The organism is Corynebacterium sp. S5S1 (assembly GCF_001913985.1).
Taxonomy (GTDB): domain Bacteria; phylum Actinomycetota; class Actinomycetes; order Mycobacteriales; family Mycobacteriaceae; genus Corynebacterium; species Corynebacterium marquesiae.
Genome location: NZ_MKXT01000017.1, coordinates 1 through 43,259 on the forward strand (window position 1 = coordinate 1; position 43,259 = coordinate 43,259).

General features: G+C 60.1%; 46 protein-coding genes. 30 read left to right on the top strand and 16 right to left on the bottom strand.

Annotated features, from left to right (window positions below; genetic code table 11):
* Positions 1-171: 171 nt before the first annotated feature.
* Positions 172-921 carry a M23 family metallopeptidase gene (locus tag BKN05_RS07140; RefSeq protein ID WP_049377697.1) on the bottom strand — a complete coding sequence of 250 codons (750 nt, stop codon included), beginning with the start codon at positions 919-921 and terminating at the stop codon, positions 172-174.
* 431 nt (positions 922-1,352) lie between these two features.
* On the opposite strand from BKN05_RS07140, the gene BKN05_RS07145 reads away from it, so the two are divergent.
* From BKN05_RS07145 to BKN05_RS07170, 6 genes are read left to right on the top strand one after another with little or no spacing between them, the layout of a single operon-like run.
* Positions 1,353-3,005 (top strand): cell division protein PerM, encoded by a 1,653-nt coding sequence (locus tag BKN05_RS07145; protein ID WP_286688287.1) that lies wholly within the window; start codon positions 1,353-1,355, stop codon positions 3,003-3,005.
* Positions 3,006-3,027: 22 nt separating this feature from the next.
* Entirely contained in the window at positions 3,028-3,636 is a 609-nt protein-coding gene (gene purN, locus BKN05_RS07150) for a phosphoribosylglycinamide formyltransferase (RefSeq protein ID WP_193393071.1), read from the top strand.
* 27 nt (positions 3,637-3,663) lie between these two features.
* Entirely contained in the window at positions 3,664-5,196 is a 1,533-nt protein-coding gene (gene purH / locus BKN05_RS07155) for a bifunctional phosphoribosylaminoimidazolecarboxamide formyltransferase/IMP cyclohydrolase (RefSeq protein ID WP_286688288.1), read from the top strand.
* Positions 5,197-5,211: 15 nt separating this feature from the next.
* On the top strand, positions 5,212-6,033 hold the full coding sequence (locus BKN05_RS07160) for a hypothetical protein (RefSeq protein ID WP_286688289.1): 822 nt from the start codon (positions 5,212-5,214) through the stop codon (positions 6,031-6,033).
* Entirely contained in the window at positions 6,005-6,157 is a 153-nt protein-coding gene (locus tag BKN05_RS07165) for a hypothetical protein (RefSeq protein WP_286688290.1), read from the top strand. The genes BKN05_RS07160 and BKN05_RS07165 overlap by 29 nt, the downstream gene beginning before the upstream one ends.
* A 24-nt stretch (positions 6,158-6,181) precedes the next feature.
* On the top strand, positions 6,182-6,808 hold the full coding sequence (locus BKN05_RS07170; protein WP_286688291.1) for a hypothetical protein: 627 nt from the start codon (positions 6,182-6,184) through the stop codon (positions 6,806-6,808).
* Between the two features lie 16 nt (positions 6,809-6,824).
* Here BKN05_RS07170 and BKN05_RS07175 read toward each other — a convergent pair whose 3' ends face one another.
* The 6 genes from BKN05_RS07175 to rpmB all read right to left on the bottom strand — a co-directional run bounded on the left by BKN05_RS07175 (position 6,825) and on the right by rpmB (position 9,646).
* Entirely contained in the window at positions 6,825-7,541 is a 717-nt protein-coding gene (locus BKN05_RS07175) for a TetR/AcrR family transcriptional regulator (RefSeq protein ID WP_286688292.1), read from the bottom strand.
* A gap of 101 nt (positions 7,542-7,642) precedes the next feature.
* Positions 7,643-8,422, bottom strand: a complete 780-nt coding sequence (locus BKN05_RS07180; protein ID WP_286688293.1) for a putative nucleotidyltransferase substrate binding domain-containing protein — start codon at positions 8,420-8,422, stop codon at positions 7,643-7,645.
* A 241-nt stretch (positions 8,423-8,663) separates the two neighbouring features.
* Positions 8,664-8,918, bottom strand: a complete 255-nt coding sequence (rpsR, locus tag BKN05_RS07185) for a 30S ribosomal protein S18 (protein ID WP_005279904.1) — start codon at positions 8,916-8,918, stop codon at positions 8,664-8,666.
* 15 nt (positions 8,919-8,933) lie between these two features.
* Positions 8,934-9,239, bottom strand: a complete 306-nt coding sequence (gene rpsN / locus BKN05_RS07190; RefSeq protein WP_005279906.1) for a 30S ribosomal protein S14 — start codon at positions 9,237-9,239, stop codon at positions 8,934-8,936.
* A 3-nt stretch (positions 9,240-9,242) separates the two neighbouring features.
* A complete protein-coding gene (gene rpmG / locus BKN05_RS07195; RefSeq protein WP_005279910.1) occupies positions 9,243-9,407 on the bottom strand; it encodes a 50S ribosomal protein L33 in 165 nt (54 codons plus the stop codon).
* A gap of 2 nt (positions 9,408-9,409) precedes the next feature.
* Positions 9,410-9,646 carry a 50S ribosomal protein L28 gene (gene rpmB / locus BKN05_RS07200; RefSeq protein ID WP_005279911.1) on the bottom strand — a complete coding sequence of 79 codons (237 nt, stop codon included), beginning with the start codon at positions 9,644-9,646 and terminating at the stop codon, positions 9,410-9,412.
* A gap of 473 nt (positions 9,647-10,119) precedes the next feature.
* Here rpmB and BKN05_RS07205 point away from each other — a divergent pair, with 473 nt between their 5' ends.
* From BKN05_RS07205 to BKN05_RS07235, 7 genes are all read left to right on the top strand, one after another.
* A complete protein-coding gene (locus BKN05_RS07205; protein ID WP_005323793.1) occupies positions 10,120-10,389 on the top strand; it encodes a type B 50S ribosomal protein L31 in 270 nt (89 codons plus the stop codon).
* A gap of 15 nt (positions 10,390-10,404) precedes the next feature.
* Entirely contained in the window at positions 10,405-10,578 is a 174-nt protein-coding gene (gene rpmF / locus BKN05_RS07210) for a 50S ribosomal protein L32 (RefSeq protein ID WP_286688294.1), read from the top strand.
* A gap of 166 nt (positions 10,579-10,744) precedes the next feature.
* A complete protein-coding gene (locus tag BKN05_RS07215) occupies positions 10,745-11,443 on the top strand; it encodes a response regulator transcription factor (protein ID WP_049379033.1) in 699 nt (232 codons plus the stop codon).
* The gene (locus tag BKN05_RS07220) at positions 11,440-12,999 is read left to right on the top strand and encodes a HAMP domain-containing sensor histidine kinase (RefSeq protein ID WP_286688295.1); all 1,560 of its coding nucleotides are present in this window, start codon (positions 11,440-11,442) and stop codon (positions 12,997-12,999) included. Before BKN05_RS07215 ends, BKN05_RS07220 begins: the two co-directional genes overlap by 4 nt.
* Before the next feature lie 109 nt (positions 13,000-13,108).
* Positions 13,109-14,575, top strand: coding sequence for a S1C family serine protease (locus BKN05_RS07225; RefSeq protein ID WP_049379035.1), 1,467 nt, complete (start codon positions 13,109-13,111; stop codon positions 14,573-14,575).
* An 85-nt stretch (positions 14,576-14,660) separates the two neighbouring features.
* Positions 14,661-15,269: a MogA/MoaB family molybdenum cofactor biosynthesis protein gene (locus BKN05_RS07230; RefSeq protein ID WP_080970466.1), complete on the top strand. Its 609-nt coding sequence runs from the start codon at positions 14,661-14,663 to the stop codon at positions 15,267-15,269.
* 16 nt (positions 15,270-15,285) lie between these two features.
* On the top strand, positions 15,286-15,504 hold the full coding sequence (locus tag BKN05_RS07235) for a hypothetical protein (protein WP_080970467.1): 219 nt from the start codon (positions 15,286-15,288) through the stop codon (positions 15,502-15,504).
* A 109-nt stretch (positions 15,505-15,613) separates the two neighbouring features.
* Here the strand turns inward: BKN05_RS07235 and mscL are convergent, their stop codons facing one another.
* From mscL to BKN05_RS07250, 3 genes are all read right to left on the bottom strand, one after another.
* A complete protein-coding gene (mscL, locus tag BKN05_RS07240; RefSeq protein ID WP_049379036.1) occupies positions 15,614-16,072 on the bottom strand; it encodes a large conductance mechanosensitive channel protein MscL in 459 nt (152 codons plus the stop codon).
* A gap of 111 nt (positions 16,073-16,183) precedes the next feature.
* The gene (locus BKN05_RS07245; RefSeq protein ID WP_396334669.1) at positions 16,184-16,885 is read right to left on the bottom strand and encodes an SAF domain-containing protein; all 702 of its coding nucleotides are present in this window, start codon (positions 16,883-16,885) and stop codon (positions 16,184-16,186) included.
* A 48-nt stretch (positions 16,886-16,933) separates the two neighbouring features.
* On the bottom strand, positions 16,934-17,509 hold the full coding sequence (locus BKN05_RS07250) for a 5-formyltetrahydrofolate cyclo-ligase (protein ID WP_286688296.1): 576 nt from the start codon (positions 17,507-17,509) through the stop codon (positions 16,934-16,936).
* 67 nt (positions 17,510-17,576) lie between these two features.
* On the opposite strand from BKN05_RS07250, the gene BKN05_RS07255 reads away from it, so the two are divergent.
* The 4 genes from BKN05_RS07255 to sepX all read left to right on the top strand — a co-directional run bounded on the left by BKN05_RS07255 (position 17,577) and on the right by sepX (position 22,099).
* Positions 17,577-18,503: a UTP--glucose-1-phosphate uridylyltransferase gene (locus BKN05_RS07255; protein WP_286688297.1), complete on the top strand. Its 927-nt coding sequence runs from the start codon at positions 17,577-17,579 to the stop codon at positions 18,501-18,503.
* A 55-nt stretch (positions 18,504-18,558) separates the two neighbouring features.
* On the top strand, positions 18,559-19,869 hold the full coding sequence (glp, locus tag BKN05_RS07260; RefSeq protein ID WP_286688298.1) for a molybdotransferase-like divisome protein Glp: 1,311 nt from the start codon (positions 18,559-18,561) through the stop codon (positions 19,867-19,869).
* Entirely contained in the window at positions 19,869-20,579 is a 711-nt protein-coding gene (locus BKN05_RS07265) for a GNAT family N-acetyltransferase (protein WP_286688299.1), read from the top strand. The genes glp and BKN05_RS07265 overlap by 1 nt, the downstream gene beginning before the upstream one ends.
* Before the next feature lie 143 nt (positions 20,580-20,722).
* Positions 20,723-22,099: a divisome protein SepX/GlpR gene (gene sepX / locus BKN05_RS07270; protein ID WP_286688300.1), complete on the top strand. Its 1,377-nt coding sequence runs from the start codon at positions 20,723-20,725 to the stop codon at positions 22,097-22,099.
* Positions 22,100-22,113: 14 nt separating this feature from the next.
* Here the strand turns inward: sepX and BKN05_RS07275 are convergent, their stop codons facing one another.
* On the bottom strand, positions 22,114-22,830 hold the full coding sequence (locus BKN05_RS07275; RefSeq protein WP_049379052.1) for a DNA-3-methyladenine glycosylase I: 717 nt from the start codon (positions 22,828-22,830) through the stop codon (positions 22,114-22,116).
* Positions 22,831-22,986: 156 nt separating this feature from the next.
* Between BKN05_RS07275 and BKN05_RS07280 the strand changes: the two genes are divergently transcribed.
* A complete protein-coding gene (locus BKN05_RS07280) occupies positions 22,987-23,400 on the top strand; it encodes a DoxX family protein (RefSeq protein WP_286688301.1) in 414 nt (137 codons plus the stop codon).
* Complete coding sequence (locus BKN05_RS07285) at positions 23,387-24,088, top strand: zf-HC2 domain-containing protein (protein WP_286688302.1); 702 nt, start codon at positions 23,387-23,389, stop codon at positions 24,086-24,088. Before BKN05_RS07280 ends, BKN05_RS07285 begins: the two co-directional genes overlap by 14 nt.
* Before the next feature lie 17 nt (positions 24,089-24,105).
* Here BKN05_RS07285 and pmt read toward each other — a convergent pair whose 3' ends face one another.
* Positions 24,106-25,725 (bottom strand): protein O-mannosyltransferase, encoded by a 1,620-nt coding sequence (gene pmt, locus BKN05_RS07290; RefSeq protein ID WP_286688303.1) that lies wholly within the window; start codon positions 25,723-25,725, stop codon positions 24,106-24,108.
* A 24-nt stretch (positions 25,726-25,749) separates the two neighbouring features.
* Between pmt and rsmI the strand changes: the two genes are divergently transcribed.
* The 3 genes from rsmI (at position 25,750) to metG (ending at position 30,694) form a co-directional block, all read left to right on the top strand.
* Entirely contained in the window at positions 25,750-26,604 is an 855-nt protein-coding gene (rsmI, locus tag BKN05_RS07295) for a 16S rRNA (cytidine(1402)-2'-O)-methyltransferase (RefSeq protein ID WP_286688304.1), read from the top strand.
* Positions 26,605-26,851: 247 nt separating this feature from the next.
* Entirely contained in the window at positions 26,852-28,708 is a 1,857-nt protein-coding gene (locus BKN05_RS07300) for a BCCT family transporter (RefSeq protein WP_286688305.1), read from the top strand.
* Positions 28,709-28,861: 153 nt separating this feature from the next.
* Positions 28,862-30,694 (top strand): methionine--tRNA ligase, encoded by a 1,833-nt coding sequence (gene metG, locus BKN05_RS07305; protein ID WP_286688306.1) that lies wholly within the window; start codon positions 28,862-28,864, stop codon positions 30,692-30,694.
* 134 nt (positions 30,695-30,828) lie between these two features.
* Here metG and BKN05_RS07310 read toward each other — a convergent pair whose 3' ends face one another.
* Positions 30,829-31,329, bottom strand: coding sequence for a GNAT family N-acetyltransferase (locus tag BKN05_RS07310; RefSeq protein WP_225747289.1), 501 nt, complete (start codon positions 31,327-31,329; stop codon positions 30,829-30,831).
* Positions 31,330-31,339: 10 nt separating this feature from the next.
* Positions 31,340-31,756 carry a GNAT family N-acetyltransferase gene (locus BKN05_RS07315; protein ID WP_225747288.1) on the bottom strand — a complete coding sequence of 139 codons (417 nt, stop codon included), beginning with the start codon at positions 31,754-31,756 and terminating at the stop codon, positions 31,340-31,342.
* Positions 31,757-31,857: 101 nt separating this feature from the next.
* Between BKN05_RS07315 and BKN05_RS07320 the strand changes: the two genes are divergently transcribed.
* The 4 genes from BKN05_RS07320 (at position 31,858) to BKN05_RS07335 (ending at position 36,066) form a co-directional block, all read left to right on the top strand.
* Entirely contained in the window at positions 31,858-32,685 is an 828-nt protein-coding gene (locus tag BKN05_RS07320) for a TatD family hydrolase (protein WP_225747287.1), read from the top strand.
* Positions 32,686-32,970: 285 nt separating this feature from the next.
* Positions 32,971-34,152: a resuscitation-promoting factor gene (locus BKN05_RS07325; protein ID WP_049379068.1), complete on the top strand. Its 1,182-nt coding sequence runs from the start codon at positions 32,971-32,973 to the stop codon at positions 34,150-34,152.
* Positions 34,153-34,224: 72 nt separating this feature from the next.
* Complete coding sequence (gene rsmA, locus BKN05_RS07330) at positions 34,225-35,085, top strand: 16S rRNA (adenine(1518)-N(6)/adenine(1519)-N(6))-dimethyltransferase RsmA (protein ID WP_049379069.1); 861 nt, start codon at positions 34,225-34,227, stop codon at positions 35,083-35,085.
* Positions 35,086-36,066, top strand: a complete 981-nt coding sequence (locus BKN05_RS07335) for a 4-(cytidine 5'-diphospho)-2-C-methyl-D-erythritol kinase (RefSeq protein WP_049379071.1) — start codon at positions 35,086-35,088, stop codon at positions 36,064-36,066.
* Here BKN05_RS07335 and BKN05_RS07340 read toward each other — a convergent pair whose 3' ends face one another.
* Entirely contained in the window at positions 36,067-37,410 is a 1,344-nt protein-coding gene (locus BKN05_RS07340) for a sulfite exporter TauE/SafE family protein (RefSeq protein WP_286688307.1), read from the bottom strand.
* Positions 37,411-37,502: 92 nt separating this feature from the next.
* Between BKN05_RS07340 and BKN05_RS07345 the strand changes: the two genes are divergently transcribed.
* Positions 37,503-39,311 carry an ABC-F family ATP-binding cassette domain-containing protein gene (locus BKN05_RS07345; RefSeq protein ID WP_286688308.1) on the top strand — a complete coding sequence of 603 codons (1,809 nt, stop codon included), beginning with the start codon at positions 37,503-37,505 and terminating at the stop codon, positions 39,309-39,311.
* Positions 39,278-41,011 (top strand): alpha/beta-hydrolase family protein, encoded by a 1,734-nt coding sequence (locus BKN05_RS07350; RefSeq protein ID WP_286688309.1) that lies wholly within the window; start codon positions 39,278-39,280, stop codon positions 41,009-41,011. Before BKN05_RS07345 ends, BKN05_RS07350 begins: the two co-directional genes overlap by 34 nt.
* 4 nt (positions 41,012-41,015) lie before the next feature.
* On the opposite strand, the gene BKN05_RS07355 is transcribed toward BKN05_RS07350, so the two are convergent.
* Positions 41,016-41,930 carry an AEC family transporter gene (locus BKN05_RS07355; protein WP_286688310.1) on the bottom strand — a complete coding sequence of 305 codons (915 nt, stop codon included), beginning with the start codon at positions 41,928-41,930 and terminating at the stop codon, positions 41,016-41,018.
* Between the two features lie 166 nt (positions 41,931-42,096).
* Here BKN05_RS07355 and BKN05_RS07360 point away from each other — a divergent pair, with 166 nt between their 5' ends.
* Positions 42,097-42,687, top strand: coding sequence for a hypothetical protein (locus BKN05_RS07360; protein ID WP_286688311.1), 591 nt, complete (start codon positions 42,097-42,099; stop codon positions 42,685-42,687).
* 88 nt (positions 42,688-42,775) lie between these two features.
* Complete coding sequence (locus tag BKN05_RS07365; protein ID WP_286688312.1) at positions 42,776-43,099, top strand: putative quinol monooxygenase; 324 nt, start codon at positions 42,776-42,778, stop codon at positions 43,097-43,099.
* Positions 43,100-43,259: the final 160 nt, after the last annotated feature.

Sequence of the window (43,259 nt, forward strand, 5' to 3'; positions counted from 1 at the left end):
CGACGATCCGATTCAGACAACGAATGAAACGGGCCAACAACCCCAGACACAACAACACCCTCCTAAGGGAAAGTGTTGCAACGACCCTCTGAACTCAAGGCATCTGTGGACATGAAAAAGCGCCGCAGGAAAGCCACTGCGGCGCTTAACAAGAAGGTATTGGGGTGGGCCTTAGAGGTCGATGCCTCGCTCAGCCAGCCAAGGCTGCGGATCGATTGCCTCGCCACCGTTCGGGTAAACTTCGAAGTGGAGGTGGGAGCCGGTGGAAAAGCCCTCCGAGCCCATGCCAGCGATCTTCTGGCCGGCGTGAACGCGCTCGCCAACGGCCACGTCAAGAGTTTGCATGTGACCATAAACGGTCATGGTGCCGTCGTCGTGCATGATGCGGATCCACTGGCCAAAGCCGGAAGCTGGACCGGAGTCGATGACCGTACCATCCATGACGGCAAGGATTGGGGTGCCGGGAGAGTTGGCGATGTCGACGCCCTTGTGGAGGGTGCCCCAGCGCATAGCGAATGGAGATGTGAATGCGCCTTCGGCAGGGCGAGCTACGGACGGAGCGCGAGCGGCTTCATCGGCAGCGGCGCGCTCTTCAGAAGCCTGAATGGCTTTGTTGAGCTGATCGGTCAGATCGGCAACTGGCTTAGCCTCAGCAACATTGAGGATCTGCGGGGTGGTATCAACCGGAGCCGCAGCGGCATCCTCCACCTGAGTGGAGTCGGAGGCGAGCTCGAAGTCAACGGACTGCGTCTTGGTGGTGGCCGCGTCATCAGACTGAATGTTTGCGGCGGCTGCGCCACCAACGCTGGCCGTGGAAACTGCACCTGCCGCAACCGTCATTACGGCAATGCGGCCCTTCGCGGTCTGCGAGGTGACAATCTTGCGATGGCGGCCGGCGCCACGCTGAACTTTGCTTCGCATTAGGTCTTCTTTCGTCATTTTCACAATCTGCGCGGAACGGGTGTTACGTCCCCGTCGAGTTAGTTACGAGATTGTGACCTTCTTGTTACCAACGAGATGTAACAGTAGCGTCTCGAAAAGATAACAGCAACCCAAATTAAGAAACTTTCAGGCCCCTCTCGGGGAAATTGTCCACGAGCAGGCAACATGTGGCACCCAGAATAATGTTAGTGCGATAAATATCCCACGCGATCTCCGCGTGCGTCACGAAAAACTAGCGGCCTTTGCCTTCAATAGTATTACTGCCAGAGTTAAGGGTGTGAAACCAGGGTAGATTTTATACTCCTTATATATTTGTATAGCCCAGGTACAGGGGTTGCCGCCGGTGATTTTGCGAGCGCCTCGTCGCGTCACCCCGATTTCACTTCCGGAAGGTGGCAAAGTGGACGCCGATGAACAAAAACACCAGCCCCCAATCTCGGTCAACGCCCCGCCCGCGTAGCCAGGCGCGGGGCCGTACGGTGCGCGCGGAGCGCACCCCACGCGCGCCTCATCCCAGTGGGTCACGCCAGTCCTCTGGATCGGCGCAGCGCGTCGCTCGCAAGGCCGGCTTCAAGGCCAAGGCGCGCCGTACGCCCGCGCCGTTGACCAAAGCCGGGCGCATTCGCCGCATGCTCGTTACGGCGGCAGTGCCCAACGTGGTTATTGTCCCCATCATTATGGCCATCGCGCTTGGCGGTCTCATGCTCACCGGCTCTCCCATGGCGTGGTGGTACACCATCGTGGCGGAGACCTGGATGGTCTTTAACCTCGCCCCAGTCTCTGCGGCTGATGTGCATATTTCCTTTTTGCCGGCCTTGCCAGCGCTTATCCTTGCCGCGGTGGTGGCGGTTCGGGTGCGCAGCGCGGTAAAGCACAAGGTTAGCGTCAAGGACTTGCTTACTCTTTTGGCCTGCGTGCTTGGCGTGCCGGTGGTATTTACCATCATCGCGTGGCTGATGCTGTGGGATGCGGGCAAAGTCTATGACGTCTCCCCGCCAAACCTGGCGCAGGCGTTGCTGCGCGTTATTGTTCTGCACCTGGCCGCCATGGCGGCCGGCATGGGGTGGCGCTTGTGGCGGGCGTTGGCCAAGCGTTATGGAGTGCCGCGCCCGCTTGTCGACGCCACCCAGATCGCCCTTCGCTACCTCGCCTACCTGGCCATTGGCGCAGCCGCAGTCTTCGCGGTGGTATTCCTTGTCAACGTCTCCCGCCAGGGCGAGATGATGAATGACTATCCTACGATCTCCGGCTTAGGCATTGCCGGACTCGTGCTGCTGAGCGTGCTCTACATTCCCAATGCCATCGTGAGCACCGCAGCAGTATTGGTGGGCTCGGAGTTTTCCGTAGGCGAAGGCTCGGTGAGCCTCTTTAGCGCCCACCTCGTGCCGCTGCCACCGCTGCCGATTACCGGCGGCATTCCAGCATCCGCGCCCAGCTGGGCGGTGGCGCTATTGATCGTCCCCCTCGGCGCCGCAATCTACTCGTTGTACAAGAAGCGTCCGAGCTTTCAGGACGTACTAGTAGCTACGGTGGCCTCCGCAGTAATCATGCTGGTTGCCTGCTACCTTGTCAGCGGTGACCTCGGCTACTACGGTTCGACCGGCCCGCAGCTGTGGACTGCCGCAGGCCTCACCGCCCTGTGGATGGCCGTCGTTGGCTGCGCCGTTGCCGCTGGCTTCGCCTTCGTGGCCTGGCGTGCGGCCCGCACAGCGCCTGGTGCGGCCCCCACCGATGAATACGCCGACGAACCCGCTGCCGCTGCCGACGAGGCTCCCACCGAACCGGAGCGAGAGCCCATCACCGATCCGGAAATCGTTGACGCCGAGGTAGTCGAGGACGAGCCCGAAGATACTGCACCTGAGGCGGCCGCGGAGGAACCGGAAGAAGAGCAGAAAGAAGAGGGCGCTCCAGCCGAAGAAGCGGCGCAGCGGCCGGAGGAGGCTAAGGAGGGCGATGAAAGGGGCGTCGCCAAGCCGTTGAGCCAACAGCTCAAGGACCAAATGGGGGAGAGTGAGCAGGACTCCTCGAGCGAAGATTCCCCCGAGGAGGGGGAGAGGGGCTAGGCTATAGCGCGTGACTTCACCGATGCCTCCGCGCTATACCGCTGACCCTGAACGCCTCCGAGTGGTGGTGCTCGTTTCTGGAACGGGTTCCCTGCTGCAAGCGATCATGGATGCCCAGGCCGGGCACTACCAGGTAGTGAAGGTGGTGGCGGATAAGGAATGCCACGGTATTTCGCGCGCACAGGACCACGGGATTGATACCGAGGTCGTGGCGCTGGGTGCGGATCGCGCCGAATGGAATCAACGTCTGGTTGACGCAGTAGATGCTGCGCAGCCAGACGTTGTTGTTTCTGCGGGCTTTATGAAGATCCTGGGCCAGGAATTCCTGGACCGCTTCGAAGGCCGCACCATCAATACCCACCCGGCGCTACTGCCTGCCTTCAAGGGAGCGCACGCGGTGCGCGACGCCCTCGATTACGGTGTGAAGATCACTGGCTCTACCGTCCACTTTGTGGACGCGGGTGTGGATACCGGCTCCATCATCGCGCAGCGCCCCGTTGCCATCAATGCGGACGATGACGAGTCCACCCTCCACGAGCGCATTAAACAAGTAGAGCGCGATCTCATCGTGGAGGTGCTGCGTGCAGCTAACGTCCACGACGAGAAACTAACTATTCAACTCGCAGACTAAGACTTTTCGAAAGGCTTAATCCTCCTCATGAGCGAAGACCGCAAGCAGGTAAAGCGCGCCCTTATCAGCGTGTACGACAAGACCGGGCTGGAGGATCTAGCCCGCGCCCTCGATAAGGCGGGCGTGGAAATCGTCTCCACCGGCTCCACCGCGAAGAAGATCGCGGACCTAGGCATCGAGGTCACTCCGGTAGAAAAGCTCACCGGCTTCCCGGAGTGCTTGGAAGGCCGTGTCAAGACGCTGCACCCCCGCGTGCACGCCGGCATCCTGGCCGATACCCGCAAGGATGACCACCTCAACCAGCTCTCCGAGCTCGAGGTAGAGCCTTTCCAGCTCGTCGTGGTCAACCTGTATCCCTTCCGCGAGACCGTGGCTTCGGGCGCGGACTTTGACGGCTGTGTGGAACAGATTGATATCGGCGGCCCGTCCATGGTGCGCGCAGCCGCCAAGAACCACCCGTCCGTTGCCGTTGTGGTAGACCCTTCCTGCTACGGTGAGGCCGTGGAGGCCGTCAACAACGGTGGCTTTACCTTGGAGCAGCGCCGCGGCTTGGCGCGCGACGCCTTCCTGCACACCGCGGATTATGATGCGGCCGTCTCCGCCTGGTTCGTAGATCAGCTCAGCGAGGAGGGCCAAACCACCCCGCTGCGCTACGGAGAGAACTCTCACCAGGCGGCCACCGTTACCCGCATCGGTTCCAAGGGCCTTGCCAATGCCACCCAGTTCAATGGCAAGGAGATGAGCTACAACAACTACCAGGATGCGGATGCCGCTTGGCGCGCCGCGTGGGACCACGAGCGCCCCTGCGTTGCGATTATCAAGCACACCAACCCATGCGGCATTGCCGTGTCCGAGGAATCCATCGCCGCCGCCCACCGCGCGGCGCACGCGTGCGACCCAATGTCCGCCTTCGGCGGCGTGATTGCCGTCAACCGCGAGGTCACCGTAGAGATGGCCGAGCAGGTGAGGGAGATCTTCACCGAAGTCATCGTTGCGCCTTCCTATGAGGAGGGCGCCATCGAAGTCCTCAAGGCCAAGAAGAACCTGCGCGTGCTACAGGCAGAGCACGAAGACCCGCACGAGGAGCGCAAGTACATCTCCGGCGGCGTGCTCACCCAAGAGCCAGATACCTACCAGGCCGAGGGCGATAACCCCGCCAACTGGAGCCTGGCCGCGGGCGAGGCCCTCAACGAGTCCGACTTGGCTGAGCTCGAGTTCGCATGGCGCGCCGTGCGCGCAGTGAAGTCCAATGCCATCTTGCTGGCCAAGGACAATGCCACCGTGGGCGTGGGCATGGGCCAGGTCAACCGCGTTGACTCTGCCAAGCTGGCCGTCGAGCGCGCCAACACCCTGGCCGATGGCGTCAACCGCACCGAGGGCTCCTTCGCCGCTTCCGATGCCTTCTTCCCGTTCGCCGATGGCTTGCAGGTGCTTCTCGACGCCGGCGTTAAGGCCGTTGTCCAGCCCGGCGGCTCCATTCGCGACGAAGAAGTCATCGCGGCGGCGAAAGAAGCCGGCGTTACTTTGTACCTGACTGGTACCCGCCACTTCGCGCACTAGCCTAAGCTCAATGCCATGACATTCCCTATCCGCCGGGCCTGGGGCCCGGCAGCCGCCCTTATCGCCTGCGCGCTCACCCTAAGCGCCTGCGGCGATGAGGATGCGGCGGATAATTCCCCTACTTTCGTCAACACCGAAGCACGTGGCACGGCAAATCCCCTCTACGGAAAAGAGACCACGTCCGCAGCGCCCGCGGCCTCATCCACACGACCGGCTGCCTCGTCTGCGCCTTCCTCCTCCACGGAGCCACCGGCCGCGGCCCCTTCCGGTGATGTCCAAGCCGTGCTTGACCGTATCGTGGCCGAACACGGCGATGTGGGCATCGCCGTCTCCGATGGCACGACCACTATTGAAGCGGGGCGCACCGCTCCCGAGGCAGCGTGGTCGACCTCCAAGGTGCCGGTGCTGATCGCGGCGAATCGCACGGGTGCGGCCGATAGCCAGCTAGTGTCTTCTGCAATCACCTACTCCGATAACGAGGCTGCCAAGGCCGCGTGGGCAGCTTTAGGGGAGGGGACTGCAGCCGCGCAGGCCACACAAAGCGTCATCGCGGAGGCGGGCGATACCGCCACCCAAGTCCAATCCCAGGTCACCCGGCCGGAATTTACGGCTTTTGGCCAAACCATGTGGGGCGTGGGAAACCAAGCAAAGTTCATGGCCGGGGTGCGCTGCGTTGAAGGTGCCCAGCCGATTATCGACGCCATGGGTGTCGCCGATCCCGCCCAAGCCTACGGCCTGCGCACCCTGCCGGGCGCCTTGATGAAGGGGGCGGGGCCCGAGCCTCGCCGGCGCCTACGATGTGCGGCAGATGGGCATCGTGCAGCTTGGTGGGCATGACGTCGCCGTGGCACTGATTGCCTCCTCCCCTGATGGTCAGTACGCCTCCACTCAAAAGGTACTTACCTCCATGGCCGAAGCCCTAGCGCAGGCCGAAACCCAGTGGCCCAGCCCTGCCTGTTAAGGCTGTCAGTAGAAAGGAAAACTCATGACTTCTCGCTTAAGCCTCCGCCCGCTTCTTGCCGCAGGCCTCATCCCGCTCGTGGCCGCCAGCCTCGCGCTGAGCGGTTGCAGTAACTCCACGGATGAATCCGCTCCCAGCTTCAAGGGTGAGGGCAGTGGAATGACCACGGTCAATAACTCCGACAAAGAAGAGGAGACCGCCGAGGAAACTACGGCCGCGCAAGAGACCGTAACCAAGGAATCCCCTGAGGAACCGCCGGTAGTCACGGTCACGCAGACGGAAAAGCAGGAGGCCCCGTCTTCCACCGGTGGGAGCCAGAAGACTGGTGTGGGAAGCTACATTTCTAATTTCAATGAGTACGGATGGCTCGATGGCGGCTACGCCAACTGTCAGCGCTTTGAGCGTGCCTTGTTCGCTGGGGCTGGTCCCGACGGCAGGGTTATCATCTGCGAGACCGGAGGCGGCTACAAGTTCTATCGCTCGTCGATGTTTGACGGCCAGTTTGAATCGGGTGACGTTACCCAAGACGGCAACAACTACTACGTCAATGCGGATCCGTCGATCATCGTGGTGACGCCGAGTGGCGTGAGCGTGCGCGAGGGCGGTGGATTGGCCGCCACGGGCGAGTTCACGGAGTCGTGGCAGCGCTAACGAGAGGAAGGACGGGCTAGCGCGACTTCTTCTTGCGGTCGGCCGCTGCGGCGGCGGCCGCAGAGATGGAGTCGTTGCGGTTCTTCAGCAGCTCCAAGGTAGTTTCCTCAGCATTGTCGGGGACGGAGGCGCCAAGGACGGCCAAGGCGGCGTCGGCAAGCATGGCGGCAGTCTCCGGAACCGACTGGGAAGCGTCAAACGGAGGGGTGCCGTTATTGGGGCGCATTTCAATAACGGACAGCGCAATGTGGAAGGGAAGCTCCACGCGGGGGTCATCCTCGCCCACAATGGCGGCGGCGGTGGAGCGGAAATGATTCTGCAGGCGGTCGCGAGACTCGTGATACTCGGAGAACTCCGAAGAATTAGCCACCGGCAGCTGATACAGGCGGCCCACGTTCCAGCCACTGGTAAGCAGCAGACGCGATTCTGCGGCAACCAAAGACCACAGGCGCTGAGCTGGGTCGGCGTCGGTGCCCGCCAATTCATCAGCCAATTCCAGGGAGGGATCAATGGTGGAATTGAGCAGCGTCAGGAAAATCTCCGTCTTGGACGGGAAGTGGTAGTACAGCGACGCCTGACGGATGCCTACCGCGTCTGCAATCTGGTGCGTGGACGTGGTAGCAAAACCCTGGGTAGTGAAAAGCTCGGAGGAGGCGTCCAAGATCTCCTCACGGGCGCTATTGCCTCTGCGCCGCGGGCTGTGTTTACGCGGCCTACCGACATTGCCTGCCATGCGGTGGGACGCCTCCTTTCACAAAGGGAAATCGCTTTTAATAGTCAACTGTACAATCTTATGCCCGATGAGGTGCAGCTTCCGAATCCGCACCGTAGAGACTATTTATATTCTTCTGCCCGCCGGGAAATGGATTCAAACGCAGCCGAGACAATGCGGCACGCCGAACCATAAGCGGTGCGATCCAGCGGCGGAAGATCGCGCAGCGTGGCTGGACGATCGCTAACGCCCTCATACCAACGGCGCAACTCTAACGCATAACCGGTGCGCCACGCGAGGTCCAAAGACTCTGCGTCCGCGGTTGTAAGCAGATCGCGTTCCACGCCAATCGCCAGGCGGTCAACGGTCGGGCGCGGTCCAGGTGCCGCCCAGCGTGCGATAGCTGCAATGGGGGAGAGCAGCGTGGCCTTAATATCGACCGCTGCATCGCGGTCCGGCAGGCCATCGACCATCTTTAGGGCAGGCGGGCGCTGGCCCAAGGCTTCTTCTAGCAGTGCTTGTTCCCCGCCGTTTCCAAGGGGCAGGCCGGCGTCGACGCGCGCGGCGATGGAATCGGTGGCTGCGTGAGCTTGGAGACCGACATCGGCGAAGACCTCTTGCAGATCGGCATCGTCGCCCATCCACACCACGGGCATGGAGGGCAGCTGGTCGCCACGGGCGGCCGCGCCGCTAAGACGGACTGTGGAGTTGACCCCCGGGGAGCGAACAATATCCGTAATCAGCCGAGAATACCAGTTGGCCAATTCAATCTCATTGTCCTGGTGGGCGACCGCGTTGCGCAAGATATCTTGGGCCTCTGCGAGCAGTCCGCGGGCCGTAGCGCGGGACTGGCAGTGCGGGGCGAGCTCGGAAAGATCGAGTAGGGATTGGTGCAGGGCCATTGCTCACTGCCTTTCACTAGTGCGGGGCCGGTGCTTCCCCGCCGGCTGCGGGGTGCACGAATGTTTTCAATCTAACACTTCGGTTCTGTGATCCGGGCATGTGGGCCGAGCAGAAGGGATAGGAGGGCTAAAACGACTTTCGCCGCCTGCCCTCGGGGAGGGAGGCGGCGAAAGCTTATGGTTCTTTTACCGTGTCACACTTGCCAGCGGCAAAAGTGCGCTGTTGATACCCAGCTACTGTTTAGCGGGTGGTGAACGGCAGGAGAGCCATTTCGCGTGCGTTCTTGACTGCGGTAGCAACCTGACGCTGCTGCTGCGGGGTCAAACCGGTGACGCGACGGGAACGGATCTTGTGACGATCCGAGATGAACAGACGCAGAGTCTTGGTGTCCTTGTAGTCCACCTTCTCGATGCCCTCAGCCTTCAAAGGGTTCTTCTTTGGGCGACGGCTCTGCTCCATACGGAACTTCTTTTGGTTATTGCGCTTATTAGCCATTGTGCAATTACCCCTTTACCAGCTGGACTTACGAACGCCCGGCAGCTCACCACGGTGAGCCATGCCGCGCATACGGACACGGGACAGGCCGAACTTGCGGAGGTAACCGCGTGGACGGCCATCGGCAGCGTCACGGTTACGTACGCGGGCTGGGGAAGCGTCACGAGGCTGGCGGTTCAGCTCGAACTGAGCCTCCAAGCGCTCCTCATCCGGGGTGTTCGGGTTCTTGATGATCTTCTTGAGCTCAGCGCGACGCTCCGCGTAGCGGGCGACGATTTCCTTGCGCTGCTCGTTCTTAGCGATCTTGGACTTCTTAGCCATTGATTATCGCTCCTCGCGGAATTCGACGTGCTTGCGGGCAATCGGATCGAACTTCTTCAAGGTGATGCGATCCGGGTTGTTGCGCTTGTTCTTACGGGTCACGTAGGTGTAACCGGTGCCCGCAGTGGACTTAAGCTTGATGATTGGGCGGATATCGTTACGTGCCATACTTAAATCTTCTCCCCACGTGCGCGAATCTTAGCCACAACGGACTCGATGCCATCGCGGTCGATGATCTTCATGCCCTTCGTGGAAACGTTCAGGGTGATGGTACGGCCCTCAGAGGGCAGGTAGTAGCGACGACGCTGCACGTTGGGGTTCCAACGGCGCGAAGTGCGGCGGTGCGAGTGCGAGACCTGCTTGCCGAATTCCGGCTTGCGGCCCGTTACCTGGCAAATAGCCGACATGGGTCTTCTTTCTCCTAGCCGCCCACATCATGGCTATAGACAATGAAGCGCCGACTGCCGTGTGAGGGTGGCAGTGCTCAAAAGTGAGGTGTGAGCGGGTGCGGCGCCATCGTCAAACACCAGTAGACGGGGCGTAAAACGTATATTTTGACAACAGCAAGGGAAAATCTTACAGCCTCGGGCGCGAATTACCTAATCGCTGCCTCGCTGCGGCACCTAGGCCGTTTGCCGTGCTGGGGTGGTGTTTGCCTGTGCGGTGCCGCCAAGCGTGATGCAAGAAACGTGAGTGAAATGAGTGGTCGCCGCTGGTTGGGAATTTCGTATATGGGTTAGTTGACTGTAGGATAATTCAGGTTGTTGACCCGTGCCACGCGGCGCGCGGTTAACAGAGTGAAATTTGTACGTCCCAACTCGGGCACGATCCTCACCAAGCGTGTGGAACCGACCCGTAGTCCAACCCTGAGGGAATATATATGAAGAAAGATATTCACCCGGATTACCACCCGGTAGTCTTCCGTGATGCTGGTACCGGTCACTCCTTTTTGACCAAGTCCACCGCTTCCTCCGACCGCACCGTTGAGTGGGAAGACGGCAACGAGTACCCACTGATCGTCGTTGACGTTACCGCTGAGTCCCACCCGTTCTGGACTGGTGCACAGCGCGTTATGGATACCGCCGGCCGCGTCGAGCGCTTCAACCAGCGCTTCGGTGGCATGGCACGCCGCAAGAAGAAGAACGCGTAAGGAGGAGAGTAGAAAATGGCAACTCCTAAGTTTAAGAAGTCCCGTGCGAACACCCACGCACGCCGTTCCCAGTGGAAGGCTGACAACGTAGCCCTCCAGGAAGTCACCATCGACGGCCAGACCGTCCGCATCCCGCGCCGCCTGGTTAAGGCTGCCAAGCTGGGCCTGGTTAACGTAGAGCAATTCTAAGCTCGCTCTTTAATCTCCCCGTCCGCTCTCTTTAGAGGGCTGGGCGGGGATTTTTTAGCTTTAGAAGCCTCCTATAAGCATGTTTTAACTGTATTTGGGGGGCTATGGGGGGTAAATATTTCTCTTAACTTCATGAAGTTGACTGCCATCAGTAATAATTAGGACTATGAAAATCCTTGTGGTGGATGATGAACAAGCCGTCCGTGAATCGCTACGCCGTTCCCTACGCTTTAACGGCTACGAAGTGCTGACCGCTAACGACGGCTTGGAAGCCGTGGAGACGGTGCGCGCTGAGAATCCCGAATTAGTGATTCTGGACGTCATGATGCCCAACATGGATGGACTAGAGGTATGCCGCACCCTGCGCAGTGAGGGTTGGGACCGTCCAATTCTCGTTCTGACCGCGCGCGATGGCGTCTCGGATCGCGTGGCTGGCCTCGATGCCGGAGCGGATGATTACCTGCCAAAGCCGTTCGCATTGGAAGAGCTCTTGGCCCGCGTGCGCTCCTTGGTACGGCGTGCCTCTGCAGATTCCATCGCCGCTGAAGCTCCGGTGGAAAGCAAGCTTAGCTTCGAAGACCTTGAACTTGATGCCGATACCCGCGAAGTAAGCCGCGGTGGCCGGGCCATTTCCTTGACGCGTACCGAGTTTGCGCTGCTGCAATTGCTGATGGAAAATCCCCGCAAGGTTCTCTCGCGCAGCAAGATCCTGGAAGAAGTATGGGGATACGATTTCCCTACCTCCGGCAATGCTCTCGAGGTCTATATCGGCTACCTGCGTAAGAAGACGGAGGGCGAGAGCGATGCTCGCCTTATCCACACCGTCCGTGGTGTGGGCTATGTTTTGAGGGAGTCTAATTCGTGATTTTAAGGAAGCTCGCTTCCCCCGCGGTGGCTTCCGGGAAGGTACAGTCCACCCCTCTTACCGAGTTCTCCGGTCGTCAGGGGAGTTGGGCTTCACGGACGCCACTGCGGTGGCGCCTCGCTACTGTTACCGGCCTTGTGGTGGCCGTAGCCGTTGCCTTGATGACGTTGGCAACGTATTGGGTAGTTTCTATGTCCCTTACTGCCTCCGTCGATGACCGCTTGGAGGCCGAGGCCGATGTCTTGTTGCGGCAAAGCCAAGACCCGCGGTTCATGGATAACGTGGACCAGGAAATCAAGGATTTTAAGGCCTATAACCCTGGCACCCGTGTAGCCCTATCACCGCCCTCCATGAGCTTTTCCTACGGCGACACCATTCCTATGGGCGGGGACTTCCACCGGACGGAGGATTACACGGAAACTTCCGTGCGTACCGTCGGCGGCGAGCGGGTGTTGGCCAAGCGTCATGATCTCGGCTCTACCGTGGCCGTCGCTCAGTCTCTCGCACCTACGCAAGGGCTCATAGCCATCTTGGGCACGGTGCTTCTGATTATCGTTGGCCTTGGCATCTTGCTCGCCATTTTTGCAGGCCTCATCGTGTCCAAAACCGGTATGCAACCCATCGCCCGGCTGAAGCGAGCGGTGGATTACGTGACGCAGACCAACGACCTGCGTCCTATTGAGGTCTCCAATAACGACGAGATGGCGCAGTTGACCACCTCCTTTAACCAGATGCTGGAGGCACTGCAGGAATCCCGTTCGCAGAAGGCTCAGTTCGTAGCCGATGCTGGACACGAGTTGAAGACCCCGCTGACCTCTATGCGTACCAATATTGAGCTTTTGATGATGCTCAATCGCGCCGGTGGTGGCTTTGGCATGAGCGATGAGGACCGCAAAGACCTCGAAGATGACGTCATGTCCCAGATGAATGAGCTCTCCACCTTGATTGGAGACCTCGTTGATTTGGCGCGCGAGGACGGCAATGAGCGCGAACCGGAACCGGTTGACCTTTGTGAAGTCATGATGGCTTCGCTGGAGCGTGCGCGCCGCCGCCGTCCCGATGTGGAGTTCTTGGTGCGCTTTATCCCGTGGGAGCTGGACGGCGACCCCTTCGCATTGGGCCGTGCAACGCTTAACCTCATGGACAATGCGGCTAAGTGGTCGCCGGCAACTGGCACGGTGCGCGTATCCATGGAGCAGCTATCCTCCCACGAGGTGCGCCTGCGCTTCGATGACTCTGGGCCTGGCATTGCACCGGAGGAGCGGGAGAAGGTCTTTGAACGCTTCTACCGTTCGGCGGAAGCGCGTTCCACGCCGGGCTCGGGCTTGGGCTTGGCCATTGTGAAATCGGTAATTGAACGCCACAATGGCACGATCAAGATCCGCGAGTCTAATGATGGCGGCACCCGCATGGAAGTCATCTTGCCGGGCAAGCCTGTGCCGGGTGAGATTTTCGTGGACGGTTTGGCAGACCCGCATGAGGGGCTGCCGGGTGGTAAGGAAGACCCGAGCGACCGAGGTGAAATCTTTGCGCAGCGTTGGTTTAATCAGGGCTAGCGTACAAGCGTTTATACTGGTGAGGTAATACAGCATCCTTCCAGGAATTCCTAGTAGGTTGGCAGATCAATATCAGTCTTGACCAAGCGAAGTGAGGCATAGTTTTCTCATGAACATGAGGAATGACGATTACCGCGGCTTTGATGGAAACTCCCCAGAGGGAGAACCCCAGGAAGGCCCGGGTAGGGCCGAGCCGGTTCAGGGTGGTCCGAACTTTGGAGAAACCGGACAGCCCGACGCAGGCGCCGGTAGTGCTGGCCCCTACAGTGACAGCACTGGTCTTTACAACGGCGCTGGTGCGCAGGAACATGAGACCGGTTCCTATTCGCAAGGCTGGAATCAGCCGCGCGGCGGTGCAGAAGGCGATGGCCCACGAACGCTAGGTTCGCTGGGGCCCTATCCGAATGGCCCACAGGCCCAAAGCTTTAGCGGTCAGGGGCAGGAAGGTCCGATGGTCACTCCGCTGCCTCCGCAGCCGGAGCAAAAGAAGAAAATCGGCTTGGGCGCCGCCACCGCATTGGCGGCCGTCGCTGCCATCGCCGCAGGCTCGATTGCCGGCGCTGTGGTTGGCATGAGTTCTGGGGGAGGCAATAACGATACCTCCGCGGTCAATGAAGCCCTCAAGGCTGAGCCGGCAAACAATAGCACCGGTAAGGAACCGGAACAGGGTTCTGTGGAAGAAGTAGCCTCCAAGGTTTTGCCGGCGGTGGTTTCTATCCAGACGATGACTCGTACGGGTGGGGCTGAAGGCTCCGGCTCTGTCATCTCCCCAGACGGTTATGTACTGACCAACCACCACGTGGTTGCCGGTGCTGAACACGGTGGCATGATGCAAGTGACCATGAATGACGGCAGCAAGCATGAAGCTGACGTGGTGGCCTCGGATGCGAATACGGATGTGGCCATCGTGAAGATCAAGGACGTCAAGGACCTGCCCTTCTTGCAATTCGGCGACTCCGATTCCGTCGCTGTGGGCCAAGAGGTAGTGGCCGTGGGTTCACCTTTGGGACTGAATGCTACCGTGACCTCCGGCATCGTATCGGCGAAGAACCGTCCCGTTCGCGCTTCCCAAGAGGGTGGCGAGTCCTCACTGATTGACGCCATTCAGACCGATGCCGCAGTAAACCCTGGCAACTCGGGCGGCCCCTTGGTGGATCGAGACGGCAATATCGTCGGCATGAACTCCATGATTGCTTCGCTGTCTAATAGTTCCTCCGGCGAGGGCGGCTCCATTGGCCTGGGCTTTGCAATTCCATCCAATTTTGCCAAGCGCATGGCAGATGAGCTCATTAATGACGGCAAAGTTTCCCACCCGACCCTTGGCGTGAAGGTGCTAGCGCGCGACGACGGCAATGGTGCCCGCATCGCCGGGGTGGAGCCGGGTGGCCCAGCAGATAAGGCGGGCCTAAAGGATGGCGACATTGTAACCCGCGTCAACGATCGTCTGATCGAAAACGCCGATGCGCTCATCGCGGCGGCGCGATCGCAAGACTTTGGCGCGACGGTGACCTTGGAGGTAACCCGCGAAGACTCGGATGAATCTCGTCAGGTAGAGGTAACCCTCTCAGGCGAGTAAATTACTGTGCAAGACCTCATTAGGTGCTAAATGCGCCGTACCTCACCCCGCCACAAGGCCGCAATGCCTTAACTTAAGGAGAAAAATGCCAGATTCGCAGCACGATGTGACCGACTCCGCGCAGCCCGACGGCGCGACCAGGCGCGATTCCTTGATGGATGTTGCCGAACCCGATGATGCCTTCCTGCTGGCAAGCGAACAGGAGGTTAGCCTTGCTGCCCCGCGCCGTGGGCTTATTGTGATTGTCACTGACCATCCTGGTGAGCAATCCGATAGCACTTCTCAGCTGGTAAGTGAGTTGCTCGCGGAGGCCAATTTCCGTGTTGATGGCGCCATCGTGGTCCGTTCCAAGAAATCCAAGATCCGCCAGGCCATTGAGACCGCCGTGGTCGGTGGCGTGGACGTGGTCCTCACCGTGGGCGGTACGGGTGTAGGCCCGCGCGATAAGACTCCAGAGGCTACCCGGTCTGTCATCGACAAGATGGTTCCGGGCGTGGCACAGGCGCTGCGTTCTTCTGGCCAAGCCTGCGGCGCGGTGGATGCCTGTACGTCTCGCGGTCTATCGGGTGTTTCTGGCTCTACCGTAGTGGTCAACCTTGCCTCGTCGCGCGCTGCCGTCCGCGATGGCATGGCTACCTTGGCGCCCCTGGTACACCACCTCATTGACCAGCTCCAGCAATCTAGCGTCCAGTAAGCGCAGGGCATTTTTCATGACGTCGCGGAGAAATCGCCGGCGAGTATTTCGCCAATCTGCTGCTGCCGACTATGACCGTAGTGCTGATAAGCCCGGCGCACCCGCTGCCCACGGTGCCGATGAAGAGAGAATCGTTACCGTCGATGACGGGGATTCGGCGGCGGCAGAGGGGGAGTCCGGCCAGCGCGATGAACAGTTCTACCGGGAGAATCAGCCGCCACACTACGGCGGCTAGTGCCTAAAACAGGATGCAGGTCTGCAACCACAGAGGTACTTAAAGCCCGCGGTTTCGCTTCCGGAGAAATGAAACCGCGGGCTCTGCGTTGTATATGCAGCGCAGGGAACTAGGCCTGGTGGCGGCCGCCGCCGGTAGAACCGTCAATGCCAGTATCCGGGATGTCCTTATCGGAGACATTCTGGGCCTCGAGCAGGTCGCGGATTTCCGCGAGCAGTTCCTCGGAGGTTGGTGCCGGAGCCTCAGGGTCGACACCGTGGCGGCGCTTAGCGGCCTCGGTGAGCTTGTTGATCGGCATGACGATGAGGAAGTAAACCACCGCGGCGATGATGAGGAAGTTAATCGCTGCAGTGATTACTGCGCCGAAGTCAACAAACGTGTTCTCATTGTCGGTGATCTGGAAGCCCAATCCTTTCACCTCAGCGGAGCCGAGAGAATTAATAATCGGCTGGATGATGGAATCCGTCACGGACTTGACGATTGCGGTGAAGGCAGAACCAATGATGACTGCGGTGGCTAGTTCAATGACGTTGCCGCGCATAATGAAGTCTTTAAAACCCTTGAGCATGGTGAAATGCACGAACCTTTCTGGGAATAACTAAAGTTTGGTGTGGACCATGGGCATCGTGAAACCTTAATGTAGGCGGTAACCAACCACAACTGTGGTGGCTGAAAAGGCCTAGTGCTGTTGTGGGTGAGCGCGATCACCAACTATGACCACCGTGAGCGGCTGGCTTAATGACGCCGCGGCAACATCATTGGCATGGTCATGGGGCAGCGCGAGCAAAACCGTAGAGGAAGAGGCCTCGCCTTCGGCGCTAGAGGTCGACACCACGCGCCCGCCGGTGGCGATAACGCGCGCGGTGGGCGTTGTGGGCGCCTCGCCCTCTCCAGCAGGGGAGGGCGCGGCATCGACGGCGGTCACCACGTCCACGGTATCGCCATGGTGTAGGTGGGGGATGATGTCTGGCTCGGCGAGCTTGACCGGGATCATTCGCGCGGCCGCGGCTTCCGAGCCGCCGACCAAGCTGGAGACGAGGTCTTCTCCCAAAAGGCGCGCATCGGTAATCACCTCGCCCCTGCCGGCTGCGGCGGTAATCACGCGACCAGTAAGTTCTTCTGGCTTTGCCGCTACCGCGGAATCGGGGATGGAAGAAGAAGGAAGGCGGGCTAAGTCGACGTCGGCAAGCGCCAGCTCCGCCCCCGCGGGCAGATCGCGGCTAAAGACGGGAACGCGTGGCAGTTCCTTAGCCGCAGACAAGGCCGAAGCCAGCGCGGCAATAAGAAGGGCCACCGCAATGACGCGGCGCACTACAACGCCGCGGCGGTGGCCAGGGGTACGAAGGGTGGAAACGAGGCGGGGCATACGCGAAGTGGGCATACTCTTTTAGACTGCCCGAAACCGCGCATGGTTCCCGCACTCTAAAAACTAGAAGCGGGTGATGCCCTCTGCGGTGACGACGGCATCAACCTTGCGGTCATGGTCCTCGGTAGGCAGCTCGTCTAGGAATTCGGAGGGGTAGACCATGGCGAAAACCGGCGGCTTGCCGTGGGGAAGCGGCTCTAGCGCGCGGTCATAGTAGCCGCCGCCCTTGCCCATGCGGTTGCCCTTGGCATCTACTGCCATGGCGGGGGCGAGCACCAGATCGCACTCGGCCAGCACGCTGCTATCAAAGCTTGGGCCCTGGGGCTCATTCAAACCCAATGGGCTGGTGTGCATGGCTTCCTTCCCGCGGTATTCGGCAAAGGTCAGTGTGCCATTCTCGCCGGAAATTGGCAGGAGGACGCGGGAAACATGGGCCTTGAGCCACGGCACAAAGTCCGCACCACCGGGCTCAGAGCCCAAAGGCCAGTAGGCGGCCACGGTCATGGACTCGGTGAGCTCGGATTCGAGATGTTTGCGCACAGCGGCGGTAAAAACATCGTGGTCCTCGGAGGAAAGTTCGCGGCGGGCCTGGACCAAGCGGGCGCGCAGCTCGTTTTTGGCGGTGATGGAAGAGGTCATAAATAAATCATAACCCCGCGGCGTAGCGGTGCACGGGAAAATAATGTGGCGTTGTACGCTATTGTGCATGGCTATAGAACGCGAAGATTCCGCCCGCGGAATCACCACGGTTGTAGTTCCAGCGGCAGGTATGGGTACCCGATTTTTGCCCGCCACCAAAACGGTTCCCAAGGAACTACTGCCCGTTGTTGATACTCCCGGCATCGAACTCATCGCAGAGGAGGCAGCTTCTGTAGGTGCGCGCCGCCTTGCGGTGATTACCGCGCCCGATAAGCAAGAAGTCATGCGCCATTTCGAGGCTTTTCCCGAGCTGGTAGAGACCCTTGAATCCCGCGGCAAGGATGAGCAGGTGGCTAAAGTCAAGCGCGCCAACCAGATCATTCACCCCGTTGCGGTGGAGCAGGAAAAGCCGTTGGGCTTGGGCCACGCGGTGGGCCTTGCCGAAGAGGTCCTTGGGGAAGACGAGGATTCCTTCGCCGTCATGCTCCCCGATGACATTGTGCTGCCCGCCACCGTCATGGCCGATATGGCGCGTGTGCGCGCGGCTTTGGGCGGCAGCGTGCTGTGTGCCTTCGAGGTCCCGCGCGAGCAGACCTACAACTACGGCGTCTTCGACGTGAAAGATACCGATGCCCCTGGCGTGAAGAAGGTCGTGGGCATGGTGGAAAAGCCGGCGGTAGAGGATGCCCCTTCTAACCTCGTGGCTACCGGCCGCTACCTTTTGGACCGCAAGATCTTTGATGCCCTGCGCCGCATTAAGCCGGGCAAGGGCGGCGAGCTGCAGCTTACTGACGCCATCGAGCTCCTCATCGAGGAGGGCGAGCCCGTCCACGTGGTAGTCCACCAAGGAAAGCGCCATGATTTGGGCAATCCCGGAGGCTATATCCCCGCCAACGTGGACTTTGGCCTGCGCGATGAAAAGTACGGCCCCACGCTGTATAAAGCGATTAAGCACATCATCGCCGAGTATGAGGACGAACACGGCCTAGCCTAGGGATTTTCCCAGTGGCCAAGGACGTGGAAGCGAAGAAAGGGCGGGCATAGACCTTATGCGTTCAGTTGATGACCAGTTGGCGCTGGTAACGGATGCGGCGACGACGCCGGAGCCGGTGCGCATCGGTATTTCCAACGCGCTGGGTTTGATGTGCGCCGAGCAGGTACAAGCTAACCAGCCACTACCAGGCTTCCCGCAAGCGGCCATCGATGGCTACGCGGTGCGCGCCGTGGATATTGGCGGCGAGCGGGGTCTGCGGGTGCGCCGCCACAAGGACCAGGAAGAACAGTCCACTGAGAGCGAAGAGGATGCGGATTCCCCGCAGCCGGAGGTAGAGCGTTCCTTGCCCGTGGTGGGTGAGGTTCCGGCCGGCTCCAAGCAGCCGCTGCGCCTGCAGCCTAAGCAGGCGGTGCGCGTATATACGGGTGCGCCTTTGCCCACGCTTGCCGACGCCGTCCTTCCCCTCGAGTGGACCGACCGCGGCCGCAAGCGCGTTACCGCCCACCGTCCGGTACGCTCCGGTGACTTCGTGCGCCGGGTAGGCGATGATATTCAGCCTGGCGATGTCGCTGTCTCTTCTGGCACCGTTTTGGGACCTGCACAGATTGGCCTTCTAGCTGCGGTGGGCCGCTCTAAGGTGCTGGTGTATCCACGCCCGCGCATCACCATCATCTCCTTCGGCCGCGAGCTGGTTGACTTGGACCAAGAGCCGGCGCTGGGTCAGGTCTTTGACGTGAACTCCTATTCCTTGGCTGCCGCGGCCCGCGAAGCCGGGGCAGAGGTACATCGCGTGGGCATTGCCGAGGGCGAGCCGCGTCGTATCCGCGAAGCGTTGGAAAAGCACATTGCCCGCAGCGAGGTGCTGGTTATCTCCGGCGCGGTGGGCGGCGCTGGTGCCGAAACGATCCGCGAAATTCTCGACGACCTTGGTGATATTGATACCTCGCGCGTGGCCATGCACCCCGGCTCCGTCCAAGGTTTTGGGCTGATGGGCGAGGAGCGCATTCCTACGTTCTTGCTGCCGTCCAATCCGGTGTCCGCGCTTGTGGTCTTTGAGGTGTATATCCGCCCGCTTATCCGCTTGGCGCTGGGCAAGCGGAATGCGCACCGCCGTGTGGTGCGTGCCCGCGCGTTGAACCACATCGATTCTCGCCCCGGCCGGCGCGGCTTCATCCGCGCTCGCCTGATGCGCGATGCCGAAACCGCGGACTACTTGGTGGAAGGCCTCGGCGGTGCCGCAGGTGCTCCGGCACACCTCTTGGCCGGCCTCTCAGAGGCCAACGCCATGATTCGCGTGCCGGAAGAGGTCACGGAAATCCGCCCAGGCGATGTGGTTGATGTGTTGTTTTTGACCCAGCGCAGCTAATGCTCGATCCTTTCGGCAACGCGGCGGATAGGTTTCGCCATCCTGCTACCGGCCCCACCGATGACATGCATCCGGGGTGGCCGGAATCTACTCCTTTTGTCCAGCTTCCCTCCTCTTCTGTCTTTCCCTCGGGGGCGCGGATGCGTTTGCGCCCCCTGCTGCGTTCCGACGGCCATGAGTGGCGGCGTCAGCGCATCGAAGACGAACGCTTCCTCCGCCCAGTAGAGCCGACCCAAACCGCACCGTGGGCGGCGGCGCATAGTCAGCAAGCATGGTGGAATCACCTGATGTACCTGCGCACCGCCGCGCGTGAGGCGCTGGTGATCCCGCTTGTCATTGAGCTGGAGGGGAAATTCGCAGGGCAGGTAACCCTGGGAAACATTCAGCATGGCAGCATTCGCGATTGCTGGATTGGCTACTGGGTATATTCCGCGGTTCACGGCGCCGGGGTGGCTACGGCCGCCACCGCCTTAGGCGTGGACCATGCCTTTGGACGGGTGGGTTTGCACCGCGTGACCGCCACCTATCTGGAGCACAACCCCGCCTCGGGCCGCGTCTTGGCTGCCAACGGGTTCCGGCATGAGGGGTATTTGCGGCGCAATCTACATATCGACGGCGCGTGGCAGGACCACCACTACGTGGCGTTGGTGAAAGAAGACTTTGCCTCCACGGCGGTGGAGCGCCTGCGTCAAGCTGGGCGACTGGCGTGAAATAGTGGCCTAACCGCTGGGATTCCCACCTCAATTTTCACATAAGTAACAACATTGTAATTTGTGCGAATTTGGGGTGCTACGGTGCGGTTTCACCGTTTAAGGTGGAGTAATCATCTGTATCCAAGGGGAAGGTCCTTTTCGTGTCGACAGCTGTGCCGATTATCGCGATCATCGTGGTGTGGCTCTTCGTGCTCGCACCGTGGCTACTGGGTAGGAATAATCGCCCAATGAGCCATACCGGTGAGGCCTTTGAAGATACCCGGGTCCTCTTTGAAGGAGATTCCGGCAAGGTCGCCGGCCGGCGTCGTCCGCGCCTGCGCGCTGAAGACGTCCACCGTCGGGACGATGAGGCCGAGGCGGACTACGAAGTCGTCGAGCCTGCAGACGCTGCCGACAGTAAATCCGATGCCGAGACCACCAAGTCCTCGTCGCGCTCCGTGACCATTGCTGGTGCCGCACGCCGGGCCAAGTCCCAGCCCTTCGGCAGCGGTAGCCGAGCGTTTACTGGCGCTTCCGCTTCCACCGCGGGTGAAGAATCCAAGGAACAGGCAGAAACCATCGACGGCGAATTGGTGGAAGAAGCGGTCGCAGAAGAAGACGAGTCTGCAGTCAAGCCACAGGCAGCTGCGGTTCCTGCCTCCCAGCAGGCTGATGCGGATAAGGAAGCCAACACCGCAGAGGCAGACGATGTCGATGACGTGCTCCTGGAGGACGAGGACGACGCCTCGGACAAGGCCTCGAAGAACGATGCCGCCGAAGTTGCCGCCGCCGAGGCTGAGGTCTTTAGCGCCCCAGCTGTCTCTAGCGTGGCGAGCGATGCTTATACCTACGACGAAACCTATACCTCGCCGGTAGACCTCATGTATCCGGGCGCCGTAGACAAGGCCGAGGTCAGGGAGAATGACCCCGTAGAGCCGGCCGGCGCGGATGATGTGTCCGAGGCCAAGGGGTCCGAGAAACTAGAAGCGGCCACGGAAGCAGACGAAGCCGGCTTGGATACCGACCTGTCCGAGGACGAGGTCGAATTTGCCCAGCGTCGTTTGGGCCGCGGTGGCTGGGATCCGGTAGCGGAAAAGGAAAAGTCTGCAACGCGCTACCAGCGACGTCAGCGCACCCTGCTGGGGCTGGCCGTGGCCGTGGTGCTCACGGTGGCCCTCGGCATCGTAGTTGGTGGCTGGACTTGGTGGTTGGCTGCGGTCGCCGGCGTGCTTACCGTGGCCTACTTGATCGCCCTTCGCTCTCAGGTCCGCCAGGAACAGGCACTGATGCGCCGCCGTGTACGCCACCTGCGCCGCGCCCGTTTGGGCGTGCGCAACGCCGAGGATGAAGAGCTGAAGATTCCGCGCAATCTGCGCCGCCCAGGTGCCGTGGTCGTGGAAATCGACGATGAGAGCCCGGACTTCGTGCATCTTCCGCTGAGCTATAGCGATGGTGAGGACGGCGACTTTGACGGCCCGCACGTCGGGCCGGATGGCTACGGTCGCCGCGATGACCTAGCAGCCCGCCGCGCTGGATAAGCGCGTGTGGCGGCCTAGCTAGCAGCGCCGTGGAGCTCGTCGGCGCTCGCTGTCTGCGAGTTCGCGAGCGCGTTGTATTCCTGCGCTAGACCATAATGCGGCACGCCGCTCTCCAGCCACACCCCGGAGGTACCGCGGCGATGAGAGCCGATGAGGTGCGTATCAATCATGCCGATGGCCTCCATGAGGGCGAAACAGGTAACCGGGCCAACGAAGCGAAACCCCTTCTTCTTGAGCTCGCGGGACATGAGCTTGGACTCGTAGCTCTTTTTCGGAATATCCTCCATCACGGTGGGGTAGAGGTTTTCCGGAGGTTGGTAGGCCCAAATGAACTCCGCCAGCCCGCCTTCCTCGCGCAAAGCGATGGTCGCCTTGGCGTTATTAATCGCGGCGCGGATTTTGGTTTCGTTGCGGATAATGGAGGCGTCGCCAAGCAAACGCTCCACGTCTGCCTCTCCGAATTGGGCGACCTTGTCCGGATCGAAGTTGCAAAAGGCTGCACGGAAGGCCTCGCGCTTCTTGAGCACCACCGCCCAGGACAGGCCGGACTGGAAAGATTCGAGACTCAAGCGCTCGTAGAGTGCAGCTTCATCGAAAATGGGTAGGCCCCATTCGGTGTCGTAATACTCCTTTAACATCGGCGAGGACATCGCCCAAGGCGGACGGCCCAGGCCATCATCGTCATAGACCAAGGTGGTTCGCTCTTCGGACTGCGTGGTTGGTTCGCTCATGGTGTTCTCCTTTTATCTTTTGTGCGTAGTTCCCATTGAAACAGCCCGCGCGACCGTGTTCTTTTCCTTCCCCCGCCAAAGGGCGAATTTCCCAGGAGCATGGGTGTAGTCCATTGCCTTCGCATCGGGTGAGGGGTTCAGGGTAATCTGTTCAGCATGAATAGACCTGCCGTACGCGATGCTGCACTGCTTATTTTTCGAGCGGTCCTCGGATTAATCTTTATCGCACACGGCGTGGACAAGATGTTTATGACTGGCATGGATGAAACCGTGGGGCAATTTTCCGCCCTGGGGGTGCCGCAGCCACAGCTTTCCGGCTATATCGCCGCCATAGGAGAGATGGCCGGCGGTGCATTCCTCGTCATTGGTCTGCTCACCACTTTTGTCGCCGGGGCACTCGCATTGCTCATGGGGTGTGCCCTGTATTTCGTGCACCTGGGCCACGGCCTATTTGCTGCCGATGGTGGAATCGAATACCCACTGGTATTGTTGTTATCCCTGCTGATGATCGTAATTTTTGGCTCCGGCAGAGCCAGCATGGACGGGGTGCTCAGCAATGTTGACGCATAGCCAGGTCCAAGCGGCTATCTCCGCGCACATGGATGGAGAGCACTCCGATCTGTCCCAGGACGTCATTGATACTCACCTGGAAAGCTGCGCCGAATGCCGCGCTTTCCGTGACAAGGCGGCCGCGCTATCGCGTTCATTGAGCTTTGTGGAGCCCGTGGATTCCGGCATGGCTCCGCCCACGGATCTTTCTGATGTCATCTTGGCCGGCGTGGAGCCGGAATGGCGACGTACCGCGAGCGCTCGCCAAGCCAACCTCACGGTTGCGCGTGCCGCAATGGTGCTTATGGGGGCCATCTTTGCGATCTGGGCAGTGGTGCTCATCGTGCACGCCTCCGGGCTCGTACCGTTGGGCGCGGAAGGAAAAGTTCTAGATCCCACTGCGGATCCGGAGCGAGCCAACCTGCTGATGGAGGGCGCGGCAGTACGCTTTGGCATGGCCTGCGGCCTATTCTTCAGCGCCTGGCGCCCCGCAGCGGTCACCGGCCTGCTTCCGGTATCGGCCACGATGTTTGCCTTCCTCTTCGGCTTTGGAATGCGCGATATAGCGCTGGGTACCGTTACCATTGAGCAGGTGTATTTCCTCATCGCCACCGCGCTGGCAACTATTAGCCTGGCGTGGGCCTGGGCGGCAGAAAAGGGCTACCTCGTGCGCGCGTGGTGGCAGTCCCTCAATGCACAGCCGCAATAAACTTCATTCAGGCGCGGTTAGGTCCAGCTCGGCAGCCACATCATGGAGTGGTACCAGGAATCTGGAATCTTGTAGCCGTACAAAATGGGGGAGAAGTAGAAGAACATTGCCACTACCAACGCTAGGTAGAACACGGCGACGATAGTGCCCCAATGTACGGGGCCGCCGGCCAAGCTCTTCAGCCATCCCCACCGCACAGGCCTGCCATGCCCGATGAGCTGGCCTAAAGCTAACGCAATAAGCACGATGACAAAGGGGATGAAAGCGGTGGCGTAGAAGAAGTACATCTGGCGGTCAAAGGCCGCGAGCCATGGGAAGAAGCCTGCCGCAAAGCCCACCAAGGGGATAAGGAAGGCGCGGTTGCGGCGAATAATTAGCGACCATAGTCCCCACAGCACGGCCGGGATGACTAGCCACCAGATGGCGGGGGTGCCGAAGAGGTAGAGCATCTTGCGGCATTCGTTACTGCCATCACCGCACTGCAGGTCGGTGGAGGAGTAGTACAAGATGGGGCGGGCGGCAACGAGCCAGGCCCAAGGCTTGGAATCCCACGGGTGATGGTGGCCGCCGGAGGAGGTAAGGCTGGCATGGAATTCCAAGACAGAGGAATGGTAGTAGAACCAGCCGGCCAAAGAATCGGGCAGGTGCATCAGCCACGATCCATCCTCGATGGTGCCATCCACCTTGGCATGGCGGTACACGGCGGTTTCGGAGGAAAACCACGCCCGCCAGGTCCAAGCGTAGAGCAGTACCGGCACGAGCACAAGGGAGGCCAGGGCAGCAGGGGTATCGCGCACCAGTGTACCGAGGATATAGCGGCGCACCCCATAGCGCTTGCGCAGGGCAAGGTCGCTGAAGACGGACATTAGGCCAAAGAACATGATGAAGTACAGGCCGGACCACTTCACGCCCAGGGAAAGACCAAGGCAGACACCTGCGAGGAGGCGCCACCAGCGGAATCCAAAGCGCGGGCCGAAGGCGGAAGAGCCCATCCGGTCCTTCACAAACGCGTTGTGGAGGCGCTCGCGCATCTGATTATGATCGCGGGCGAGCGCCCAGGCGGCGGCTACAACGAAAAAGACTTGGAATATATCCAGCATGCCGAACTTGGAGGAGACCAAGAGCACGCCATCAAAGACGGCGATGAGGCCAGCTAGGGTTGCTACCTGCCAGGATAAGGAGACCCGGCGGGCCAGGGACATCGTCAAGAGCACGGTGGCTGCTCCGAAGAGGGCCGTCATAAAACGCCAGCCCAAAGGGGAATAACCAAAGACCCACTCGGCTAGTGCCACGATCTGCTTACCCAACGGTGGGTGTACTACTAGACCATAGCCGGGGTTGGTTTCGATACCGCCGATAAAAAGGTTATCCCAGCTTCGCACCATGTCCCAGGCTTGGGGAACGTAGTGCTTCTCATCAAAGACGGGCGTGCCCTTGGAAACGGGCGCGGTAAGTCCGATAAAGCGGGTAATGAGCGCAAGGACGCCGACGACGCTAGTGCTTATCCAGTCAGCCTTGCCCCACGCATAGGCGCGGGGTGCTGGCGGAGCCACGGTGTCGTGCGTGGTGCGCGATGGGGCAGCGGTAGCAATAGTCACTTGGTTGAGTCTAGGCGACAACGTAGCGCAACCGCGCATTAAAGAGTATGGAATGCTAGAAGTATGTCTGCTTTAGGTCTGGATCCACTACCACGCGGGGTAATCCTCGCCGCCACGCCGCTGGGAAACGTAGGAGATGCCTCCGCGCGTTTAATGCATGTCTTGCAGCATGCGGACGTTATCGCGGCCGAAGATACGCGGCGCGTGCGCAATCTGGCCCAGGCTTTAGGGATCGAGATTTCCGGGCGGGTGGTGTCCAATTTTGATCACAATGAAAAGGACCGAGCCCAGCAGCTTATCGACGCCGCCGCGTCAGGCACCGTCCTCGTCGTCACCGATGCCGGCATGCCCATTATTTCGGATCCGGGCCTGTCCCTTGTGGCCGCGGCAGCCGAGCGGGATATCCCCGTGACCTGTTTTCCTGGCCCTTCTGCCGTGCCGACGGCCCTGGCGCTTTCGGGCCTGGGCGTGGGGCATTTCCTTTTCGACGCCTTTCCTCCTCGCAAGCCCGGTCCCCGCAAGGCGTGGCTGGAGTCACTGCGCAACGAAAAGCGAGCCATCGTCTTCTTCGAATCTCCTCACCGCGTAGCCGAAACCTTGGCCGAGGCAGCGGAAATTCTCGGCGCCGACCGCCCGGCCGCGGTGTGCCGAGAGCTGACCAAGACCTATGAGGAAATCCGCCGTGGCAATCTGGGCGAGCTAGCCGAGTGGGCAGTAGACGGTGCTCGGGGAGAGATCACCGTGGTGATTGAGGGCGGTACTGCCGCTGCCGCTACCGCTGCAGACTTGGTGCCCAAGGCGCTCGAGCTAGCGGACGCGGGGATGCGACTGAAGGACGCGTGCAAGCAGGTAGCCAAAGGCACCGAGGTCTCTAATCGCGAGCTTTATGATGCCGCTTTGGCAGCTCGCAAGGACTAGTCCCCACCGCTTATTCGATTACGTCACACCCCGTAGCGTGCGTAGACGGCTTCACTAACGGGGGATTTGTAATTGAATTGTTATAGTCCTCGGGCGTGTGGGCAGCTTAAAGCGGTATTTACATGGGCAAATAAAGCGTAAAAACCTTTCAAATTATCGTGGAAAATCCCTGGGAAACGGCGTTGAGCAGCGAAGTTTCTACGTGTTTCGTTTGATAATTGAGTAGTTCCGCACCACTGTATAGCTCATGACGAACTCGGAAAATATGGGCACAGGCGTGCCAGAAGAAGGAAAGGAACCGGTTGGCGCACAGGCGCAGCCGGCCTCTGCTTCTTCGAGCGGGCAGCCTATTGAGAATTATCAGACTGTAGACGAACAGCTGGACGCACAATCTGCCACCGGCCAGCTTCAGGATATGATTCACTCCGATGGCTTCCACCCGGAGCGCTATGACGATCCTGAGGTGGAAATCGCGGCCGATCGTGACAATATGCCAATCGATTGGTCCATCGTCGGCATCGCCGGTGTTCTGGTCGCCGCGATCGTTGTGTGGGGCCTGGCCGCCCCGGACAACTTTGCCAACTTCTCCTCTTCGGCCCTGACCTGGGTCGTGGACAACTTCGGTTGGGCCTATGTCCTCTTCGGCACCGTCTTCGTGGTGTTCGTTGTCTTTATTGCCGCCTCCAAGTTCGGCTCCATCAAGTTGGGCCGCATTAATGAGGAGCCGGAATTTTCCACGCCATCGTGGATTGCCATGATGTTCGCCGCCGGCATGGGCATTGGCCTGATGTTCTACGGCGCTTCCGAGCCGCTGGCTAACTACCGTGACGGCACCCCGGGCGAGGGCACTGGCAATGTTGGATCGTCCATGGCCTATGCCATGTTCCACTGGACGCTGCACCCCTGGGCGGTGTACGCCATCGTTGGCTTGGCCATCGCGTACTCCACCTTCCGCATTGGCCGCAAGCAGCTATTGAGCCAGGCCTTCGTGCCGCTCATCGGCGAGCGTAACGCCAACGGTGCGGTGGGCAAGTTCATCGATATCCTGTCCATCTTCGCCACCGTCTTCGGTACCGCCTGCTCCTTGGGCCTGGGTGCCCTGCAGATTCAGGCCGGCTTGAAGGCATCCGGAATCATCGATAACCCCACCAATTCCGTGGTTATCGGCATCGTGTTGGTCCTTACCCTCGCATTCCTCCTGTCCGCGATGTCCGGTGTGGGCAAGGGCATTCAGTACATTTCCAATGCGAATATGGTCCTTGCCGCAGTGCTGGCGATCTTCGTGTTCATCTTGGGCCCGACCGTTACCATCCTCAACCAGATTCCTGGCTCCATTGGTAACTACCTCAACTACTTCACCGAGATGATCGGCCGCACCGCCGAGTCCGAAAACGGCACCGCTGGTGAGTGGCTGTCCGGCTACACCATCTTCTACTGGGCATGGTGGGTTTCCTGGTCCCCGTTCGTGGGCATGTTCCTGGCACGTATCTCCCGTGGCCGTTCCGTTCGTGAGTTCTGCCTCGGCGTCCTGCTTATTCCAGCCGGCGTATCCACCCTGTGGTTCGCTATCTTCGGCGGCACCGCTATCCACATGGAGCAAAACGGCGAATCCATTACCGGCGAGTCTGCTGAGGAAGAACTGTTTAATCTGCTGCAGTCCATGCCCGGCGGCTTCGTTGCCGGTATTGTTGCGGCGGTCCTTCTGGCTACCTTCTTCGTCACCTCTGCGGACTCCGCGTCCACGGTGATGGGCTCCATGTCCCAAAATGGTGCTTCTACCGCTAAGCCGTGGCTATCCGCGGCATGGGGCGCACTGACTGCCTTGGTAGGCCTGACCCTGCTCCTGGCTAATGAGGACGCGCTGTCTAACCTGCAGAACGTCACCATCGTTGCTGCACTGCCGTTCCTGTTCATTCTCGTAGGCCTGATGTTCGCCATCTACAAGGCTCTGAGCGAGGATATTATTTACCTCGAATACCGCGAGGCACAGCAGTTCCAGCGCAAGATGGCCCGCGAGCGCCGCTTGCACCGCGAGTACCAGCGCACGCAGGTACTTAAGAAGCGCCGCAACGAGCGTCTCAAGCACCCGATGAAGCGCAAGTAATTCGCGCCCTTCACGGTTTACTTTCATAGCGCCCATCGTTTCCTCAGCAGTGGGGAAGCGGTGGGTGCTTTGTCCTGAAAAAGCGGTTCACCTGCGGAGTAAATGTCTGCCCTAATCGTGTGGGCAGGAGCCGGCTTCGATACAGTAGAACCCATGACTGAGTCTGTAGTAGTAAATGTTGCCTGGCCCTATGCCAACGGCCCGCGCCACATCGGTCATGTGGCCGGCTTTGGTGTTCCTTCTGACGTCTTTGCACGTTTTCAGCGAATGCGTGGCCGCAACGTACTCATGGTCTCCGGTACGGACGAGCACGGCACTCCGCTATTGGTTCAAGCGGACAAAGAAGGCGTGTCCGTTCGCGAGCTCGCAGACCGCTACAACCGCCAGATCGTCACTGACCTAGCCAACCTCGGCCTGTCCTACGATCTTTTTACCCGTACCACCACTCGTAACCACTACTCCGTGGTACAGGAACTCTTCAAGGGCCTGTATGCCAACGGCTACATGCTCAAAGAGACCACCCAGGGTGCTATTTCGCCGTCTACCGGACGCACCCTGCCGGACCGCTATATTGAGGGCACTTGCCCCATCTGCGGCGCGGATGGCGCCCGCGGTGACCAGTGCGATGAGTGTGGCAACCAGCTTGACCCGGTGGACCTGATCAACCCCGTATCCAAGATCAACGGCGAGACCCCAAAGTTCATTGAAACCGAGCACTTCCTGCTGGATCTGCCCTCCATCAAGGAGGAGCTGCAAAAGTGGCTTTCCACCCGTGAGGACTGGCGCCCGAACGTCTTGAAGTTCTCCCTGAACCTGCTGGAGGATATGCGCCCGCGCACCATGACGCGCGATATTGACTGGGGCATTCCGATCCCCGTTGAGGGCTGGCAGGAAAATAACGCTAAGAAGCTCTACGTGTGGTTCGATGCGGTCATCGGTTACCTGTCTTCCTCCATCGAGTGGGCATACCGCACTGGTCAGCCGGAGGCGTGGAAAGACTTCTGGCAGAACCCGGAGTCCCGCCACTATTACTTCCAAGGCAAGGACAACATCACCTTCCACTCCCAGATCTGGCCGGCCGAGCTTTTGGGCTATGCCGGCAAGGGCAACAAGGGCGGTGAACTCCACCAGTACGGCGAATTGAACCTGCCTACGGAGATTGTCTCCTCTGAGTACTTGACCATGTCTGGTTCCAAGTTCTCCTCGTCCAAGGGCGTTGTCATCTATGTCAAGGATTTCTTGGCGGAGTTTGGCCCAGATGCCCTGCGCTACTTCATCGCCGTGGCCGGTCCGGAAAACAACGACACGGACTTCACCTGGGATGAATTCGTCCGCCGTATCAATAATGAGCTGGCCAATGGCTGGGGCAACCTGGTCAACCGCACTGTTTCTATGGCGTTTAAGAACTTCGGTGAGGTTCCAGCACCAGCAGCGCTGGAAGAAAAGGATAAGGAGATCCTGCAGCTGGCGGAAGAGACCTTCGAGACCGCCGGTGCTTTGTTGGAGCAGTCCAAGTTCAAGCAGGCGATTACCGCTATCATGCACGTCGTCGGCGAAGCCAACGCTTATATTGCAGACCAAGAGCCATGGAAGTTGGCCAAGGATGAGGCCCAGCGCGAGCGCCTAGCTACCGTGCTGTGGACTGCTCTCCAGGTGGTTTCTGACTGCAATGTCATGCTCACGCCGTACCTGCCGTTTACCGCGCAGAAGGTCCATGAAACCTTGGGCCGTAGCGGCGAGTGGGCAGCCCAGCCAGAGGTCCACGATGTCAAGGATGATATCCCCGTAGAGCTCGTTGGTGCTGGCTTGCCGCCAGAGGGCCACGAGTATCCGGTTATCATGGGCGACTACACCCAGCAGCAGGCAAAGTGGGAGCGCATCCAGGTAGAACCGGGCACCGCCTTGGCCAAGCCGAAGCCGCTCATTTCTAAGCTTGATCCAGAGTTGGGCGAGACCGGCCCAGAGTGGGCGCCTGTTAACAAGTAGTAGCCCATAAAACGGCCGCGTTATGGTTCCCTTTTCGGCGGAGAAAAGGGCATAACGCGGCCGTTTCTGTATTCCGGACTAGAAAGAAAGAGTACGAAATACCCGAATCCTTGCCGGGAAGGGTGGTTGCAGGTTTAGCGCTCGAAATCGCGCTGGAGGTGCACCAAGCCGAGGCGGACGCCATCTTTGGTATGGATATTCGGCATGCGGCCGGTCTCGGTGAAGCCGAACTTCTTGTGCAGGGCGATAGAACTCTCGTTGGTATCGACGATATAAGTGATCATCGTCTGCACGTAGGCGTCGTCGGCGGCGACGTCCATAAGGGCGTCGAGAAGCTCGGAGCCCACGCCCTTACCCTGAGCGGAGGGCGCAATGTAGACGGAATCTTCCACGGTGCCGTAATAGATGGCGGGGGTGACGAACTGGAAGTAGGCCGCCCAGCCAATGACTTCATCATCGTGCACGGCTACGAAGACCGGGGAGCCGGCCTTAAACATCTCCTTGAGCCACTCTTCGCGGTCGGAGACATCTTCTTGCCACGTGACCAGGTTAGCGGCGGGTTTCGCTGCGGAGCCGACGTTGTAGATAGCGGTGAGTGCGGGGGCGTCGGCAAGCTCAGCAGGACGGATATGCATAGAAATTCCTTTACACCAGAAGTTGTAGGTGGGTGAGGCTCAACCAGTGATCGAACTTGTAGCAAACCTCTTTAAGAGTACCCACGTTTTCAAACCCGAACTTTTCATGCAACTTTAGCGATGCCGCATTGGTGGAGACGATGAGAGCGAGCAGGGAATGAACCTTTGTATCGGCGCGGGCCGCATCTACCAAGGCGCCAAGCAACGCGGTTCCCACGCCTTGGCCCTGAGCGGCAGGGGAGAGATAGATGGTGGTCTCATAACAGCCCGTCCACACCTGCGGATCGCGGTAAGGATGGTAGAGCGCCCACCCCAGGTAGGTGCCAGAATCGGACTTCGCGATGAAGCACGGGCAGCCCTCTTCCCAGATGCGGCGCAGGTAGGCCTCGCGCTCTGCGATGTTAGCCGGGGTAGCGCGGAAAAACATCGGTGTGCTCGATGGCCCAGTTGAGGGTCTCGGTCATGGCGGGCACATCCGCAAGGCCAGCGGGTCTGATCAACATGGCAGCCAATATTACAATTGCCTACATGGCTAAAAAGAAGCGACGTCCCACTCCCGTTCCGGCACCGGGCCTAAGCGGCCTCATCGATGCGCACACGCATCTGTTTTCTCACAAGGACACCGATGAGGTGCTGGTCAATCGCGCGCGCACCGCCGGTATTAGCCGCATGGTGACGGTGGGCGATGACCGCCGTGAATCGGCAGCGGCGCTGGCTACTGCGCATTCCTTTCCAAATGTTTATGCCGCCTGTGCCATCCACCCAGTGCGCGCCAACGAGTTGGATGCACCTACCAAGGTGGCACTGGAGGAGATGGTGGCGGATCCGCGCTGCGTAGCAGTGGGAGAGACCGGCCTCGATGCCTACTGGGTGCAGCACGAGCCGGAGACCACCGCGACCATGGCCCAGCAGGAGGAATCCCTGCGCTGGCATATTGACCTGGCGGTGCGCCATGGCAAGACTCTGATGATTCACAACCGCGAGGCGGATGCGAACCTGCTGCGCATTCTTGCCGACGCCCCCGCGCCCGACACCGTTATGCTGCACTGCTTTTCCTCGCCGTTGAAAGTGGCAGAGGAAGCCTTGGAACGCGGCTACGTATTGTCCTTTGCCGGTAACGTCACCTTCAAGCGCAATGCCGAGCTGCGGCAGGCGGCGGCGAAGGCGCCGGCCGGCCAGTTATTGGTGGAGACCGATGCGCCATATATGACGCCAGAGCCCTACCGGGGCCAGCGCAATGAACCGGCTCTTATCGGGCACACATATGAATGCATCGCTCGCGTGCGCCACCAGACGGTGCAAACGCTAGCGGCGGAGGTAAATGACACTTTTGATCGTGTCTACGGCCTGCGCTAACGCCTAGGTGACGGTTTTCACAAAAATAAAACCCGCTGGTCAGAGGTGGCGGGGGTGTTTGGTGTGGCGGTTGTGTGTCCAGTGAGGCGTGTGGTGGATTAGTCCTCGACTTTGTGGGGCTGTTATCGTATTGTTATTAATCGTTCGTTTAGGTTTTAGGATCCTGCAGCGCCACCATTGGTGCGGCAGCAGCGGCTCTCAGTAAAGCAAACGCCTGCGTGGACAACTTTGCTGGCCTAAACTCTTGTAATTGTTGAAACCTGCACTATCGGAGATTCATTCAGCATGTCACCTCATCAGATCAAGCGCATCAATAACTCCCGCTCGCTGCCACTGCGTCTGGCAACGGGTGGTGTATTGGGCACCCTAGCCGTCGGCGGCGTGGTAGCCGTTGCGGCACAAAAAGATGTCACCGTGGACATCAACGGCGACAAGGTGGAGTTGGCTACCTTTGCCAAGGATGTCGACGGCGCGCTGGAGGCAGCCGGCGTGCAGGTGGGCGAGGAGGACATCGTCTCCCCAGCCCCGTCCGAGTCCGTGGGTGATGGCGATGAGATCTCTGTACGCACCGCAAAGCCAGTAGCCGTGACCATCGATGGCGTGCAGCAGCAGCTGTCCACCACCGACCTCACCGTTTCTGACCTGCTGGGTAACCTCAGCGGCGTGGTCAAGGGTGCTTCTGTGAAGTCCGGTGATGCTGACGTGGACGAGGATGCCCAGCTGGAAGAGGGCATGGACCTTGAGGTTGTGTCCCCGAAGATCGTCAAGATTAATGATGGCGGCAAGGTAACCTACACCAAGATTGCCGCTAAGACCGTTGAGGACGTTCTCAAGGCCCGCAATATCGACGTTGATGACGATGACCGCGTCTTCCCGTCCAAGGAGACCAAGGTTACCGAGGGCATGTCCATCAAGGTGGACCAGGTATCTACCACCGTTTATGACTCGGAAGAAGAGTTTGACGCCGAGCCTAATTACGTTGATGACCCGGAGCTGGAAGAGGGCACCGAAGAGGTCCGCGAGGAAGGCGTTAAGGGCAAGCGCGTCATTACCCACAAGCTGGTAATGAAGGACGGTGCTAAGGAATCCAATGACGTCATCAAGGAAAAGGTAACCGTCGAGCCTAAGGCCGCCACCATTGCCCGCGGCACCAAGAAGGCTGAGGAAGAAAAGCCGAAGGAGGGCGGCAACTCCGGTGCTGCTGCTCCGGCGGTGGCCGATGGCTCCGTCTGGGATTCCATTGCACAGTGTGAGGCCACCGGTAACTGGGCTATTAATACCGGCAACGGCTTCTCCGGTGGCCTGCAGTTCACCCCATCCACCTGGGCAGCATTCGGCGGCACCGAGTACGCACCGGAGGCATGGCAGGCTTCCCGCGAGCAGCAGATCGCCGTGGCAGAAAAGGTGCAGGCCGCGCAGGGCTGGGGCGCATGGCCGGCATGTACTTCCAAGCTGGGCCTGCGTTAAACCGCAGCGCTTCTTGGCCGCACACCCACTGTGGTGTGCGGCCTTTTTGTCTCTTCTACTAAGTTAGAAGGCATGACTAATTCCACCGGCGCCGCGCTTTTGGGCCCCGTAGAGATCCGCGCCCTCGCGGAGAAGCTCGACATCGTGCCCACGAAGAAGCTGGGGCAGAACTTTCTGCATGACCCGAATACCATCCGGCGCATCGTCGCCGCGGCGGAGCTGGATCCCACAGATCGCGTCCTCGAGGTAGGCCCTGGCTTGGGATCGCTGACCCTTGGCTTGGTTGAGGCCGTGGGGGAGGTGACTGCGGTAGAGATCGATTCCCGTTTGGCCGCCCAGCTGCCCGATACCGTGGACGAGCGTGCCTCTGAGTATGCACACCGCCTGCGCGTAGTGGAAAAGGACGCGTTGCGCGTGACGGATTCTGACGTCACGGAGCCGACTGCCCTCGTGGCCAACCTGCCGTATAACGTCGCTGTACCGGTTCTGCTGCACTTGCTGGAGACCTTTCCCTCCATTCGCCGCGTGCTGGTGATGGTCCAGCTCGAGGTGGCGGACCGTCTCGCGGCCCAACCGGGCAGCAAAGTTTATGGCGTCCCCTCGGTCAAGGCAGGCTTTTATGGCAAGGTCTCCAAGGCTGGCACGATTGGCAAGAACGTCTTTTGGCCCGCGCCCAATATTGAGTCTGGGCTGGTGCGCATCGACGTCTTTGAAGATGCTCCTTGGCCGGTCACCGATGAGTCGCGGGCTAAGGTCTGGCCGGTTATCGACGCCGCCTTTGCCCAACGCCGCAAGACCCTGCGCGCGGCATTGTCCGGCCACTTTGGTTCGGGTGCCGCCGCCGAGGAAGCCCTGCGAGCGGCAGACATCGATCCGAAGCAGCGCGGTGAAAAGCTCGCCGTGGAGGACTTCGTACGATTGGCAGGAATCTAAATGAGTGCACCACTAGATAGCGATCCATTCGTCTATACCGCGCGCGCTCATTCCAAGGTCAATATCCACCTCGGCGTGGAGGAACCGCGCGAGGATGGGTTCCATGAGCTCGCCAGCGTCTTTCAGTCTCTGGAGCTGCATGACACCGTGACACTCACGGACTTGGGTAATCCCGAGGTGGATAAGCCGCGCATTCAAGGATTAAAGGTCACGGGCCCTCATGCACAGGGGGTGCCGGAGGACTACACAAACTTGGCGTGGACCGCGGTCAACCGCATCATGCAGTACCTATACACCACCCATGGGCCGAAGGCGCTGCCGGAGGTAGCGCTGGAAATCCACAAAGCCATCCCTACCGCCGGAGGCATGGCGGGCGGCTCTGCTGATGCGGCCGCCGCGCTGCGCTTAGCCGAGCGCTGCTATGGCGGCTACTACAACATCGACTCGGTGGGTGAGCCGATCTTGGACGCGCTAGGCGCGGCGCTGGGCTCGGATGTTCCCTTTACCCTGTTGGGCGGCACCGCGCTTGGTACGGGGCGTGGCGAGCAGCTTACCCCGATGATGGCGCGCGGTACCTACCACTGGGCGCTCATCGCTTCGGACCGCGGGCTATCTACCCCACAGGTCTTTCACAAGCTGGATGAAATGCGAGAAAAGGGTCGCGGCGGCGCGCCGCACATGGATACTGCGGCAGTATCGCAGGCGCTTATCTCGGGCGACCCGCACCGGGTGGCACAGCACTTGCACAATGACCTGCAGCCGGCGGCGCTTTCCCTGCGCCCGGACCTGCGCAAGACACTGGAGGCGGGTGTGGCCGCTGGGGCACTTGCGGGCATCGTCTCCGGCAGCGGTCCGACCTGTGCCTTCCTCTGCGCTGGGGCAGAAGAAGCTAGGGAAGTGGTCTCCCAAGTGACGGTGGAAATTCCCGGCAGCAAGGGTGTGGCTACCCATGGTCCCGCTAGCGGCGCCGTGGTGCTGTAGCTAGAGCACCGTCATCTCGGTGGGCTCGATGTCGAGGTCGAAGCGGTTAACTTCCTTTTCTTGGAGGAGGTCGATGACCACGAGCTGCTTCTTCTGGGCGTCGGTAATAAAGGCGTAGCCATCGGCAGCCTGCAGGATGGGCCCCGGCTGCTGCCACTCCTTATTTTCTTTCCACCTGGAAATGGCATCGATCTGCGAAGTGATTTCGCCGGAATCTGGGTCGATGATGTTGAGTTTGCCGTCGGTGGTGAGCACCAGCGCCTCGCCCAGCGGGCCGCGGGCCAGGGAGCGGAACCAATAGGAAGCATCGAGCTCAACCTTCTTCGCGGAAAAATCCTTGGTATCCACCAGGGTCACGGAGGTGGGGCGTTCGAGCTCTGCATCCTTGTCGGTCTTATTATCGGCCAGAATGACATCGGATTCCTCCGAACCGGCAGCATTGCCGGAGCGCTGGTATCCGCCTGCTCCGGCATAGGCGGAGGCGTCCACCTTGTGGAACTTTGTGCCATCGAAGACTACAGGGCCGTCCTCGCAACCGAAGAAGATATTGCCGTTTCCAGCGGCGGCCTCGCCGTGCACGCCAGGGCACTTGGTGGTTTCAGTAAGGACCTTGCCCTCGTTGTCCAGATGCTGGATGGTGTGGCGCTCGTCCTCGGTCCCCTTGGTGATAACTACCGAGCCATCCTTCAGTGGTACGGCCACGCCGTGGTGTGCAGCCCCCGTATCTACGGTATTGACCGGCTGGGCATCGTCTTTGCCAATGTCTTCGGTTTTGTAAATCCGTGCTACGCCATCGCCATCTGAAAACAGTGCAGTAAAGCCGTCGTGGTGGACCACGTGGCCGGCGTGCGGGGCCTTGATAGGGGCGTCGCCAAGCGAAGGCTCAGCGGTGTAGTAGTGGTTGTGATCGCCATGGCCTTTGGTAATGCGGCCTGTGTCGTAGGTGAGGAAGCTATCGCCCTTAGTGACCATGACGTGGCGATTATCGCCGGCATCGTTGAGACGAAGGAAGGCATTCATCTTGTCCTCGCCGATTACTTTGCCCGTTTTGGCGTCATAAGCGCTCCAGCCGTCTGCATGGGAGATAACGATACGGGTGGGCAGCTGGGCTACCTCGGTCTGTCCCTCTTCGGCTTCGAAGCCTTCGTGTGAGTGCCCGGCGTGGTCATGGCCGTGCTGGTGGTCATGCTCATGGTTGTGTTCGTGGGCGTGGTCCTCCTCGCTGTGCGCGTGGTCGTGGGAGTGCAGGGAATCCTTTTCCTCTTCGGTGGGGGCGGAACAGGAGGCGAAGGCTACTGCCGTGGCAGAGAGCACCGCGCAGAGGGAAAGTGTGTAACGCTTCATACATAGGCACACTATTGGACGTGAAAATCAATCGCAATAGTCTGAAGAAATGCGGGGGTAGGTGCAGGGAGGTATTAAGATGGACACTCGTTATGGCAAACCTGATTAACCTCGAGCAAGTCAGCAAAACTTATGGATTAAAAACCCTCCTAGACGGGGTATCCCTAGGTGTGCAAAGCGGCGATCGCATTGGCATCGTCGGCGTTAATGGTGGTGGCAAAACCACCCTGCTGGAGGTGCTCACCGGCATCGAGCCGCCCGACGCCGGCCGCGTATCCCATACCTCTGATTTGCGCATGGCTGTGGTCACCCAACGCTTTGACCTGCCCGATGAGCTCACCATCGCCCAAGTGATTATTGAGCCCCTGGAATTGGAAACCTATGAGTGGGCTTCCAATGCCAAGGTGCGCGATGTCTTGGGCGGGCTGGGCATTGTAGATCTTGGGCTAGATACTCCGGTGGGCTCGCTCTCCGGAGGCGAGCGCCGCCGCGTAAACCTGGCCGCCGCGCTGGTGCAGGATTTGGACCTCGTGGTACTCGATGAGCCGACCAACCACCTCGACGTGGAAGGCGTGCAGTGGCTTGCGGACCACCTGCTCAAGCGCAACCTAGCCGTGGTCGTAGTTACTCACGATCGCTGGTTCCTCGATACCGTAGCCACCTGGACCTGGGAGGTGCACGATGGCGTGGTCGATACCTACGAGGGCGGCTACAACGACTGGACCTTTGCCCGCGCCGAGCGCGCCCGCCAGGCCGATGCCATGGAACAGCGCCGCAAGAACCTCGCCCGCAAAGAGCTGGCCTGGTTGCGCCGCGGCGCACCGGCGCGTACCTCCAAGCCGCGCTACCGCATCGAGGCCGCCGAGGCGTTGATCTCTGACGTGCCGGAGCCGCGCAATAAGGTTGAGCTCATGGCCTTTTCCAAGCAGCGCCAAGGCCGCGTAGTTATCGAGCTAGAGGATGCCACCGTGCAGTCCCCGGACGGCCGCACCCTGGTGGATCACCTCACCTGGCGCCTAGCCCCCGGCGAGCGCATCGGCTTGGTGGGCGTTAATGGCTCCGGCAAAACCACCCTGCTTCGCACCCTGGCCGGCGAGTACGAGCTGGCGGCCGGCAAACGCATCGAGGGCCAAACCGTGCGCCTCGGTTGGCTGCGCCAGGAACTCGATGACCTAGATCCGCAGCGCCGGCTTATCGACGCCGTCGAGGACGTCGCCACCTACGTCCAACTCGGCAAAAAGGAGCTTTCCGCCTCCCAGCTGGCCGAGCGCCTGGGCTTTTCCGCCAGGCGTCAGCGCACCCCGGTAGGCGACCTCTCTGGTGGCGAGCGCCGCCGCTTGCAGCTGACCCGCGTACTGATGGCCGAGCCCAATGTGTTGCTGCTGGACGAGCCCACCAACGATCTCGATATCGATACCCTGCAGGAACTGGAGTCCCTCTTGGACTCCTGGCCAGGCACCCTGGTGGTCATTTCGCACGATCGCTACCTCATTGAGCGCATCGCGGATAACACCTACGCGCTCTTTGGCGATGGCAAGCTCACCAACCTTCCCGGCGGCATCGACGAGTACCTGCGCAAGCGCGCCGCACTTGAGGCCCAGCAGAGCTCCGGCGTGCTCAACCTGGGAGAAAAGAAGGCAGACAATGCTGCACCGAAACCAGAAAAGAAGCTCTCGTCCCAGCAAGAGCGCGCAATCACCAAGAAGATGAACGCCCTCGAGCGCAAGATGCACAAGCTGGAACAGGCGGCCGCGCAGATTAATGAGAAGATGGCCACCGCCGCGGAAAAGGTTGATACCCAGGCCTTGACCGAATTGGACGGAGAACTAAAGGAAAACCGCAGCGCCTACGAGGAATTGGAGATGGAATGGCTGGAGTTGGGGGAGAAGCTCGAAGGGTAGAAGCCCGCATCGCCGATATCGTCAGCCACCTCGACCTGTGGGGCATTATCGGCGCCGCAGCACTATTTACCCTGGGGCTTACTCCATCCATCCTGCCGCGCGATTGGCTCTACCAAGGACTCGTCTCCGGCATTGCCGCAGGGCTCGGCTATGCGCTGGGCCTCGCCCTCAAGCTCGTGTGGTATCGACTGGTGGTGCGCTATGTGGCGCCCCGGCATCCCTGGCTTGATGCCACCACGTGGCCAGCTCGGCGCTACCGCCTCGTTTCCCGCATTGCCACCGCCGCTTTTGTGGTGTGGATGATAGGCTTTGCGGTCTTTGCCGTGCGGTGGCAACGCCAACTCGCAGACACCCTGTCCGCACCGGCACCCACCATTGCCAGCTATGTGCTGGTGGTTCCGTTGGCTCTTGCGGTATTTACCGCCTTCCTTTTCATTCTGCGCGTGCTGCGCTTTTGTGTTCGCTGGCTTTCCAGCCACTTTCCCCAGCGCTTCCGCGCCGCCTACCGCGTTGCGGGTGCGGTACTCATCGTGGCACTGGTGGGCACGTATACCGTGGAAAACCTCATTCCCGGCGCCATTGTGGGCGTGGGGGAGAGGATCTTTACCGCCCAAAATGCCGAACCCGATCCCGCAGCGCAGCGTCCCACGTTTGTTGAGCGCAGTGGCTCCCCAGACTCCCGCGTGGACTGGAATGGGGTGGGATTGCAGGGCTCGCGTTTCCTCTCCTCCGGTGCGCACCGCGCGGAATTGGAAGAGGTTACCGGAAAGCCCGCTAAAGAACCCATTCGCGCCTATGCCGGCCTGGGCAATCGCGCCTCCAATGAGGAGCGAGCGCAGCTGCTTATCGACGAGCTCGAGCGCACCCACGCCCAAGACCGCAAGGCGCTGCTTCTCATTATGACCACCGGAACGGGGTGGGTATCGTCTTATTCCGCCCAGGCCTTCGAGCTGCTCTACGGCGGCGACACCGCCATCGCGGCCGCCCAATACTCCGCCATGCCCTCGGCGCTGCATTTCCTGTCCGGCGGTGGTCAGGTAGAACGCGCCGGGCAGGAGTTCATCAACCCCATCGTGGACTGGTGGAACGGCCTGCCGGAGGACAAGCGCCCGAAGCTCTACCTCTACGGCGAATCCTTGGGCACCACGGGCATTGAGGCGGCCTTTTCCGGGGTGCGCGATATCGCCAATTCCGTCGACGGCATCCTATTGACGGGGCCGCCGCACTTTAATCGCCTGCGCACCCAGTTTGTGGAGCGCCGCGACCCTGGCTCTTCTGAGATAACTCCCGAATACGCCGGCGGCCTCGTCGTGCGCTTTGCCAACGATGACGCGCAGGTGCGCCAATGGGGCACGGTGCCAGAAGAGGAGTGGGGACGCACCCGCATGCTCTATATCCAACACCCCTCGGATCCGGTGGCCTGGTGGTCGCCACAGATGGCCTTTAAGGAGCCGGATTGGATGCGCGAGCGGACCCCGTATTCTGCCGAGCGCGTAATGCAGTGGATGCCCCTCATCTCTTCCCTCCAAGTTGCCGCCGATCTGCCCGGCGCAAAGGACGTACCCGATGGGCACGGTCATAACTACGGTGCATCGGTGCTCGACGGCTTTGCCGCCATCGCTGGTCCAGACGTGGCGGGAGCCATTGACCCCGATGAGCTGCAACGCCAATTTGCCGCGCTCGACGTCGGCATCTACTAGGTGTTTAGCCAAATAAGGCTGCGATGGCCAGCATCGCAGGCAGTGAGAGGAAGGTAGTGAGAAAGACCGTATCGCGTGCCACGGTTTCTCCTACTTCATAGGTGGCGGCATAGTTATACACATTCTGCGCCGTAGGCAAGGCTGCCAGAATCAATGCCGCATATAACTCCGCGCCATTAAGGCCCAGCGCTGTACCCACGGCCAGCGCAAAAGCGGGCATGCCCACCAACTTCAACACCGTCGCGGAAATGGTGGGCAGACGGTCTTCTTCCAATAGCCCGTCGCCCTTTAACGAGGCACCAAAGCTCATCAGGATCATAGGAATAGAGGCGCCACCCAATATCTCCAGCGGCTTCATCACCACATCCGGTACCTGCCACTGCGCCGCGGAGACAATAAATCCCGCCACCGCAGCTAACACCACCGGTGCGGTAATCCCTGCGAGTACGGAGCCCCATATCGAACGCAGGCTCGTACCCTGCGCATTGAGCCCTGCAATAATAAACGGGGAGAGCACCGCCATCTGGAGAACCAATGCCGGGATGACGAAGGTGGCATCACCAATGACATAGGTGGCAATGGGCAAGCCAATATTGACCGAGTTGTAGTAGCTCGCCGCAGCGGCACCCGCCATGGTTTCGGCGCCGCTGCGTGGAAAAAGTAGCCGGCTGCACAGCCAATACAACAGCATGGTGGCGACGGATGCGGCGGCAATGACGGCCACCACTGGGGACGCAAACGCGGAGGTATCGGATGTAGCCACGCTGGAAAAGATGAGTGCCGGAGTGGCCGCCCAGAAGGCTGTGCGATTGAATTGCAAGCGCGCCTCGCCCTTGCCAATAACACCCCTGTGGGCCAGCACAAACCCGACGCCGATGACTACGAAAATAATCGCAAACCCGGTCAATACGTCCAGCAACAGTCAAGAACCTTTCGCAATACTCCAAAAATGCGCGGTGAGGATATTGTCCCACCATCCGGATTCCCCCCAAGAACACAGGGACCATAACAAAGTTGTATCGAATCACCTGCGCAGCCCGGAAACTCCTTCCAGACTGCCAGCCACTTATGGCACGGTGGAGGGCATGAAGCTTTCTCACCGTGCAACCGTAGCCGCCCTGTCCACCGCTCTTGTCATTACTGGTACTTCCACCGTGGCCTCTGCTCAGCCGGCCTTGCCACCGCAGATTGAGCAGGCTTCTTCGCAGGCTCAGCAGCTTTCTTCTGATCCTTTCGCCGCTGTGCAGGATTTCCGCCTCACCTTGCCACCGCAGGCCTATGAGCTGGCCGAGAAGTACAATTTCTCGCTGCCAGAATTCCTGGCCAAGCCGGCGGGCCACGCGCCCAAGGTCGCTGGTGAGTTGGGGGCCGCCACCACCGCCCACCTCGAGAAGGCTGGGCACCGCAAGGACACTCACGCCACCGCCATCGCCCAGGAATGGGCCAACCAGGGTGCCGCCGGCAAGCTCGACTACAAGGGCGGGGTAGCCCACGGCCTGAACCACAAGGATGAAGGACAGGGTTCTGTTCACCGCCTCACCGAGCAACAGGCACAAGACCGCCTGAACTGGTTCAACCGCGATGTTCCAGTCAATGCTGGTTCCCCACACGGCTTTGGCGTAGCAACTGCTTATGACGGAACCTACATCTACGTTGCGGAGTTCTTCCTTAACTAAACCGCATTCCACTAGCCCCGATTTCACCGCATTCGTGGTCTCCAACTGTGACGATGAAGAAGCTGCACGGTGCCGGTAGAATCGGGGCATGATTTTGATCAACGTACAGTTCCACGTCAAGCCCGAATACGCAGAGACCTTCCTCGATGAAATCAATTGGTACACCGAGGCCTGCAATGCAGAGCCGGGCTGCATCGACTTCAAGTGGTTCCGCGATCCAGAAGATCGCCAGCGCTTCTTGCTGCTGGAGTCTTACGCAGACGGTAAGGACGTAGAGCACGTCCAGAGCGAGCACTTCCAGCGCTCCTGCGAGGAATTCCCGAAGTACCTCGTGGAAACCCCAGACATCCTTAATGTTCACATCGAAGGCCGCACCGGTTGGGACAAGATGGGCGAATTCTCCGTCGATTAATCCCAACGAATAAAGCTCGCCCTCTACCGCGATGTAGAGGGCGAGCTTTTTCTATGCTTAGGTGGGTTAAGCGACAAAATGTGTGTCTGCTATCGGCGTGTCGCGGGGTTAGATGTGGCCTTTTTGGATGCCGATTGAGTGTGTGTACTCGGTATCGATA

Coding starts and splice junctions, on each gene's coding strand:
- BKN05_RS07325 (WP_049379068.1), top strand. CDS start 32,971: ATGTCACCTCATCAGATCAAGCGCATCAATAACTCCCGCTCGCTGCCA.
- BKN05_RS07180 (WP_286688293.1), bottom strand. CDS start 8,422: ATGGCCCTGCACCAATCCCTACTCGATCTTTCCGAGCTCGCCCCGCAC.
- purH (WP_286688288.1), top strand. CDS start 3,664: ATGAGCGAAGACCGCAAGCAGGTAAAGCGCGCCCTTATCAGCGTGTAC.
- BKN05_RS07350 (WP_286688309.1), top strand. CDS start 39,278: ATGGCTGGAGTTGGGGGAGAAGCTCGAAGGGTAGAAGCCCGCATCGCC.
- BKN05_RS07160 (WP_286688289.1), top strand. CDS start 5,212: ATGACATTCCCTATCCGCCGGGCCTGGGGCCCGGCAGCCGCCCTTATC.
- BKN05_RS07280 (WP_286688301.1), top strand. CDS start 22,987: ATGAATAGACCTGCCGTACGCGATGCTGCACTGCTTATTTTTCGAGCG.
- BKN05_RS07255 (WP_286688297.1), top strand. CDS start 17,577: ATGGCTATAGAACGCGAAGATTCCGCCCGCGGAATCACCACGGTTGTA.
- BKN05_RS07345 (WP_286688308.1), top strand. CDS start 37,503: ATGGCAAACCTGATTAACCTCGAGCAAGTCAGCAAAACTTATGGATTA.
- BKN05_RS07235 (WP_080970467.1), top strand. CDS start 15,286: ATGACGTCGCGGAGAAATCGCCGGCGAGTATTTCGCCAATCTGCTGCT.
- rsmI (WP_286688304.1), top strand. CDS start 25,750: ATGTCTGCTTTAGGTCTGGATCCACTACCACGCGGGGTAATCCTCGCC.
- rpsR (WP_005279904.1), bottom strand. CDS start 8,918: ATGGCTAATAAGCGCAATAACCAAAAGAAGTTCCGTATGGAGCAGAGC.
- BKN05_RS07335 (WP_049379071.1), top strand. CDS start 35,086: ATGAGTGCACCACTAGATAGCGATCCATTCGTCTATACCGCGCGCGCT.
- mscL (WP_049379036.1), bottom strand. CDS start 16,072: ATGCTCAAGGGTTTTAAAGACTTCATTATGCGCGGCAACGTCATTGAA.
- BKN05_RS07230 (WP_080970466.1), top strand. CDS start 14,661: ATGCCAGATTCGCAGCACGATGTGACCGACTCCGCGCAGCCCGACGGC.
- rpmB (WP_005279911.1), bottom strand. CDS start 9,646: ATGTCGGCTATTTGCCAGGTAACGGGCCGCAAGCCGGAATTCGGCAAG.
- BKN05_RS07285 (WP_286688302.1), top strand. CDS start 23,387: ATGTTGACGCATAGCCAGGTCCAAGCGGCTATCTCCGCGCACATGGAT.
- rsmA (WP_049379069.1), top strand. CDS start 34,225: ATGACTAATTCCACCGGCGCCGCGCTTTTGGGCCCCGTAGAGATCCGC.
- BKN05_RS07205 (WP_005323793.1), top strand. CDS start 10,120: ATGAAGAAAGATATTCACCCGGATTACCACCCGGTAGTCTTCCGTGAT.
- BKN05_RS07225 (WP_049379035.1), top strand. CDS start 13,109: ATGAACATGAGGAATGACGATTACCGCGGCTTTGATGGAAACTCCCCA.
- rpmG (WP_005279910.1), bottom strand. CDS start 9,407: ATGGCACGTAACGATATCCGCCCAATCATCAAGCTTAAGTCCACTGCG.
- BKN05_RS07300 (WP_286688305.1), top strand. CDS start 26,852: ATGACGAACTCGGAAAATATGGGCACAGGCGTGCCAGAAGAAGGAAAG.
- glp (WP_286688298.1), top strand. CDS start 18,559: ATGCGTTCAGTTGATGACCAGTTGGCGCTGGTAACGGATGCGGCGACG.
- BKN05_RS07360 (WP_286688311.1), top strand. CDS start 42,097: ATGAAGCTTTCTCACCGTGCAACCGTAGCCGCCCTGTCCACCGCTCTT.
- BKN05_RS07145 (WP_286688287.1), top strand. CDS start 1,353: ATGAACAAAAACACCAGCCCCCAATCTCGGTCAACGCCCCGCCCGCGT.
- BKN05_RS07320 (WP_225747287.1), top strand. CDS start 31,858: ATGGCTAAAAAGAAGCGACGTCCCACTCCCGTTCCGGCACCGGGCCTA.
- BKN05_RS07310 (WP_225747289.1), bottom strand. CDS start 31,329: ATGCATATCCGTCCTGCTGAGCTTGCCGACGCCCCCGCACTCACCGCT.
- BKN05_RS07250 (WP_286688296.1), bottom strand. CDS start 17,509: ATGACCTCTTCCATCACCGCCAAAAACGAGCTGCGCGCCCGCTTGGTC.
- pmt (WP_286688303.1), bottom strand. CDS start 25,725: ATGCGCGGTTGCGCTACGTTGTCGCCTAGACTCAACCAAGTGACTATT.
- BKN05_RS07165 (WP_286688290.1), top strand. CDS start 6,005: ATGGGCATCGTGCAGCTTGGTGGGCATGACGTCGCCGTGGCACTGATT.
- BKN05_RS07365 (WP_286688312.1), top strand. CDS start 42,776: ATGATTTTGATCAACGTACAGTTCCACGTCAAGCCCGAATACGCAGAG.
- BKN05_RS07140 (WP_049377697.1), bottom strand. CDS start 921: ATGCGAAGCAAAGTTCAGCGTGGCGCCGGCCGCCATCGCAAGATTGTC.
- BKN05_RS07170 (WP_286688291.1), top strand. CDS start 6,182: ATGACTTCTCGCTTAAGCCTCCGCCCGCTTCTTGCCGCAGGCCTCATC.
- BKN05_RS07275 (WP_049379052.1), bottom strand. CDS start 22,830: ATGAGCGAACCAACCACGCAGTCCGAAGAGCGAACCACCTTGGTCTAT.
- BKN05_RS07215 (WP_049379033.1), top strand. CDS start 10,745: ATGAAAATCCTTGTGGTGGATGATGAACAAGCCGTCCGTGAATCGCTA.
- BKN05_RS07245 (WP_396334669.1), bottom strand. CDS start 16,885: ATGCCCACTTCGCGTATGCCCCGCCTCGTTTCCACCCTTCGTACCCCT.
- BKN05_RS07175 (WP_286688292.1), bottom strand. CDS start 7,541: ATGGCAGGCAATGTCGGTAGGCCGCGTAAACACAGCCCGCGGCGCAGA.
- BKN05_RS07340 (WP_286688307.1), bottom strand. CDS start 37,410: ATGAAGCGTTACACACTTTCCCTCTGCGCGGTGCTCTCTGCCACGGCA.
- rpmF (WP_286688294.1), top strand. CDS start 10,405: ATGGCAACTCCTAAGTTTAAGAAGTCCCGTGCGAACACCCACGCACGC.
- BKN05_RS07265 (WP_286688299.1), top strand. CDS start 19,869: ATGCTCGATCCTTTCGGCAACGCGGCGGATAGGTTTCGCCATCCTGCT.
- rpsN (WP_005279906.1), bottom strand. CDS start 9,239: ATGGCTAAGAAGTCCAAGATCGCTAAGAACGAGCAGCGCAAGGAAATC.
- BKN05_RS07315 (WP_225747288.1), bottom strand. CDS start 31,756: ATGTTTTTCCGCGCTACCCCGGCTAACATCGCAGAGCGCGAGGCCTAC.
- purN (WP_193393071.1), top strand. CDS start 3,028: ATGCCTCCGCGCTATACCGCTGACCCTGAACGCCTCCGAGTGGTGGTG.
- metG (WP_286688306.1), top strand. CDS start 28,862: ATGACTGAGTCTGTAGTAGTAAATGTTGCCTGGCCCTATGCCAACGGC.